Origin of the sequence: Collinsella aerofaciens (assembly GCF_015552075.1) — a bacterium.
Taxonomy (GTDB): domain Bacteria; phylum Actinomycetota; class Coriobacteriia; order Coriobacteriales; family Coriobacteriaceae; genus Collinsella; species Collinsella aerofaciens_Y.
Genome location: NZ_JADNDZ010000110.1, coordinates 1 through 47,973, shown reverse-complemented (window position 1 = coordinate 47,973; position 47,973 = coordinate 1). Strand labels below are relative to the sequence as shown.

Genomic DNA, 47,973 nt, shown 5'->3' with positions numbered 1-47,973 from the left:
GGGAACCGCTTTACTATTGGCTATTCCTTCTCGAATCCACTGGTTTCTTCTGGCTGTCCACCACTATCCACCACAGCTCAATGCATAAACAATTGTTTTCCCTGTATATACATTGTGAATATGCTATGGACCGTCTCCTTCAATCGGCGGCGACCCAGTGAGGGCCCGGAACAGTTGTTCAGCTAGACGCTATGGTTAATGCCTGCCGTCAAACTTGTTTCATTATCATTGAGGATTGGAGCAAGTTATGACCAATCGTACAGTTGTCCATGGCGCCATTGTGGAAGGCGCCTCGGCAGTACCCATTGACATCGCGATTGAATTCAAACCGGGAATTCCCGGCATTCACATTCTAGGCATTCAGGATAACGCCGCCGTGGAGTTGCGGGGCATTGTCAGGTGTGCACTCAAGGCGCAGGGATACACCTTGCCTCGAGACAGTGGTTCTATCGACGTCATGCCATCACCCGGCTATAGCAAGGCCTTCTCAGGTCGATTCAGAGACGCAGGCTCCCTCGCGCTGCCCATAGCACTTGGTATCCTGAGCGCCTCGGGGCAGGTCGATCCTACGTATATCAAGGATAAGCTGTTTTTCGGATCGCTGGACTTCGGCGGTAACGTGACTTCGTGCCGGGGCGCCATTGCAGTTGAGGATCTCTGCCATGAGTTGAATCTCCAGGGAGTCGTTTCCGCGGCAACTCCACGCGGATTGAGGCCTTCTCACCCGAGCCTTCAAACCCTGGACTCGATCTCACCTGATTCCTTGGGTAATCCCGAGAATCTTATCGGAAGGTCTATGCCGGCTGAACCAAATCAATTGAGTCCGGTTTATCCGCCTGCTGCAGTCTCTGCTGTGGCCGGGGCCCTTGCGACGCGAATTCCCATCCTAATTGAGACGGATAGCCCGGAGCGTGCGGGAGAGGCGCTTCGCGCGTTCTTTCGCGTCGGCGAAAGCGATGAGGCGACGCTCATGAGAGACCTTGCCGGTGTCGGTGCAAAGGGTAACGTTGCCGTTGTCTCCGATATCGGGACGGCAAGCATCGCAGGCATTATCGGCGGCGGGCGCCCAATCAAGCCGGGTGCCATCTCTGCCGCAAGCGGCGGCGCCATCGTTCTCGGAAATATCGACCAGGCATCGTCGCATGTCCTTCAGTCTGTGGCATCGGCGACAAGGCGAGATACCGTCAGGATCGTTAGGGTTGACGGTACTACTCTGTTTCCAAGCGACGCCGCCCTCGTTATGACGGCTAGGGAAGATAGAAGCGACTATGCGGTGAAAGCGTTTCAGCTGGGCCCATTCCCTAAAATCGAGCAGCCGGTCGTTGTCGATATTGACCAATTGGAAAAAGGCCTTTCTCAGATTCAGGCGCTCCCGGGATCGTTGGTCGCCTATAGGGAGAACCTCAAAAAGCGCATCGAGGACAGCAGCCTCTATGTAGATGCAACCACCAAGGGCGGCATCAAGGTCAATTATTCGGTTGACGGCGAGCCGAAGACCGTTGAGCTCGTGAAGCAGTTCTACGAGGAGAACGACTCGCTCTGCATCCAAGCCTTCGATGTGACCGACGGCTCTGACTCATTCGGCTCGCTTTGGTCGGATGTGACTGTGAACCTCGACGGACCTGCCCAAGGGGACCGTACCGTCTACATGCAGAGGTCAAGTGTAGACCCCCTACCCGGCATCCTCATGGACTCGGAGGTGTTCGGCTCCGTTATCGATGGCGCCGGAAGGGGCGGATACGAGGCCGTCGAAATTAACATGAACGCGTTTCTTTCGATGAGGGACCTGCCGGAATTCCGCGAGATGGTCATTCCCCCTGAATATAAGGATATCGCCATCGCCGCAGGCGTAAATTTCGCCATCGTGCCGGCGATTGAAGCGAAGGACATTGCCCTTATGCCAGACGGCCTTGTCAGCATCGGCGGGCACGACTATACGCTCTACCGCGGCCAGACCTTCGACGAGTCGCGGAAGGTGGACGTGATCCTCGATCAGTATGAAGAGCTGAGCGTGGCTCCCCACAGAGTCGATTGCAGCCCCAGCACGAAAAAGATCATTGACTCGCTTCGACTTGCGACCAAAAGCACGGCATCGTCTGATGGGGTTGTGTCGATGGAGCGCGACGTGACCCTCCCCCACGCTCAGTCGCTTAAACATTAACCAAAATCTAGGAACAGTTGTTCAACGGCTCTCATCGACAAGCCCAAGGGCGGACGATACAACCAACGGAACTATGACCGAAGGGAGAGCCGTATGGACAAACTGGATAGAGCGGGTGCGGCCGGGCTGGGCCTGCTCGACCTCGACCGCGTTTTCGATGCCGCGCGCGAAATGATCATGGACCCGCAGCAATGCGAGGGATACCTTAAGTGGCCGGCTGTCGCCACGCTCGGTGCGATCATGGCAGAGCCGAACCTTCTCTCGGCCGTGGCCGAGGTCGCTCTTGACGGCATCGTCCCCGACACGTATGCGGGTCAGAAGTCCTGGCTGCTCGCACGGGCCCTTTTCACGGCCTCCACCGCCCAGGCCGAATATGAGATCGAGCGCGGCCTTGAACTCTCGCCGTCGGATCGAACCCACATCAACCCGAAGGCGTCTATTGCCGTCCAGGACTATATCTCGCGAGATGAGAAGCTCGCCGTCATGAAATTCTATGTCATGGCGGACACGGAGCTCTCACGTATCGCGATGCCATGGCCGGCGGGGCCCTATGGCCAGTTCAGGATCGGCGACGAGGGCTATGTCACAGACGAGCAATTCGGGCGCGTTATTCCCGACCCGGCCGACCAGAGCCTCTATGAGTACATCGCGAACGGCGGCGCGCTTACCGACGACGTTGTCCACGCTGCGGTGAGGGGGAATACCGGCCACATCGATACGCTTGCCTCCCAGGCTATCGAAAACGACCCCGAGGCGCCGGTCTTCTACACCGAGGCGACCCAGGACGAGTGGGACGAGTCTGTCGACGAGGGCTATGTCCAAAAGAGCGATATCAAGACCGAGCGAGCTCATGAGATGCCCGGCACGAAAAACCTCATCGCGCAGATCAGCAGGAAGCTGGGAGGCGGTACCGAGGGCGCCCTTCATACCACGGCCTCCAATCGTACTGCCTATTTCCATTACGGACAGGCATAGGGGACGGCAAGTTGAGCATCACGCTGGTACCATTCGACTCTCCCATCGTGTGCATGACGATTGACACCGAGACGACGGGGCTCGACCCTTATGACGGCGAAGAAATCTTGACCCTGGCAATGGTTCTCGATATTGAGGGTCAGGATTCGCCCTCGTCGGTCCATCTGCGTGTCAAGCCGCAGCATAAGACCGAGTGGCCTGCCGCAGAGCGCGTGAACCACATCTCACCCGACTCGGTGGCGAACCATAAGCCTTTTAAGAATTATCTCGAGGCCGTCCAGTCGCTATTCGACCGCGCGGAGAAGATCGTCGGATGGAATGTCGGCTTCGACCTTGGATTCCTCGAGCATGAAGGCGTCATCATTCCGCAGACAGCGGAAATTGTCGATGCGATGGAGGAATTCGGGCGCGTATACGGCCCATTCTCAGAGTCCCATTCAAGATGGAGGCTCACCTCTGCGGCAGATGCCATGGGATACAGCTTCGAGGGCGCTCCGCATACCGCACTTGCCGATGCCTTGGCTACAAGGCGTCTATATCAGCACACGACTGCAGTTACCGAGGGCCTGAAGCAACCGGGCGTGCATGTCAAACGACCCGGGGCGCGCAGGCATAGCTAATTAAAGAAATTGTCACCCTGTGGCACCAAACCTCTCGGCACGGGTGGCCTATATGGCGAAAACTGTAGTTGGGGCCGCTTTATGTGCGGCCCCAACTACACGTCGCCGGAAGGAGGTAACAGTAATGCCCGGAGAGAATGAAGAGGCCATGCGTGTTCTGCTGATGCTCGGCCAGGCTGTCCTGCCCCCGGCACGCGAAGTCCTCATCATCACGATGAGAGCGCTGGCGCGCGGCACCGGCAAGGTTGCCGGGGGTGCCGGCAGGGTTGCCGGTCGCGGCGCGAACCACGCGATCAGCCATGTGAATGGACTCGGCCGTTACGGCCTCGTCACAGAGCACACGCTAAGGCGCGACCGCAACGACGTCATAAAACTCGTCAACCTCGGCAAGGAAGGTGCGCTCGACCGAAGCGACCTGTCGCTCCTTTCCGACATCTGCCGAAAGCACCGCATCGGGTTCGCTGTCTTCGAGGACCCGGCGACTGGCTATTTCGCAATCGAATACAAGATGAAGGACCAGGAGGCGCTCGCCGCCTGCATTGAGACGGCAATCGAGAGGAAACTGATCTCGAATGCCGATGTGGACAACGCGATGAGGGGTCCGGTCGAGAGCGGCGTCCAGATGCCCGCCAATCCAAACGATATCCAGTCGTCTTCCCAGCCAAAAGAGTACCCCGCCCTTCCGGCAATCGGGCTACCCGCTGTAGGCCTGCCCCCGGTAGGGCTCCCGCCCGCACCGGAGAATATCGAATACCTGGGGGAGTCTTGGAAGCTCGACCAGAACGACGGCATGTACAAGCGTAAATTCACCGGGTGGGACGGCGTCGTATACACTGCCGCCGTTTCCACGGCCGGAGCCTTCAGGATTACCGATCCCGACGGACACACGGCGAAAATCGGGAACCAAATCTGCGAGGGCGATGACAAGGGAGTGCTTCGTGAGGACCGTGCCGATGCCATCGTCCGATGCCATACCCAAATCGAGACGCTGAAGGACCGTGAGGCCTTCGAGGGGTCGGTCAGACTCCAGCAGCGCCAGGGACGAACCAAGCAGATGGGTTCGCACGAGGTCATCCGCGCCGTCAACATGCGCGACGCTGCCGACCGCAAGGCCAACCGTCACCAAATCGGCAACCAAAATCGTCCGGCCACGCACTCCCGAACCCTCAACAAGCGGGTCAAGAGGTAGCCGATGAAGCTGCCAAGGATAGACATAACGAAGGCCGTCGGAGCCGCCGTGATGGGATCTGCCGCCTTCTGGATCGTGAACCTCACGGTCCAGAAGGTCATGCTCGGAACAAGCGGTATCGAGACGTCCGATGACGTCGTGGCGTTCGTCGCGTGGGCGGCATCCCGCCGGCCCCTCGGCATCTATTTCGGCGGGGTCCCATTGCTGGCCTCAGTCGCCGCTGCCCTCGCAATCGCCCTTGCCGTTCTCCTTAAGCATGAGGCGCCCGGAGAGGACATCTCGCCTGCAAAGCAATATGGATCCCAGCGTTTCTCGACCGCCCAGGAGCGTCTGCTGTACTCGCACAACAAGGCGACGGCCGAATGGCCGGTTCCCGAATGGTGCGAGACGGTCGAGGACGACAATATCATCCTCTCGCTCAACAGCAAGGTTGCCGGCACATCCATCGTCAACGACAAGAAGGACCCGATCAGGCGCGAGAGCCAGGTGCCAAACCGAAACATGTTCATCATGGCCGGATCGGGCGCCGGCAAGTCCTACCGTTTCGTGACCAATCAGATCATGCAGATGAACGGCAACATGGTCTTTACCGACCCCTCGGGCGAGCTGTTCCGTGCATCTGCCGCCTTTTTGGAGAAGAACGGCTATGACGTGCAGGTCATCGACCTGCGCGACGAGGAGCATATCCTGGCCTCAACCCCCTACAACCCGCTTATCAACTGCCGCGACGTCACGTCCATCAACTCCCTGGTCAATATGTTCATCTCGAACACCAAGGGCGAGGACACGCACGGGGACCAGCAGTTCTTCATCGATATGGAGAAGAACTTCTACACCTGCGTTTGCGGTATGTTCGTCTTCTGGTTCAAGGCCAACGGCAATACCGCCGACTGCACCCTTCCCGGCATCATCGACTACCTCGCGATGGCCAAGGCCGACGGCGCCGAGGGCATCAACAAGCTCGACCTCGTTTTCGAGGGCACCCGGGAGCGCGACGGCTTCGATGGGTTCGCGCAGTACATCATCGATACCTACGGAGAGGACGCACTGGATGACGAGTCACTCCCCGAGAACTCGGTCCTCACCAACTACCGCACATTCAAGGCCAACGCCGGCGCTCCCGAGCAGATGGCGGCGGTCGTGTCCTCGTGTGCCGCTCGTCTGCAAAGGCTCAACAACCCCGCGATTCGAAAGATGCTGGGCCGTGACGAGCTCGACCTCCAGTCTATCGACAAGCGCAAGCGCGCCATCTTCTTCTGCATCAAGTCCGGCGGCGGCCCCTATGACTTCGTCGCCGCGATGGCCCTGAACCAGTTGTTCGATATCTCGAAGGATATCGGGTCAACGAATGGAATCGGCCATCTTGAGATTCCCCTCTATTGCTATCTCGACGAGCTCGCCCAGATAGGTAAGATCCCCGACCTCGAGAAGCTTTTCGCCGAGAGCCGTAAGTTCTGGATCAACCTCTGCGCGATCGTGCAGGACGGCAAGCAGCTCGAGGCCCGATACGGCAAGCAGTCGGAATCCATCCGAGCAAACTCGGCCATTTTTATGTACATGGGTTCCTCCCTCTTTTCCGATTGCGAGCAGATATCGCGCGAGATGGGCAACACCACGAAGAAGTTCACGGATTACTCCGTCTCGAACTCCGCGAGCGGCAAATCCATTCAGGAGAGTACGAGATACGTCAAGGTCCCGCTTATGAGCCCCGAGGAGCTCTACAGCTTCAACGAGGAGGACGGCCTGTCCCCTGACGAGTGCGTGACCCATTACAAGCAGGGCATGTGGTTTCGCGACCTCAAGGCCGATCCCGAGATTCACCCCAGGCGCAAGGAGTATCTCAGCGCCGGCAAGACCGACATGCTCGAGTGGGCGCGCGCCAGGCGGCACGCGGATAGCCCTGACGTGTCAACACCGGAGGGTGTCGTGCTCATAGACCGCACCAGCCCCAAAACCATCGTCATCGACGCCTAAGGGCGCGTGAATAGGTATCAACTATCCTTAAGGGAAGGAAATTTCAATGGAACAGCTTGCTGATCTCGTTACCAAATTCGAGAACGTCATGATCGCTGGCGGCTCTCTGTTTGCCTTGTGGGGTGTCTACAATCTGCTCGAGGAGAAGACTAAGGGACGCCCCGGCCACGGTACCGAGTGGTGGCAGGTTCTCGCTGGCGTCTTTATCGCCGGCTGCGGCTTCTCCCATATCATCTCCCAGCTGTTCAACGGCATCCTAGGATAATGGAGATCCGAGAGAGGCTGCTCGCCTTCGCGGCCGGCTCCCCTATCGGTGGTGCTGCGTCGCCCGGGCCAACAGACCCGTATGACGAATTTGAATACGATGAAAGGCCGACTTCGTTTGGCGATCGTGTCTTACGTTTTGCTACCGTCAGCGTCTTGATGCTCGTTGTGGCATGCGCCATTGCGACGATTGCCTATGCCGCTCAAAAGGGTCAGTGGAATGTCAACCTTGGTGTTGACAACATGAACCCCGAGCGCACGCAAATTACAATCAGGTGGAGTGACATCGATAAGGACAAGTATGTTTCCTTCGAGCATGGCGGCATTAAGGCCTACAAGATTGGCTACACCATAACGACCACCAAAGACGGAAGTACCGTCGAGGGTCCTGTCTACTACGATAAAAACGGCAAAGTTGTCGATAAATCCCACAGCAAAATGAAGAAGTATAACGGTAGCCTGCAGGGCGAGGACCTTAAGAAAAACTTCGAACCGTCCTGGGCTCCTGATGGTTGGGAAAAGGGCGCGTCTGCTTCGACGAGCACAAGTCCCAACGACAACCATAAGCCGCATGAATCGCAGGGTTCTGAGTCAAAAGATCCAGAGGATCTGGACAACCAACTTATCAGCAAGAAGACCCCGGATTTTGCCCTAGATTTTAAGTTCTTTAAATATGCTGCCGAAAACCTGGCATGGACTTTCTGCCGTGGGCTTGCGGAAAGCGCCACGAGCCTTGCCGAATGGTGCATTTCGCTAGTGTCCTCTACGGCGAGCACTGCATTCACATCCGACTTTACCAATGGTCCTTTCGGCCAGTTCTACACCATGGCATCAAAGCTATCGAAAGGCGCTTTCCAGCCCTATGCCATGGCGTTTCTCGGCCTGACGTTCGGTGTCGCCCTCATGCACCAGCTGGATGTCCGTCGCAAGATGGCAGGCGTCGACATCATGGCAAGCCTCGCATTCGTCGTCATGATGTTCGCAGTGAGCTACACCCTCATCGTCCATGCGATGGACATCTGTGCGGCCGTATACGTTCTCGCCCAACACCTTGTCGGGGTCGTAAACAACACGCTTGCATCCATGGGAATCGACACGACCAACTCCATTGGAATAAAGGAACAGGTAACCAGCTCATTCGACGCCCTGACTTACGCACAGGCCGGTACCTCGTTTATTCTTCTCATCCTTGCCATCGTTTCCCTTGTCGCCTGCGTCGCCTGCCTATTCACCGTGCTGACAACAATCTTCGTGCGTGTCGGCGAAATATATTTAAGGGCCGCCGCAAGCCCCCTTTGCCTAGCGTTCTTTGCTGACGACAAATCAAGACCCATGGGCGTCGGCTATCTCAAGCGTTTCGCCGCGGTCTGTTTCCAGGCGGTGATGATTGTCATCGCGATTGGCATGATCCCACTTATCAATACGGTCGCAACCGAACTCATAGCCCCTATCACGTCTGATACAAGCACCCTGAATGGTTTCGGGGGCGCCGCGGCCGCGCTCATCCCGTCGATGTGCTCCGTCCTTTGCATTACTGAAATCGTGAACAAGTCAAAGGTCGTTGCCAACAGTCTGTTCGGCCTCGTCTAGGAAAGGTAGTGAAATGGCAGAGACATTCGTGCGCGACGATATCAACAACTATGTCGCGAGAAACATCTTTGGTCGTTTTTCCAAGCGCTCGGCCATAGCGGCACTTGCCGCCGTTGCCGTCGTGACCGTCGGAATATACGGCGTCTACGCATGGGGCTGGAGCCTCGATATTGTCACCTACATGGCGATCCCGGTGTGCGTTGCCATCGGCGTCATCGGCCTCCATTCGCACCACGGCCTGAAATCTGAGAAATGGCTGCCGCTCATGCTGAAGGACAGGACGGAGCCCGATCAGCTCACGCTCGCTGTCCCGACTTTCGAGGTGGCCGTTCCGAAGAAGACGAAGGCAGAGGTGCGCGAGCAGAAACGCCGCGAAAAGGCAGCAAGGAAGGCGAGGAAGTTTGAGCAGGAGGCCGTGCCGGCGGGAATCGCCCAGGCGATGGCTGAGGCCTCCGTGAGAAACGATGGGAGAAATCCTAGATGAGCAAACTGACTATTGACGATCTCGACCGAGAGATTGCCGAGGCCGAGGAGCGCCGCGCGAGCGCCCTCGAGGCCGGTTGGCAGAAGGGCGTGCGCCAGATGGACAAACGCCTGAAAAAACTGAAGAAGAAACGTGACAAGTATGTCGTGAATTACGGCACCGACGTGCCATCCATCCCCCTCGGCTCTTCCTGGGCGACAGACGAGGAACAGGCCGAGCTCGGTGTAAACACTGCGCTCTCGACCGATGTGAAGCTCGTCCAGCCTAAGTGGTCGACCACGAAACTCGTCCCCTACGAGCTGCTCACGGTTGACGGCGTCATGCGCATCGACAGCGAGACCTACTCCATCGCCCTTCGCGTCGATGACGTCAACTACCAGGGAGCGCGACCCGAGGACCAGTATCTCGTGCGCGAGGCGTGGGCGGGATACCTCGATTCGCTCGACCATACGGTTCGCCTCGGCATCTTCATCATGAACAAGCGCGTGAGCCCGGAGGAGTTCGCATCCGACCTGCTCTTCCGTGAGGTTCCCGGCGATGAGCGCGGTAACGTCCTGCGCCGCGAGTACAATGCATGGACCCGCTCCATGCTTGCCAAGTCCTCCCGCTCGGTGCGCCGCGACCGCATCATCACGATTGCCGTGTCCGCTGACACGCTGGAGCGTGCGGTGCCCCGGCTGTCCCAGGAGGCGGATTCCTTCCTGCGCTTCATGCGCGACCTCGGGTCCGATGCGCATGTCCTCGACGGCCAGCAGCGCCTCGACATCATTCAGACCATGACGCGCCAGGATGACACTCCGGGCACGGCGAACTTCGAGCGCCTATCCGGGACTGTGGGCCTCACGACCCGCGAGCTCGTGGCGCCCTCCTCCGTCCTCACCGCAGACGGCTACCGCGGCGACCCCCGCATGATCGTCGGCCGTCGCTGGGTTAAGACCTACGACGTAACCCTCGACGGTTACGGCAAGACCATGAAGGACTCCTTTATCTCGGACCTGACGGGACTGCCCTACGACCTCACCGTCGCGTGGCACATCCGTCCCTGGGAGTTCTCTGCCGCGATCTCGGCCGCCGAGAACCACCTGCACGAGATCACCGAGGAGAATAACACCTACCAGTTCAACACGAGCCGTCCCGAGGTCGGCTACTTCGTCGACCAGAACAACATGCCGCCCGCGATGCGCGAAGCCCAGGAGGACGCCGAGGCGTTCCGAGATGACCTTGAGAGCGCGGAGATGCACGCCTTTGGCGTCACGACCGTCGTGACCGTCCAGGGGCGTACGGAGACTGAACTCGAGGAGGCCTGCCGCGAGGTGGAGAAGGTGTTCTCGACTCACAGGAAGCCCTATCCCGATTCATGGCGGGCCCTTCGCGAGGAGTCCTTCTCGACCGCCCTGCCGATCGGCGCCCCCTACATTCCGTATGAGCGAACGCTGACCACGGACCCCCTGTCACACATGCTGATGTTCGTTGCCGCCGAGATGAACGATCCAGGCGGTAACATCATGGGCCTCAACGCCGAGACCCGCTCGTTTATCGTCTATGACCCCGTGTCCCATGAGCACACGAACAGCTTCACGCTGGCGCAGCCCCGATCCGGCAAGTCGTTCAATTCCAAGATCACGCGTATCATCCCCGTGCACCTGAAGCATCCGGACGACGACGTGATCACGATCGACCCCGAGGGCGAGTATGTCACGCCCACTGAGTATCTGGGCGGTCAGGTCATCCGCATCGCCGAGAACTCGGGCGACTTCATCAACCCTCTCGACATCTCCCTTGCCTACGGCTCGGACGATCCGGAGACGAAGTCCTCCCCCGTGCCCGCGAAGGTGTCCTTCATCCAATCGCTCGTTCGCATGATGGCCAGCAGCGTCAACGATGCCCAGGCTAACGTCCTCGACGCCGCCGCCGCATACGCCTACAACCGGTATCTTGACGACCCGCGTCCCGAGAACCTGCCGACACTCCAGGACATCTATGACTTCCTGATGTCCGAGCAGGGCTCCGATATGCGCGACGCCCGCGACCTGGCAAAGCTCATTCGCCGCTACGTCACGGGCACGCTGTCGCTGTTCAACCATCCGACGAACGTGAACCTCCAGTCGAATCTCGTGTGCTTCGACCTGCACGAGCTATCCAGCGAGCTCAAACCGCTGGCGCTGCTCATCATCCTCGATCACATCTGGGTCCGCGTCTCGGCGAACCGCCGTGCCGGTAGGAGAACCTGGCTCGTCATCGACGAGTTCCAGCTCCTGCTCGACAGCCCTTACGCCCGCAGCCAGATCGACCGCTTCTTCACCCGTGGCGGCAAGTGGGACTTCTACATCAACGCCATCACGCAGAACCTCTCGCGCGTCCTCAACAGCGAGGAGACGCGCTACATGTTCCAGAACTCGCCATTCGTGACGATCTTGCAGCAGACAAGCGACCTCCTCCCCGACTTCCAAGAGCTGTTCAATCTCTCCGAAAGCCAGACGAAGGTTTTGGCTACCGCACATCCCGGCGAGGGTCTCTACGTGTTCAAGAATCGCGTGGTGCATTTCGACTTCCAGATTGACTCGAAGATCTGCCCGACGCTCTACGACATCTGCACGACCCGTCCCGCCGATATCAAGCGCCGTGCAGTCAAGTCGACGGCGGCAAACCCAGACGTCGCCGCGCTCGACGAACCGGAAGACACTCCGTCATCGACCCCGCGATCAACGCGTGAGGAGATCGGCCGCAACGTACCATCGCCCGCACATATGGCTCCCCCGGCGCGCCCTCGACCCAATGTGCGGCCGGCGAGTGAGCAATTCGGTTTTAACGGAGGCGGCAACCGAGACACGGTTACCGCCAACAAGGAAAGGATGGAAGATATGGATATTCGTGACTTCCAGGAGGGCGCGGACTTCTCGCGCTTCAACACCCGTCGACTCCCGACCGAGGAGGAGCTGCGCGCGCAGGCCGAATCTGAGCTCAAGGACCTCGTCCTGAAAGCAATCGATCGGGTCTTCACCCGCGAGAGCGACACCCATTTCGACGATTTCGCGCTGGCTCTTTCGTCTGTCGGGGTCACGCTTGGAAGCGAGCCCTCCGGTGATATCGCCTTCTCGAACGGCACGGTCGCCCTCTCCGGCTCCGAGGTGGGCTACACGCTGTCTGCGCTCGTTGCCATGTCGGAGCGCGCTAACGGTCTCGATGCCGAGGTGAAGCCCCAGTCCGCTCCCGCTCCCGAGCAGACTCAGCCTGCGGAAGATCTCAACGCGCAGTCGGGCTCCTGGTCAAACGGCACCCGTCGGCAGCAGATGGATTCGGCGCCTCGTCCGCGCGCCCAGACGCAGGCCCCTCAGCAGCCGGCGCCTCAGCAGCCGGTGCCTTCCTCCCCTGTTCAGCAGGACCCCGCGACCAGCTTTACACAGCCGAATGGCATGTTTTTGAATCAGCGCGCCGCGCAGCGTCATCGCGCCCAGGCTTCCTCCCAGGCGGCTGTCGCCCCCCAGAAGTCGGCAGACCAGCGTTTTGGCAGCGCATCGGTCTCCGATGCTATGTCCACTCTGCTGAAATACCAAAATGACAGCGGTGAGGACGTTGGCGGCATGTTCGCCAGCCCCGACGAGATCAGCCCCGAGGGCCTCAACGAATATGCCGACGGTTCCGGTTTCGTGGGCTAGTAGATGAAACCGCGCTCGACGAGATATAGCTCAAACCTTGCCCATGCGGATGCCCGTACCACCGTCAGCCGGCGTACGGGCACCGTGCCCGCCGTGCTCGAAGCCGAGTCGCGGCGCACTTCCGCATGGGAAGGGTCCTCACCACGCCCGAACAGGTCGCGCACCGGCTCCTCGGACTTCTCTCGTCTCAGCGCCCAGAAATCGACGCGCTCGCGTGCGGCATCCGCCGCCGCGGGCGCCGTCTCATACGGCGGCACCTTCGCGTCGGTCGCGAAATCATCCATGGCAGGGGTATCCGAAGCCGATGCGCCCGGCACAGAAACATCGGAGGGATCGGGTTTCTCCCCCTCCGTCATGGCCTCGTCTTCCCGACGCGGGGCCGCTGTGTCGGGCGCAACGCCCTCGGCCCAGCTCCTGGCATCCTCGTCGCTTGCGAAAAAGGTGGCAACGGTCCCCGTCGCCCCGGTTACCGGTAGCGCATCCAAGACGCTCAAGTGCGCTAATGCTGTCGAGCTCGACATCCTTATGAAGCGCCGTCCGGGCTCATTCAAGAAGGATCCGGCCGCCGTCAAAAAGCTCAAGGACCATCGCAAGATGGTTTTGCGCAGGAAGAGGAAGGCCGCCCTCAAGCAGGCCTCCCTTGGGAAGAAGGCGGGGCGCGCCGTCGGTGGCAAGCTCTCCCGAAAGCTATTCAAGGGCCGTAAGGGCAGAAAGCAACTTCTCTCCCTCAGGGAATGGAAGAACAGGATCGCCCTGTTCGCCTCACTGCTCTCCCTCGGCGGCCTTCTGCTCATGGGTGCGATTCTCGCCTCGTCGTTTGGGCTCGTGCAGTTCGGCCAACAGGCGGGAGGTGCGAGCAACGGCGGCAGCCTGGACGGCGACGAGCTCGCCATCTACCTGTACCTCAAGGACCACGGTTGCGACGACATCCACGCCGCCGCCATCATGGGCAACTACAGTCACGAGTCTGCTGGATCTTCAAATCATAAGATTTACCCGATGGCGGACCAGGCAATGGGCTCGCGTGCCTATTGGCTGGACGGTAAGAGCCCGAAAACAAACGACGAGATCATTGCGAGGGGTTCTGTCTATAACAAGGCGACCGGTATAGGCCAATGGGACGGAGGACGCCGCCTTCGCCTGGCCCAATTCGCCAAGGATAAAGGCAAGAACTGGTACGACCTCGACGTCCAGCTCGAGTTCTGGTCGGACCACGACGAATGGGGCTCATTTTCCAGTGCCGACGGTAAATACACCTATCAGACCTTCATGGATGCGACCGATCTCGAGGCCGCGACGAAGATCTACGCCATGGGGTGGGAGCGCTGCGCCATGGTGGGAGGCAAGCCCTCAGGCTGGGAATCGCGATACACCAACGCGCAGTACTTCTACAACGCAATCACATCCGGTACCCTCGGCGGCTCGGGACAGGGTCTCGCGGGGGCCACGGGAAGCCAGCTCGCCGTCGTCAACGCCTGCAAGTCCACGCCCTCGCCTGGCCAGAACTGGTGCGCCGCGTGGGTGACAAACGTATTCAAGGCGGCGGGTGTCGGCACCTTCGGTGGAAACGCTTGCGACATGGTCAAGGCATGGTGCCACAGCAACAATCCTGCGGACCTCAAGGTCGGCATGATCGTCGGCGATGCGAGCCACCCCGGCACCGGCAGCCCGGGCCTTCTCTATGGCCATGTCGGCATCTATGTCGGTGACGGCAAGGTCATGAGCAACGAGGGTGCGATTACCACCAAGACGCTCGATGAGTTCATCGCCTTCTACGGCAAGGGCTCAGGCGTCTACTGGGGTTGGATAGGCGGGGTCGAACTCAAATAACGGACAAGGGAAAGGGAAGACTACCATGTACAAAAAGGGAAAGAAGCTGGACTCGAAGGGGATTATCCTCGCCTGCGTGGGCATCATCATTGTCTGCATCGCAATCAACGTCGCGTTCGCACTCTTTCCACCCACAGGCAGGACAGATGACAACTCGGCAGTGGAATCCTCGGCTGCCTCCGACGGTGCGGTCGATACCGATGGCTTTGGCACGGATGACGAATCGGAAGGCGCCGCGGATGGGCAGGGCGATACGATTCAGGTCGATCCGTCGATCGTGGCCGTCCCCGACAACCTCCCTGAGGAGATGACCCAGGCTGGTTTCCAAGACGTGGTCGCAAGGTACCTCACTTCCCTGACCTCTGAATACGGCGCTCCCGAGAAGACCCTTATCGAGTCGAGTGGCGTCAACACGGGGATGGGTCCCGATGGCTCAGATATCCCCTACTGGATCATCCGAGCTTATTTCCCCAACGAGACGGAGATCCCCGTGACAGTTGATTACACCAAGGGCGAGGGATTCAACGTCGGGACGTACTGATCGAGATGAAGAACGCGCCCGGACCGTACACAACCGAACCGTCCCTGCTGCTTTTTCGCAGGCGCCTGGCCGCCCTCATGAGGGTGACGGGTGTCGGTCAGGATGAGCTTGCGGACATGATCGGTCAGTCGTCGCGCTCGATCGGCCTTTGGCTAACGGGCGTCAGGCTGCCCTCCGCTGTCTCGCTCAAGGCCCTCTCGAGGACGTTCGGTGTGCCCGCCGATTGGCTGCTGGGTGCGGACGCGGTGGAGATCGCCTCTGGGCTCACGAGGCTCGCGGAGATCGCCTCGGCTCCCAAAACGATGGATGAGGGCGCCGATAAGGTGCCGGACTAAAGAATCGGCCTTCCGGTTGTAACTCCACCTATCGTCGGATGCTAAATCAACGAAAACATAGATTGAGAATGGATGAGCTATGGCAAGATTGCCGCGACATGGCGCCAAGATGAATAAGGTCAAAATCGGCACTACGATTGAGGTGGATACCAAGGCCGCCTTAGATGGGTTGATGCAGGCAACCCCAGACTCTCTCCGGACACCTGGCGAGGCCATAGACTACATCGCCAATATCGCTATGGGGCTCCAACCGAGAGTTGCCAAGACGGTCGATGTGGCCTGTACGGAGCAGATCAGGGTAATTGAAAAGGAGATGAAGCTTCTTCCGCAGGACGGATCGCGGGAAATGATGTGGAGCGATTTGGAGGCCACACGAAGTCAGTTAAAACGCCTTCACGAACATTTCTCCTCATACTATGAGCAGGACAGCGTACCGGATGAGCTTAGGCGTATTGAGCTTAGCGGTGGCGCCTATGCGCTAATTCCGTCGAATTGGATTGTCCTTGGCACGGACGATGACGCTGCCAAATGTAAAAATGTCGGCGTAATTGAATTGGGCGAGGAGTTTGGGGGCGCCGCTCCCCATTTCGCGTTCTTTCATAACGGTAGCTACTGTAAGGACGAGATTATTGCCGAAGCTGGGCGTGCGTGGAGCTCTGGGTGTAATCCTCGTGACAATCATGCAGTAATGGGGAGCGGGTGCGCGCCTGTTGATTCGGATGGCATAAAAACATCGGGGACCTATTACTTTTCCGATCTCCGAAACGCATCCTTCTATGAGACTCGAGGTATAGGCGCGCCGTACGGCGCCGCGATTTATTTTGAATCATTATGAGTCTATAGATTTGAGACCTCCTATTCGCCGTGAACACTTGTTCCCGCATCGGATGTTGTGGTTACACTCCCCCATCATCAATGGGAGTTGACTGAGACGGGGAGGAAACAATGCAGCAGAGGCACACTGAAGCGCCTGTCGAGATGCTTGCAGCCGTGTTGGGACATCCACATGGCTGGGACTCAATTCTCGACTCCATGTCCGAGCATCCCGAGATGGGCCCGAGGGGAATCCTCGCCCTTGCGGCCTTCAAACTGGACCATCCAGAGGCAGATACCTCGACCGTCCTCAGTAGATCCCGCGCCGATAAACTGGGCGGCAGAATCAAGGAGCATCCGGTTGGGTTCGACATCCTCGTCCCTATCGCCAGGCGAGTCGGGGATGAGTTGACTCTCGATTGCGAGCTCGCACCCGAGACGGTCTACCCCGCCTCCGCTTTCGAGGGCCTTTCCTCATGGCCTGGGGCAGCTCCGATTAGGGTGATCGAGGGCGACGCGGTCGGACTCGACGCGGTCTCGGAGGCTTCAAAAGACGTTGATCTCGAGGGCATGGACCCGATGGCCACGCACGTGACGCTTCGACGCTACGGGGTCGATGACGGCCTGGATGTTCCCGTGCCGATGGAGGACACGGAGCTTCTTCTCGCCCGAATCGAGCGCGTTTGCGCGCAGGTGAGGGGCGCCACGGATAGAATCGACCGGGCCCTTAAAAAGGCTGGCTTCGAGTGCCGGCCGAGAACGCGAACCGCGCAGAACGGTCCGTCAGAGCGCGGGCAGTCGGCAAACATGACGACGAAACGCCTGAAGAGCATGCTGGCCTCCTTCGATGCCGGAGCGCGCGGGACATCCCATAACGCACGGAAGGGGGCGTAGCGCCATGGCAAGGAGAACGTCGAAGCGATTCGTCGCGGCAGAGGGGCAGATCTCCCTTTTCGCCATGGATGACCCGACGATGTATGAGGAACCGGCTGAGAAGCCGGCAGAAAAAGAGGAGACCCAACAGAGGTTGGCTCTTGACTTCGGGGCGCAACTGGAATCTTATGTAAGCCAAACGGGTGGCGATGAGGCCACCCGCAAGGACGATTCCGAGGAGGAGGCACATGTCGGTGCTGAAGAACCCGTACAAGGGCGTGAGGGGTCTCCGCTATTCCTTCATGGAGCAGAACGCTCCGGAGGAGCTGGCCAGGATGGACGCGGCCGGCGAGACCGAGGAGTATCTCAAGGCGGTGGAGCGCAACTACCTCACGAGGCTGGCGGAACTCCAGGACAGCTGCATGGAGAGTTGCGGGGCGACACCGGAGTTCGCGCAGCTCACGATGGCCCAGTGCCGGTACGACGACTACATCCGCAAGGCCGAAAGCGCCCACAAGATGGCCGAGGAGATCGCCCTCAACGAGACGGTGCTCACGCTCTAGCCACCACCTACAACAACGAATACCTGAACCCGGATGCCCAGGCCGGCCATACGCCCCTGGAGCGTGCGAAGCTCAACGTAGCTGCGCTACGCGCCCTCAAGGCGGCCATGGACGAGGGACGAGAGGCAATTCCCGAGGAGAAGCGTGCGATTTCGGCCTACTCCGGTTGGGGTGGCGCCGCGAACGCCTTTGCTCAGAATCCGACCGGCGGCTGGGTTGCCGTATCTCAAGAGTTGAAAGAGCTGCTGAGTGAGGATGAGTTCGCAGAGCAGCGTGCCACGGTCCTCACGGCCTTCTACACCCCGCGTCCCGTCGTGGAGCTAATCTGGGAGACGCTGAGGGGCGCCGGTATCTGCGATGAGGGCACGGCTGAGATCCTGGAGCCGGGCTGCGGTACGGGCAACTTCATGCGCTGTGTTCCAGAGGGCATGGATGTACACGTCACTGGCGTGGAGATCGACCCCGTGAGCGCAGGGCTCGCGCGCGTGCTGTGTCCAGACCACACGATCGTCGCGGCGGATATCGCTAAATGCGAGATCCCCGATGGTTCATTTGATGCCGCTATCGGCAACGTACCCTATTCGGATGCAATCAAAATCGATGGAGTCCCGCTCCATGACTATATGATCAGAAGGTCGGTGGCCGCCGTGCGCCCGGGCGGCATCGTCGCCGTGCTGACGAGCCGCTACACCATGGACAAGGCCCGCGAGACGACTCGCGAGAACCTTGCGCGCGAGTGCGACCTTATCGGCATGGTCCGACTCCCCAAGGAGACTTTTGAGAGCCAGGCCGGAACGAGCGCGCTGTGCGACCTCGTTATCCTGAGGAAGCTTGCCGAGCCGCGGGAGATTTCGCGCGACAACGCTCCAGCCTGGGTTCACACAGCGATGAACGCGGACGGCTTCCGCGTAAATTCGGAACTTGCAGGCAATCCATCAATCGCCGTGGGAGACCAGGGCTCCGTGATGACCGCATACGGCCCCGGGTATTCGCTGACCAGCGGACTTGACGCCGCAGGGATCGCCGATGGGGCCAGGAAGGCTCTGGCAGATCAGGCGATCAGCACTACTGCCCATACATTTGAGGGTGTGCCGGGTAGGTCCGCAGCCCCCGAGGTCGTCCAAATCCCCACCGACCCGGCACTCTATGAGTTCACATTGGGCGACGGCGGCTCGATCTGGTATGGCAACGGCGATACCGTGGAGCGCTTTCACCCCGCGGGACGAGGTGCCGAGGACCGCGCCCGCGCTATGATCGAGCTCAGGGATGCCGCACGGGCGCTTATCGCCCTCCAGCGCGATCCCGAGTCGACCGATGCCGCAATCGACGCCGGAATCAAGTCTCTTAACGACCGCTACGATCGCTTTGCCGATCGCTACGGCCGTCTGAACGACCCGAAGAACCGCAGGATCCTCATCAAGAAGGGCTATCACGACTGCTCGCTCGGCATCAATCTGTTCAGCCTCGAGGTGCTGGACACCAAGAAGAACTTCGTGCGTAAGGCTGATATGCTCTCGAAGCGCACGGTTCGCCCGCAGACGCCCCTCCCCGACCGCTCCGAGACCCCGGCTGATGCCCTCGCAGTCTCGTATGACCGTACGGGAGGAGTGGATCTCGCGCTCATCGGAGGCCTTCTGGGCTGCGACGCCGACGAGGCCGAGGAAAGGCTCGGCGACCTCATTGTCCGCGACCCGATCACATCGAAAATCGAAAGCGCAGAGGCATACCTTTCCGGCGATATCGGCAAGAAGCTTGATGCCATCCATGCGCTACAGAAGAATATTGAAACTGAGCGCTTTAACGCCGGAGAAGGCTCCTGGCTTGAATCTGTATCGATTCCTCCTGCTCGGACTCCCGAGACGAGCGAGGGGGTGGCTAGGACCGTCGCCGTTCTCGTGAAGAGCGGCCTATGGGACACCTGCGTCCATCCTCTGACTGCCAACCGTGCCGTTATCGCATCTGCACATGTCGATAGGTTGCCGGACAGCTGGCGCGACCGGGAATTCGGTACATGGACGGGCGAGGCGCTTATCGCCGCCCTGAGCGAACTTGATGAGGGGGTATCCGTCTCAACCGAGCGTAGGGACGGCCGCACTGTCATCTCGAACCCGCTCATCGCAACGCTTGTCGCGCGATCTGTCGGATATCGAGCCAATAATCGTGAATTTGCAACCGATGGAATGAATACCGAGGAAGTTCTCTGGCGCCTGTCCAGAGAGCCCCGCGTGGGTACCGATGTCCTTGCCGCCGCGCTTCGACGGGCCGACGCCGACTGTGTCTATCAGACTCCTAAACCAATCGTAAACCTTGCGACGGTGTACGGGGTCTCTATTTCTCGGGAGTCGGGAGAGGAGCCTCTTTCGGGAGCCCTCGCAGCCGCTATGAAGGCGGATCCCGTTCCGGCCGAATTCCTAGTCTCACTCGGTTATCGTCAGGCGGGTGAGGATGCTGCCACAGAAATCACCCATGTCGATTGGGTGGGTGACGTCGAGCAGCCCATTCCGCACGAGGAGCTTTTCAGCCCTGAGGACCTTGCCGATTACAGGGCAAGGCGTGAACAGCATATGGCAGGCTTCGGCCTAACCGAGTCGGATGCCGAGAGGCTCGCTACACTGCACTCGTGCGAAATGAAGCTGAAGGCCGTGCTTCCACGCGAGTTGGGCCCTGGGGAGATTGCGGCTACCCTCGGCTCCCCTTGGATTCCGCCCTCTATCGTCATGGATTTCATCGAGGAGACGTTCGAGATTACCGATGGCGAGATGCCTGCGTCAAAGCGGAGGAAATTCGAGGTCGCCCATGAGCCCCATACCGGCAAATGGAGACTGACGGGAAATGTGACGGACCTTTCTCTTGAGGTGCTGGCTAGGTTTGGCGTCAACGCCTACACTCCCCTCAAGGTCGTCTCGGCCGTTCTCAACGGCAGCGAGACGAAGCTGAACAGGGAGGACCCATTCACCGGCAAGAAGGTCCCCGACCCTCAGGCGACCAAGGCCGCATGGGATAGGAGACGCATTGTCTCATCGGCTTTCGAGAAGTGGGTGTGGACCGATCCGGATCGGGCGAATGTCCTGTGCGGAATCTACAACGACAGATATAACCGTCTGGCTCCCAGGACGTATGACGGCTCTTACCTCACATTCCCCGGCATGAATCCCGACGTTGAGATGAGGCCGCACCAGCGCGCCGCCGTGGCACGTGCCGGACAAGCTGATGAGGGCACGCTCGTGGCCCATGTTGTCGGCGCCGGTAAGACCTATACGGGAATCGCAATGTGCATGGAGGCTCGGCGCCTCGGGCGGGCCAACAAGCCGCTCGTCGTAGTGCCTAAGCATCTTACCGAGCAGTGGGCATCTGATTTCGCCTACCTCTATCCCGGGGCAAGGGTCCTCTATATGGGGAAAACGGAGTCGGATTCCGCAGACTCCGTTAGAGAGTTTTTCGGACGTGCGGCGGCAGGAGATTGGGACGCCGTGATCGTATCCGGTTCGCGCTTCGATATGCTCGACCTTTCTCAGGAGCGCAAGGAGGTCTATCTCAAACGCCGAAAGGAAGAATTCCTGCAGGCTAAGATGGATGCACAGGCGAACGGTGGAAGTTTCTCGGTTAAAAGGCTCGAGGAAGAGGCCAAGAAAATCGATGATAAGCTCGCGAGCCTCCATTCGACCCCGAAGACCGAGGGGCTTTCATTCGAGGAGATCGGCTTCGACTTCCTTTTCGTGGACGAGGCGCATAGCTATAAGAATCTCCAAACCCACGGCCTCGACATCGCGGGAATGGCCTCCTCAAAGTCCAACCGCAGTGAGAGCCTGCTCGATAAGTGCAGCTATCTTCGAGAGATCGGCCGTGGACGTAATATAGTGTTCGCCACGGGCACGCCTGTCACCAATACGATGGGCGAGCTGTACAACATGCAGCGCTACCTTGCTCCTGAGCTTCTCGAGCGGCAGGGCCTATCGTCGTTTCCGGCCTGGGCGTTCACGTTCGGGACGATTGAGGACTCGATGGAGATTAAACCGGAGGGCAACGGCTTCCAGCTGAAACAGCGCTTCACGAAGTTCCATAACCTTCCCGAGCTCATGAGCGCCTATCGATCCTTTGCGGATATCGTCACGCAGGAGGATGTGAACCTCAAGGTGCCCGATTGCGAGGAAATCCATGTCACCGTACCTGCCACTCCCGAACAGGTCGAAGAGGTTAAGAAGCTCGGTATCCGCGGCGAGCGCGTCCGTGCCGGAAACGCCGATGACAACGACAACCTGCTGGCAATCACGGGCGACGGCATGAAGGTCGCCCTCGATCCAAAACTGTTGCATCCTGAGCTGGAGCCATTGGAAGGCGGCAAATGCGATGCTTGCGCGCAGGAGGTATTTAAGATATGGAAGGAGACGGCCGACATGCGCGGCGCACAGCTCGTCTTCTGCGACCGTTCTACCCCGGCATCAGGTAATTGGAATATCCAAGATGATATGGGGAGACGCCTTATCGAAGCGGGAATCCCCTCCGAGCAGATTGCGTGCGTCAGCGACGTCGGCGACAACCCGGAGAAGAAGGAGACGCTCTTCGAGAAGGTGCGCGAGGGTGAGGTGCGCGTGCTCATGGGATCGACCTCTAAGTTGGGAACGGGCACGAACGTCCAGACAAGGCTCGCGGCCATCCATAACCTGGACTGCCCTTGGAGGCCCTCGGACTTCGAGCAGCGCCTGGGAAGAGTCAAGCGTCAGGGAAACTTGTTTGATCGGGTAAAGGATTACAAGTATGTCGCCCAGGGAACCTTCGATTCCTTCCTCTATTCCACCGTCGAGCATAAGCAACGCTTTATCGGGCAGGTCTTCTCGAATAAGCCGTCCGTGCGAAGCATGGACGATATCGATGAGACGAGAATCTCCTATTCCGACCTCGCTGCTGTGGCTTCCGGCAACCCCGACATCAAGAGGATCCAGGAACTGAGAAGCGAGATCATGTCGCAGTCTATGCTCAGACAGTCGCACGCGGAGACGGTGGCGAATATGCGCCATCAAATCGAATCTCGCTATGAGCCATCTGCCAGGGTCAATCGCCGGATATTTGAGCTGCTTGAGCGCGACCATGATGCCCTCGACCGCGCGAATAGGCAAAGAGAGCTCGAGAAGGGGTCGGATATCGTAAGGGTTTCGGTTAACGGTGTTTCGGCGCAAAATCGCACGAACGCAATCGAGATGATCCAGTCGGCGGCCCACGACTGCCCTATCGGCCCCATCAGGGCCATCGGAGAGTTCCGTGGGCTGGAAGTCGTCGTGAAGAAGGAGCAGACACTTCAGGAACGGGGTGGCAGCTTCCGCTACGATCCCTTCATCGGCCTGAGGGTGAAAGGCGAGACCGAGGCTCACTGGTCGAGGCATATGCTGCCATCGGCCACATCCGGTTCCCACACCGTGCTACAGCAGATGGACGGCATTGTTGAGAAGGAGGCGAGCGGTCTAGATCAGGCAAGGGCCTTAATGGAGCGCGCCGCCAAGCAGCTCGAGGATGCAACCAAGATCGTCGGCGAGCCCTGGGACGGCGAGGAGAATTTCGAGAAGCTGCGGGCCGAGCTTGCCGAGTTGGAGCAGAAGGAGTTGGAAAAGGGTCAGGTCGAGTCGGATGGAGATGATGGCCAGGATGAGGAAGGTCCTAGCATTTCGGCATCTCCCGTCAGTGATGGAGGCCAGGACGGGGACGAACATCCCCACACGAACGGTCATGGAATTTAAACGACAGGCACAATCGGCTTTCAAAGGGCATTGCTCGTTTTGTTGCAATTGGACCTATCGAGGCTGAATGAGATTGGAGACGGGATGAACGTAGGGAATAGTCTCGCCGAATCGATTGAGGGGGCCACGACGGCCTACTATCGGGACGGCGGTGGCACCGAGACTGGGATTGCGGCTGATGTGAGGCTGGTCGAGGCGCTCAAACAGGCCTATGTCGCCGCCTATGCCCGAAATGACGGCGGTTCGCTGGATACCGTGAAAAATGAGCTCGCTGAGTTCGGTGGAAGGGAGCCTACGACCAACGAGATCCGCGAGGCCGCTATCGCGCTCGCAGGCAAGCAGGCGAAGCAGGACGCTGGCGTCATCTCCCGCATGTTCAGGCTGCAGGCCGCATCGCTTGCGGAAGAGTACGCGCCCGCGCTCGTCAGGGCCTTCGATGCAGAGCGCGCCCAGAAGGCCGACCGCGGCGTCGCGGTAAGCGCGAAGGATAAGGCCAGGCGAACGAATATCAGGAGGAGCTGATATGTACTTTGAGAATGACCTTGGGCAGCCATGTGTCCATATATCTAGTGTCCAGTACTTGCCGGCGAACGTTTACTTCACAACACAGCCCCATAACATCCTGCTCAAGGTTGAGAGAGATCCGAAAGGGCGCGAGGGCGTCTTCGTTCAACCCTTCTCACGCGATGGCACCATTCCCATGGCCCATGTCTCGCATAAAGTGGAGACCGCTCTCAAGTTCGGATGGCCGGAACTCTCACACAACGGTTATTTCGCCATAATCCCTTACCAATGTGATAAAAACGGGTTAACCGGGTATCTCAGGTCTGGATTCGAGAACTTAATGGAGTTCCCTATCCTTATGGGCATCCTCGATCTCGAGGGGATGGTGGAGAACGCCGAGCGCGACTCTCTTTACGGCACCCTCGTGATCGATGAGAAAACTAACGAGATCAAGGTCGAGGTTCCCGAGGATGTCGATACCGAGTTCAGGTATTGGCTCAGGAACAACGGGGCACACCCCGTCTCATCCAAGGAGATGCCGACGGTTCCCGTTGACCGCGATCCGAACCGAATCTCCAAGGAGGTCGAGGCGATCATCTCGGAAAAGACTCCGGAACGCTTCATGAGGTCGCTGCTCGACTCGAAGATCCTGCGTGCTGGGGCTTCGGCGGCAGATGTAGCGGCGCTGAGATCGGGACTCGATGGCCTTTTGGGCCATAGCGTCGCCGGTACGGAAAACCTTAAGAAATCGCTCGATATGAGAGAGCGTTCAACGCGACATTAATAGCTCACAAATCCGTAAGCCCCTGCCCTGATCAGGGGCTTTTCGTTTGTTAGGAAATTCATTTAGTCAGAAATTACATAGTTACGATATTGCACAGTTCCGTTATCACGTAGCTACGTTATGCCGTTGGGGCGGCACCATCGACACCATCAGCGAGGCCAACCTGCAGGACAGTTACATCGAAAACACGGCTTATCGGTGGTGTGTCCTGGAGTTCGTCCCGATCGTCGACACGCGATGGGAGCCCGTCACCTATGGCCACGGCGATTCGAGTTGGTATTGCTGCAGCAAATGGGACGTGCGCTACGACCTCGCTCGCGCCAAGGAGCTGCTGGAAACGGGGCCGCGGGAGTACGACCGACTTCCAGACGGCGGGCCCTACGACGGCCACCCCTGTTGGCAAGCGTAAAAACGGGGAGGGTCAAAAACCCTCCCCGTTGCGTCAGCGGTGTCGACCAGTCTACCTGCGAGTCCTGTAAACCCTGCTTCGGTGGTCTACATCGACAACAAGGATGACGAGAACATCGTCCTCGATATCGACAACTATCCGATAGTCTCCGACCCTGTAGCGCCATAGACCAGACTTATTTTCAGTCAAGCCCTTTCCCATGCTCCTCGGGTCTTCGAGCTGTGAAATCTCATGGAGCTTTGCCACAATTCTTTTGGCGATCTGCTTGTCCAGCTTTCTCATTGATCGCTGGACATCCTTATCGACTTCAATCCGCCAAGCCAAGGCTTTCCTCCAGCTCGTCGAGCGTCACAGTCTCAAGCCTGCCGGCCCTATAATCCTCGACCTTCTTCATTAAGCCGTACTCGTACTCAAGCCTGTCAATCTCGGCAGCGAGCGCTTCTGTCATGTAGAAAGTCTTCGTGCGCCCCGTTGATTTCGCCAAACGGTCGTACCTGTTTGCTAAATCCTCGGGCAGCCTCAATGCCGCGGTAGCAGTGGCCATAGCGCACCTCCCAATCATGCGTATAACGTGTATTACATTCTAGCACATCGATCACCGCAGAGGTGCAAAATAAATGTATTGATCTTCCATCGTTCATGTAATGTGAACTGTAACGAAAGAGGCCACCCAGGACAGCTTTGGAAAATCATGGTACCGATAACTGCGAAATTACGTTAATGCATACTTTCATTTTGAGAAGTTACGGCATTACACAATCACTCTATTACATTGTCACACTATGCCGTAGTTGCGTTATTGCGTAGTTACATTGTCACGTAGTTGAGTCATATCACAGTTCGGCTATTGCCAATACGATATCTCGGTTACGGAGACCATCCTTCATCCGGTCTGTCATTTTCCGGATCATGGACCACGTACCAGCTGCTGCCGTGGTGGCAGATATCGCGCAGGGTTCCATCCCCCATCTTCACGCGCCAGCTCTCGCACACACGGCCCTCCCCCATTACCCATGACCGCGGCTCGTGCCAACCGACTTCTGCGAAGGGGAAGATCCTGCCGTCGTACCATTTGATGCCCCACGGGCTGTACTCTCCGTCTGGCCGGCACTCGACCAGTGCTGTCACGAGCCTGATTGACTTCTTCCCCACGCCGACTCCTTATGCCAATTACTAACGAACGCGTGTTCTATTGTCTCATATCTCATAGCGTACATGCCGGATGTTTTGAAGCCTTCTCGATACAGACTGAAGTGTCACCAGATGGCACCAAACGACCACGCGCAAGAGCCTCGGTAGTGGGATTCTAATCTCATGGAAATCCCTGGAAGAAAGGGCTAAACGGTTATGGTTAAGAAAACTACTAGCATTTTTGTCCCGTTGGTTCCGAAAATGCCAAAAGACGATATGCCCAACGAATCCAGACCGAATTTCGATGACTTTGCTGTTGGTATGGTAACGGTCAAAAAAGATGAGAAATGCCCAGAGACATTGAGATTCGCAAACGATGTTTCCATTAAGACTGAAGCCATGGTGGAGAAAGATGTTCTTGAAACACTAACGGCCTTTTGCGGAATGAATGACAGTACAGGTTATCTGGTGACCGTCGATTTCACCAGGGCGAACCTATCGTTCCGCAAGAATAAAAAGGAATCTAAAACTGATCACCCGCTACCGCGTGGCTTCGATTGTTTGCTTTTGGAGTTTCCCATTCTTGCATGCGCCCTAAAAACACAGGGAATCGAGATTTGTTTGCCAGATAACGCCCTATGCTTCGGTAGTTTATCTCGGAAGAGTCTCGACTATATTAAACACTACGCAGGTAATTATCCTGGTGATTGCAGGTTGCCCCATCGCCTTTTTGATGAAAGAGCCACTATTGTAGGCAAGGGGTCAGAATTGCGAGCCCTCTGCCATCTTTCCAAAACACATGGCCTTACGACCTTTAGCCCGGATTATGCTGAGGACATGCTAGACACCACCTATAGGAAGGATGTCTCTGCCAAAGAGAAAATTAGACTAGTTCTAGATTCGGGGTCTTCCCCTGATTTCATTCGCAAAATGAATGAGGCGGGCTTCATCTCGGAAGGGGTTCCCGCCCAGTACCGTGACTCGATTCTCAAAAAGGCGCGTGAGGTATTCGATACCGATCTCGAGATATGGGATCAGCGTGTCGCGCCGATGCTCGAGGAGCATCTGGGCGTTAACGAGCCGTGGGTTGTCGGCGACTTCTATGGCAATCCGAGGAAGGCTGAGCTTAAGAGCGAGCCGGAGCCAGCGGAAAGGGTTGTCCCGGCACCCGCCCGCGCAATGCCCGTATTTAGACCGGAATAGCCATGAGTGCGCAGATGCGCTCGCTGGGCAACTCTCTAATCCCCCATGGCCATGAGAATCTTTTGGAGCGAAAATGACTCCCGTTACGGTCAGCGTCGTGGAGAGGCCCGGTAGGGAGCCGAAGTTCAGATGGATTGAGCTTTCCGACGGTCGTAGATTCCAGGTCCGCTCCACGGGCGCATCTGTCCCCTGCCCCGGGCGCAAGACGGGCTCTCTCGCCCGTATCTGGAGCGTGGAGATCGAGTGGAAGGGCAGACCGGTCCACCGTTTCATCGTCAAGGACGGTGATGGCTATTACATCGTGCGCGCAGGAGAGGACTCCTAGAGGGCCTCATAATCCAGATGCGAGATCGGGTAGGTGTTCTCGTAGACGTAATCCGATGAATTCGATGACTTGATCTTCACCTTTACGGGCTGGCCTTCGTCTTCCAGCAGAAATGCGGTGCAGACTGAAATCGAGTAGCCGGGCTCGAGTGTCTTCGAGGCATTCGGGTCGCTGTATTTCGTGCAATGGGACAGCTTCACGCCGTTTTGGTAGCACGAGACGTAGGACACCGGTGCCCGTCCGTCATGGTCGAGGTTGTTCTCGAATGTCATGCCGACGAGCAGGAATCGATACTCCTTGCCCCTCGAGTCCGTGACGACCCTCTTGTAGACGCCATCGACCGTAAGCCCCCTGGAGGCATCGGATGAGCCCGTGTCCCCTATGCCTCCGAAGGAGAACGCCTCGTCCTCGCTCTTCTCGGATTTCTTTTTCTTCTTCGAGTCGTCCGATTTATCCGACTTCTTGGCACAGCCGCATCCCATGAGGGCCAGCGAGGTGAGACCTGTCAGAACGGCCCTCCTGCTGACGTTGACGCTACCCATGCGTTATCACCCATCAATCCATTTCATGTCGCAACCGGTAGAGCGTATAACCCCTGCCGCTCGCCGTCTTTTCGGCGCCGGGACAGGCTTTCTCCAGTCGTTTCCCATGGGAGTCCATCACGATTGCCCATGCCCAGCCATCCTCCCTTAGGCGCCCAAAGCCGCCTTCCAGGCTGTCAACGTAGAGTCGGTAGTCATTGGCAGCGCTGTCCCCTGCGATAGCCTCAGACCAGATCTCAGGTCGCATATCGTATGTCACGGGCACTTCGGCCCACTCGAGGTAGTTCATCACGGAGACGTCCTCGGACCATATGCGGCCGGGGTCGTCGCCCAGGGCCTCGACGATTTGCCCCATATCCGCGTCAATCCCGCACCAACCGGATTCCACTCCGCTTGCCTCGGGCTCGATTGAGTGGAGTCCGCTGTTGATGACGGAGAGTGCCAAGACAAGGCTCAAGGCCAGCCTGCCTGCAATGAGCGCTCGATATGTCCGGCGCTCGAGTTCGTCCTTTCGCCCGGCAGATACGGTGACGATCAGAAACGAGACGGTCCACGTTATCCAAAGACACCTGACGGCGAGCGCCCCGGCGATTGCGGACGCCATCCAAAAGGCAAGGAGGCATCTGGGCGGGAAACGGTGCGCGAGAGCGCACGATGCGCTCGCCGCAAGGACGGCAACGCACCAGAACAGGGCGGCCGCCGGCATCGCCCACACCGGCTTCAGCTCGAGGATGACCCCGCCGTACGATGCTGCACCGAGTGAGCGGAGCACATAGAGTGAGCCGTCGATTGCATACGGGTTGACAAGGGATTCCGCTGCCATTCCGGCAATCGCCGCAAGCAGGGGCAGTCTGGACTGTGACCACGCGCGGAGTGCCTCGCATGCATTGCTCGGCTCGAACTCGCCCTCTTCCGGAAGCAGGAAGCACGCTGCGGCGGCGGCCGGCAAGGGCCAAAGCGCCGCCTGCAGATTTACAGACAGCAGCGATACGACCAGGAGTACCAGAAGGTAACAAGAGCTGGCGCCACGTCGCCATTCTAGGCACGTAGAGATGGTGATAAACAGCAGCGCTGCCGTCCAAAGGGACGGACGGATGGACAGATATGAGGCCATGAGGGTAAAGCCGAGCGCACCGATTAGCAGCGGTGCCCAGGGGTAGCGTGCGTTTCGCGCCAGCCTGGAAACGGTGCCGGTATAGGCCCACAGGGCGAGTGCGGCGGGTATCGCCACGGAGACGGCGACGCCCACGTAGCCCGCGGCCTTCCAGCACAGGTAGAGCCACGCGTCGTGCAGCCACTGCTGGATTACGATTCCCTGGCCGGCGATTGCGGTGAATGGGTTCGTACTCGGGATGCCGGATTCGACGACCACGCGCCCCGAGGCCAGAAGGAACCATCCGTCCGTATCAAGCGTCCCCGCCGACCTGATGGCGGGAATCAAGGCCACAACGACCATTGACAGGAGGACGGCGAGCGCCGCTGAGGCACAGCGTACGATCTTCGCTACCTTAATTTGGTTCAATCGAGTCTCCTGATAGAGATCGGGCGGTCCGACTCGTTGAACGTCCCGGGCGCGACCTCGATGCCGCCCACAGCCCCCCGCGGTGCGAAAAGGATGCGCCAGGGGGCGACTGAGGCATCGAGCGAGACTACCGGCCAGGACTGATCTGAGGGGTCGAAACGTCCAATCCAGCAGACATCAATCGGGACGCGCATGAACAGGGTATGGAGCGACCTGCCCCTTGCGTAGACCATGCCGGTGGATTTGCCGATTGACTTGGCGCCCATATACCCGATCGCCTTGTCCCAGAAGGACTTGGCGATCTTGAGGGAAATCGGGACCTCGGCGCCGGACCGGGTGGTGGCCACGCAGGGGATATCGTATTCGAAGCTCATGGACCTTCTCCTACATGAGGGAGGTGAACGTCTGCGCGATCTGGGCCAACACGGGGGCGAGGACGACGATCAGAAACACCGGAAGGATAAACAGGATGATCGGGAAGAGCATCTTGGTACCGAGCTTCTCGATCTCCGACTCGACCTTCAGGCGCCGCTGCTCGCGAACCGTCTCCGCCTGGTCGCGGATGATGTCGACGAGAGATCCGCCCGCGCGCTCGGATTGCGCAAACGAGGCCGCGAAGATCGTGAGGGACGGCACGCGGGCTCGCTCTGCGAAGCGAAGGAGCGCCTCGGTTCGCGATGAGAAGCTGGCCTCGTTGGCCACTCGCTCGAAGCCCTGCGCGATGGCGCCGTCCATCTTGCTGCCGACCGTGTGCAGGGCGAAATCGATAGATGAGCCCGCCGACATGCAGATTGCGAGCAGATCGAGGGCGTCGGGAAGCTGTCGGTCGAGCTCGTCGCGCCATTTCGCGCGCTCATTCAAAAGCCACAGCTGCGGGATGGCGATTCCCGTGAGCGCCAGCGCGGCGAAAATGCCAAGACCCTTTGCCCCGCCGACGAAAAGCGACGCGACGAGTCCCGCCGCCGTAAATCCCGCGGCGCTCGCGACGCGGAAGGCCCAGAAAGTCGCCGGCTGCATGGTGGAACCGGCGCGGTCGAGGGAGTCACGCGTCGAGTCCATTACGGTGCGTGAAATGGGTGCGAGCCTGGAGACAACGTTGGACAGCTTGTCGGCGATTCCGGGAAGCGCCGGGGAGGCGTCCTCTTCCGCAGGCTGCTCTAGGCCGAAGACACGTTTGAGGGCGATGTCCACTCCGAGGCCCGCTGCGATTCCGATGAGGATGATAATGAAGCCAGTTGTTATTGATTCGAACATCTGAGCTCCCCTAGTCGTACCTGATGTTGCTAATTTGCTTCAGCACCATGAAACCGATGATATCGAGCGCTATGCCCACGCCCAGGCACGCCCACCCCGCAGGCGTCATGAAGAACTGCCGGTGTATTTCCGAGGCAAGCGACATGAGCAGCAGCATGACGATCGGCGCGAAGCCGACGATCTTCGCCTCGAACCGTGCCGAGGAGGTCTTGGCCTCGGCCGAGCGCTTCGCCTTGACCTTTGCCCTGATGGCCTCGCCAACACGCTCCGTGATCTCGGAAAGCGAGCCGCCTGTCTGCTGCGATACCGATACGGCTGTTGAATAGAGCCTGAGGTTGGAGCTTTTGGTCCTCTTTGCCATATCGTCGAGCGCCTGGTCGATGGGGCGTCCGTTTCTAAGGTCGCGCTCAAGGATGGCGAACTCCGACTTCAGGGGCTCATCCATGTGCTCGGCGACCGGTGCCACCGATTGCGCGATCGAGACTCCCGTTCGAAGGTTCGATGCGATAAGCGGCATTGCCTGGCCGAGCTGCTCTTCGAAAAGGCCCTGTTCGGCACCACGCTTCGTCTTCACCCAGATCGGGAAGGCCGCGATACCGAGCGGGAGTGCGGCAACCGCCCCCGCTGTCGAGCCCATTGCAAGGATAAAGACCGATGGCGCGAACGCAACTACCGCCCATAGCTGTGCCGCCTCGGTGGTGGAGAGCTGGGGTGCCGCGCCCTGGCACACGCGTCGCAGGGCGCCGGAAAGGCGGTTGCCCCCATCTTTACCGGAGGGGTTCTCCGGAAGGGGGCCGGCTTCTGACTGCTCACGCTCGATGCGAAGCTTTCTTGCCGTCAGGAACAGGATTATTCCCATCAGGACCGCCGGCAGCGCGGGAAGGAGGGCTGCCGGGGAAATCTGCCCGCTCATCGACGGAACCAGAAATCGTCATCGATGTACACGCCGCGCGCGAAGAGCTTTTCGCGGTGCGCCGGGGTGATGCGCTCTCCGGTGGGCATGAACTCTCCGAGCACCTTGCCGTCCTCGGAAAAGCCCGTTTGTTCGAAGCGCATGATGGTGCCCATGGTGATGACGTCGCCCTGCATGCCCTGGACCTCGGCGATTTCGGTAATTTTGCGCGAGCCGTCGATATCGTAGCGGTTGACGAAAATGACGAAGTCGATAGCCGAGGCGATGAGCTCCATGATCTGCTCGCTTCGCATCTCCGTTCCCGTCTGCTGGATCATCGAGCGCAGGCGAGTCATGGCCTCGCGCGCGTTGGAGGAGTGGACGGTCGTGAGCGAGCCCTCGTGGCCTGTCATCATCGCCTGGATCATGTCGAACGCCTCGCCGCCGCGGCACTCGCCGACGACGATTCGGTCGGGGCGCTCGCGCAGCGCGTGAATCACGAGCTGCCGGATGGTGATCTCGCCCTCGCCCTCGATGTTGGGTCGGCGAGCTGTCTTGCGCACGACATGGGGCTTCTGGAGGCGCAGCTCGGGCGCATCCTCGATCGTGACGATGCGCTGGTTGTCCGGGATGAAGGACGAGCAGGCGTTGAGGAGCGTCGTCTTGCCCGAACCGGTGCCGCCTGCGATGACGACGTTCATTCGGCCGAGTACGATCGCCTCCATGAACTCGAGCATGCGCTGGTCGAAGGTGCCGAGGGCCATGAGGTCCTCGGGTTCCACCGCATCCGGTCGAAACTTACGGATGTTGAGAATGTTGTGGTCGACGGCGATGCCCTTTGCGGTCGCCGCGACACGGGAGCCATTGAATATCGCGCCGGGGCGGTTCAGGATGCAGTCGCACAGCGGCTGCGCCTCGTCGCAACGGCGACCGTCGGCTGACGCTATGCGATTGATGATGAACTTTACATGCTCGTCGTCTTCGAAGGCTACGGGGACCCTCTGTAGCAGTCCTGCACGCTCAACCCACACATCGTCCGGGGCGTTCACCATGATCTCGGAGATCGACGTATCCGGAAGCAGCTCCTCGATGGGTCCCAGGTAATATAGGTCGTTGAGCCCGGCCTGGATCACGGCGTTAAAGGAGTCGTCGTCCAGACGCGACCCCTCGGGACTGGAATCAATAATCTCGGCAAGAAGGTCGCGGGCGCGCGAGTCGCGCTGCACATCGCTCTCGGAGGCATCGTTGGCGGCGGTCAGGATTCCCGTCGCCTGACGGACGGCCTCGCGTTCGATGCCGAGCAGATCGCTATTCAGCATTTTGCACCTCCCCCGTCTCGGGAAGGGCCACGAGTCGGATGCCGCTCGCGCTTGAAAGGGCGAGGGCCTGGTCCTCAGTTACCTCGATTGTGACGTTGGAGTAGCCGTCTGACTTGGAACCCGAGAGATTGCCGTCGAGCGCTAGTACGCGAATGGAGTCGGCCACGCGCACGCTGCTCACGACCTGGCCGTCGTTCACGCTCGCGAGAACATCGACCTTGTCGCCGACCGAGAGCAGCGGGGAAAGTCCCGTTGAGCTGTCGAGCGCGACGGTATAGGCAACGTGGCCCTCGGTTACGGCGGTGGTGATGGAAGCGGGTTTCTTTGAGCCGGAGACCGATGAGAGCGAGACGGCGGTTCCCGAGGTCTGCTGTGTGACGGACTGGCGCCCGGCGACATCGGATAACTTCTTCGCGGCGTCCTTGGGCGCAAACGCCGTGGGCACGCTTGCGACCCTAAGGTCTGCCGAAGTGATAACTTCGCCGGGGGCGACATCGCGCGTGACGGTGACTACCTTGACAGTCGACTTCTCGAGACGCGCGAGCTCGCCCTGCGCCTGTGTCCATCGCCAGCCCGAGAAACCGACCGTCACGACTGCGACGGCGATCGCCACGCCGGCGACGGCGGCGAGCCTTCGGTCCTTACGCGTTCCCCCGGCTGCCGGTCCGCGCTGCCTGCGGGCGGTCGAGGCGCCTGCTGTTGACGTGGTCCTCTGGCCGCCCTGTGCGGGTTTGGGGGCCGCGGCGGGCATCTGCGTCGACGTGGTCGCCCCCATGGCGGCCTCCTGCGCCATGGCGCGCTCCAGCTCATGGCCGAGCGCCTGCTTGCGCCCGCGGAGCCGCTCGACGCTGCGCATGCGCCCGGAGTCGATGGCCGTGCGCATTTCCGAATCGACTTGGGCGATTTCTGCCCTTATTTCCTCCTGGGTCCTTTTTTTTCATCTCTATGATTCCTTCCTGGGACCTAGGAGTCCCTTAAACGCGAGCGGTGGAAAATGGTTCGCACTCCAGTGCCAGGTGATACTGGCTGCACTTCCCCCCCTCCCGCACAAACCATCTCGAAAGCCTTTTTTGTTGAGCAGACCGGTCTCTGACGCATCGGGTCGTACATCGGGCCCGAGGGCTCTTCGGCCTGACGTACTATTCCGACATATAAAGAATCGCCCCGCGCGACGATCTGCGCAGGGCGATTTGGTGCCATTGGGTGACAATATGGCGCGCTATGGCGTGTTGGCTGGCGGTTGCCGTCTGACGATCAGGGAAGCATGTCCCTCACGGCCTCGGAGAGAATTTCGGGTGCATCGTCGAGAGAGCAGGCTCCCGTTTTAGTCGAAACGACACCTTCCTTGTCGATCGTGTACTCGCACCAGCCGTTACCGGTATCGGCCGGTCGCCACACCGTCGTGGACGAATAGGGATGTAGGGTCCAGACGGCGTCCGAGCGCACCTTCAGCTCGTCGATGCCGGCGAATCTCGCGAAAGTCGACGGCCAGGTTCCCTCAAGGACCACATAGACGCCTGCGTAGCGATCGGCTGCCCCGCAAAGGCTTTCAGGGGCCTCTACATAATAGACCGTGGCCTTTCCGGTGTAACCGTTGGCCTTGAGCATCTCGAGAACCTCGGAGCGCGCCTCATCCCCCGGGTTCTCGGCGTATTTGACGGCATTGGCCTCACCGAAGCAAGACTGCCTCGTGCTCTCGAGAAGCGACCCCTGCCATGTCCTATATGCGAGAGCTCCTCCCAGGTCTACGGCGAGCGCTATGAGGAGGGATAAGGGGATGAGCATCACGACGAAAAAGGATGTGAGCTGCGCGCGGGCTCCCCCTCCCCTGAGTGCGTGGCACTTCATCTAGATGACCTCCCAATCGGAATAGCTGATGTAGGAACGCGTGATGTTTCGGACGGATCTCTTTCCGAACACGTTGTAGGGCGCCGGGTAGTCGTACGTGATTTCAGCCGACACCGCTACGGTCCTGTCCTCGGTCCTGAGGTTCTCGGTGCCCAAATCACCTGCGACGGCGTTTCCGTGGCCGAGGTTCTCATCGGAATCGATGTTGACCGAGGCGTTCTTTACCGTGAGACAGCTTGGGTCAATGTCGGCCGATGCGCTTACGAGCTTCTTCACGAGCGTGTCGGCGTCCATAGAATCCCAGCCTGCGGGAAGTCGGTCCGCGAGATGTGCGAGGGAGTAATCAATCCTGGCTCGCTGGTAGCCCGTGAACCCGAAGCCCAATATGGCGAGGACGACGGTGAGCGCTATCGGGAATACGAAGATGAATTCAGTGGAGATGAGCGCCTCGAGCGACCTTCTGTTACGCACCATCACTTGACCTCCGATGAGATTGCCGTTGCCGAGGATGACTCGGGCTCAATTTCCGCAAGGCCATCGAAGACGGCCAGGGTGAATACGCGGCGGCATGGAATCTGGACATTGACCGTGACGGACTTGCGCTCTATTGAAGAGTCCCTGGACTTGTCCCCAACCCTTAGCTTCACGCCTTTGGACGAAAGCGCGCCGCGCTCGATATCCACAGTGCAGCTGCTATCGAGACCGATAGCGCCCCTTACGTAGGATTCGACTTCAGAATCATTCTTATCGGGGTTCGCTGCGGCGTAGCGCGCCCCCTCGGATGCGGCCGCCGATGCGAGGGCCTTGCATCGGCTCAGGTTCGCGCAATCCACGACGAGTGCGAGCATTGCGATCATGATGGGGAGTAGAAGGACGAGCTGGGTCACCATGACCGCCCTGAGTTCTGTTGGTCTTGACCTCATAGCAGATTACCTTTCAAGATTGCGATTAGCGTCGCCCCGACCAGACTTACCGACAGCACGGCGTTATAGGGGACGTTGTCTTTGAGGCGCGCGCAGGCGGGAATGAACCTGATGGCAAGCTCAAGAGCGCACGCGCATAGAAGGTGGATAGCGAGAAACTCGAACACCGTTCCGACGGACAGCACGGTCATGAGGGCGATGGCAAGTGTGAGATAGTCGCCGGCGTGCCAGGAGATGCCCCCGATACGCTTCATGGCAAATGAAATCAACGCGAATACGGCGGCGCAGGGAACGGTGATTATCGCCCACTTATATGGTCCCCAGGGGGACGACACGGCGCCCGAGGCCGCAAAGAGGAGCAGCATGGGCACCGGTGCAATCCTGAATCTCATGTCCTCCTGCCCAAGCGCCACAGAGGTCGCCAGCAAGACCGCGTAGGGAACCGAGATGAGCGTTCCCACCCATGAGGCTAACAGGTAAGGGTAGACAAGGGCGATTTCTGAGGCCAAGGGAGGGTTATGATGGCGGAGGTATGCTCCGGTGTCGCCAAGCATGGATAACTCCGCGCCGATACATCCTTTACTCCCCAGGGAAATGAGTGTCGAGGGGCTGACGCCGTAATTAACTGCCTCCCTCTTCACGGCGTCAATCCATTTATCCCTATCGGCGTCACCGGGTCGTGCCTGGAGCATGGCCTTGTCCTCATGCTCCAGCGCGGCGTAGCGCCAACGCTGATAAAGATGGGAGGCGCACCAAAAGCCGCAGCCGACGGCTAATATGGTCGCCAATCTGACGCCAAAAGACACGGGAGCCTCCTCGATACAGGCATGGGAACTCATATTTAATTCTGTAGTCGTGTTTACTCAAAATAAGGCCTATTTGGTGCCACGTGGTGACAGGTATATATCGAAACGCAACCTATGCGGGTTGGACCGCACCATGGACACCTACAAAACTGCGGAGCCTCCGTCCTGAGGACGCCTGCGGACAGTTGGCGGCTCAATCGCGATGCGTATGGTGGATAGCCGATCGATAAGGGTGCATCCGAAGTAGAAGCTGTTCAGGAGCTAACGTCAGACAGATATAATTGCCGATCGAAATACAGTACTTGCGAAACATCACCAGATAGCCAACGCCATACACCTGAGGAAAGATACTGCTCGAGGCGCGGTGCCTGCGAGGCCCGTTACAGTCGCACTGCTCGTCGCAACAGAATGAGTATCTGCTCGAAGCGCGGTCTCGGCGAAGTGCATCCCGTCATCTTCCTTTTCGGAAAAATGGTAAGCAGCTGCTCGAAGCGCGATGCCTATGAAGCTCATGTCGCTTTCCGTCAAGGGCGGGAGAAGACAAGAAACAAATTGAAGTGAGTTGCCTACGAAACGCATCGAGCAGACAAACCGCATTGATATGCAGCAAGTATCTACTCGAAACGCTGTGCTATTGCCGCGTATGTGCTAAATAAGCTGGGGGCCGTTCCGGTAAGCGGCTGCTCGGAGTGCATTTCCTGCGAAGTATACCCCTCTCGAATTAAGGAGCTCCGAGCAAGCGGCTGCTCGAAGTGAGGTATCTATGAAGCGCATGATTCTGCAAACGTTAAAGTTGGATATGTCGATGCTTGACGTGTCGTTTTCTCGAGGACCACGAGCGCCTTCTGATTCTCTTGACAGCGGGAGGCGAGTGCAAAAAACGCGACACCTACAAAGCTCGCGGGTGAGAAGCGGGCCCATCTGGAGGGGCAAGTAGCTGCTCGAGGCGCAGTACCTGCGAGTCAGCAACCATACCGTACAGTCGATGAATCCTGGCAAGCAACTGCTCGAAGCACAGTTCCTGCGAAGTATTAAGAGATTTAAGAAAAGTGGATTCAGCGGTAAGTAACTGCTAGAAGCGCGGAACCTACGAAGCATATGGAGCGTTCCAATGGAACATAGCCCGGCAAGAAACCGCTCGAAGCTCGGTACCCGCGAAGCGCCATCGCACGTATATTAACGAGCGCGATCGCTAAGTAACTGCTCCGAGCACAGTACCTGTGAAATTCCCAATTCCTCCTATGGTGCAATTGTTCAGGCAAGTAACTGCTCGAAGCGCGGTACCTGTGAAGCTTCAGCTGGTCAGGCATTTACTTTATATCAGGCAAGTAGCTGCTCGAAGTGCGGTACCTGCGAAGCCGACGGTCTATCACATCGTGTGCTCGGGGAGGCAAGTAACTGCTCGAAGCGCGGTAACTGCGAAGCACCGAGGACGAATGGCTGTATCTGCCCGTTGGCAATTAGCTGCTCGAAGCGCGGTACCTGCGAAGCATCTCCTGGCTCATGTTGGTCCGGTTGACCGGCAAGTAACTGCTCGAAGCGCGGTACCTGCGAAGCGCATATAGCAGCGGAAGAAGTCGACCAACAGGCAAGTAACTGCTCGAAGCGCGGTACCTGCGAAGCCATTTTGCGCGTATGATGGACGAGCAGAACGGCAAGTAACTGCTCGAAGCGCGGTACCTGCGAAGCGACTTTAGGGGTGCCCGCGAGCACCACGAGGGCAAGTAACTGCTCGAAGCGCGACTCCGTGATCAACCTCGGCGACGTCAGGCAAGTAACTGCTCGAAGCGCGGTACCTGCGAAGCCCGCTTGCCCGTAGTTCCAGTATTTCAGCCGGCAAGTAACTGCTCGAAGCGCGGTACCTGCGAAGCGGGAGCTGCTTCCGTTAGACGTTCCCAGCAGGCAAGTAACTGCTCGAAGCGCGGTACCTGCGAAGCATATCGGTGAATACAACGACGAGGAGATTGGGCAAGTAACTGCTCGAAGCGCGGTACCTGCGAAGCGCCTTGGCCCTCTCGTTGACGCGCTCGATGGGCAAGTAACTGCTCGAAGCGCGGTACCTGCGAAGCCCAGCTGCAGGGCGGCAACAGCGCTGCGATGGCAAGTAACTGCTCGAAGCGCGGTACCTGCGAAGCGCGCTCTGCGCGGCAAAGGCGGCGAATAGGGGCAAGTAACTGCTCGAAGCGCGGTACCTGCGAAGCCGGAGAATCGGCATCGGCTGGCAAGCGCCAACATAAGAGCAGCTACTGAAGCTGAAAAGTTGATTTAAAGAAAGAAAAGGTTCCGACGATTTTGGGAAACCATCCTATTTCCGCCCGGAAACAGGATGGTTGTGTGAGTTCTGGAAAAACCTGACAGCTACCGGATCGTCGGACAACCGGGCTGTCAAGCAATAAGCCTTATTTGAGATTTCAAGGTGCTCACACCAGTTTAACGGTTTAAGCGGTGCGGGAGAAGAGAACCCCGTCTCTGTCTATATGCCACACCGGAATCTCGGGATCGGTTGCGTTCGTCTCCCGATATTCGAGGAACAGCAATTCCAGACCCTCATGCCGCGCCTTTCGGGTTATCTCCAAAACATCAGCTGGATTGAGTTTGTCGATAAGGCCGATTACGGCAATTGACGGACTCAGCCCCGTATCGCAAACGTAATCCATGAATGAGAGGAATCTCCTGAGCAGGGTACTGCCCGGTTCACGGCGCGGTGTCAGCGAAAGCCATTTGGCGAATGATTTGATATCCCGCTCCGAGCCCCCTATCGGATCCGTTCGAAGCGAAGCCCCCAACTCTGCAATCAGCTCGTCGACAAACATCCTGATCTCATGTGCCTTGGTCGCCAGGGGCTCATAGGCCTCGACCTCGGCAGCCATCCTCGACGCGTAGGCGCCGATAAGCCTCCGGTCTTCGAATGGGAGCTCGATCAGGCTGTCGATAAGGAGGATATCCTTCGGCTTGATCTTTCTCTCCCCGCGGTATAGGGCGATTCCAGGCTCCCCTTCCCCCAAAAGCGACTTTGCGCATCGCGATAGTCCGTCGAAATCATCGAAGGAAATGACTCCGAGCCCATCCGGTAAATCGATAGTCTCCCCTATCGTTTCAAGCTTGACGATCATAAGACGATGAAATCCTCTCCGGTAACAAGGTGCCCCTCGTCTGACGGGCTTCCGCAAAGCGTGAGCATCGAGCAGAAGGAAATCTCGGATACCCTGAGCACCTGCACCAGCCCGGCTTCGGGAATGTTGGCCTTGAGGCGCAAGATCGCCGCCTCGGCGTTCTTGGAGTCCACTGCCAGGCGGGTGTAGACGGAATTCTGCAGCCTCGTATAGCCGTCCCTGACAAGAAACTGCCTGAACCTCGAGTACTCGTGGCGGTCCTGCATATCGGCTACGGGGAGGTCATACATGACGATTATCCTCATGAACCTTATCCTCCCCCGCTCCTCATCAAGGCATTCCGGGCGTCGAGATCCCATCCACATCGCCAGTCCCTTCCATCACCCGAAGGCACCCATCTACCCAAAGGTCGATGACGTCCGACACCCGGTAGCTCCCATGGCCATAGGGGATCCTGTCCGCGAGTGTGGACGCAAGGAACCTCTTCACGGACGGCGTGAGCTCGCAGGGACGCTCCAGCTCGACCTTCCGGTCGATCAGTGGCCTGAACGGCTCCATGAGGTCGCAGGCGAGGTTGTAGGGGTTTGTTTTGGAGTGATGGTGGATGCCGACTTGGTTGAGATAGCCCTTCGCCGCGATCCTGCACGCTGTATGCGAGAGCAGGATGGAATAACCATAGTCGAGGGCATTGTTGGTCGCGTCCGCGTGCGGTGCCCGGACGAAACCGGTACCGAACAGCGCCTGGAAATAGCGGCGGGCCCCGGCGGCCTCGCGCCCGGTCGAATCGTCCGCGCGGACCTCTCCCGCATAGGACGCGAGCAGCTCGGCCTCCTGTTCATGGCCCGACCCTTCGAGGACGGAGGCCTGGTTATCCAGCTTGCACTCGACGATCTTCTTCCACAGCATCTTGCGCGGCCAGGCGCCCCATGACATCTGCGCGAGGACTTTGCCGTTCGTGTCGATCGTTGCTCCCGTTAGCGGCATCAGGATTGATGCCGGCATATGCCGGCTATCGGTGAGGATGACGCTGCATCCCCTTGCCGCGAGCTCATCGATCAGGTAGGTCGATATGAACGCGGCCTTCCCGTCGATAACGATGCAGTCGAGCTCGTCGGCCCGTAACAGAACGGGGCGGGGGTCGCCGCCGCGGTGAACGGCGACCCATCCAGCCTCATAGCGCAGTTTCCGGGCGTTCTCTATGAAGAGCGTCTTACCCAAGGGTGGAAACCCTCTCGTGAAGGCCCGCCGCGGAGATGTCCACGATGGCGAAGCCCGCCTTGGGGTCGTTGACGATCTTATCGAAGGTCATCGAGAGCGTGCCCGCGAACGCGCTGCCGCCGATGGACCTCACGTCGGCGGTGCCCCTGATGCCGGATAGGAGCTCCACGACCTGGACCTCGGATTCCGCTACCGCTCGGACGGTCTTGGCGATATCGTCTGCTTCCGCATCGGAGAACACCTCCTCCGGCGTCTTCAGGGCGCCCAGCTTGAGCACCTTAGAGACGCGGGGGAAGTTTGCCGGAGCGAGCTCGAGAAGGCGTGCCCACAGCCGGCAGAGGACCTGGGCATCGGATTCGAGATCGCGTCTGGGGCTCGGCTGCTCGCCGTCCACCATGCGCTCGACGATTCTGAGCAGGAGGGTGTCGGTGGCGTCGAGGGCGAGCTGGCGCACGGGACCGGCGGTCTTCTGGCCCTTTATCCTGAAACGCTCCCCGTATGCCTCGTACACGGTCTCCTTAAGGATCCTGTCGCGCACGACGCGGATGAACCTCTCGCCTGATTCGCGGCACAGCGAGCGCGCATAGAGCTCGGTGAGCGAATCGGTGGCCTTGGACGCGATGGACGTGGGCACGGGGGCGAACCTGAATAGATTTCCCTTCTTGCCCTCGCTCTCGTAGATCATGAAGTAGGCGAACGTCTGGGCGGAGTAGCCGCCAAACAGGGCCGCGTCGCGTTCTCCCTTCACGGGAATGAGCTTCGTCTTCGAGTCGCGCGGGGAGTAGACGGTCTGTTTCCAGAAGGCCCCGCCCTCCTCGTAGGGGGCAAACGTCACGCGTAGGTTCTTCCAGGAGCAGGCACGGATGAGCCTCTCGCGCTCGAAATCGGAATCCCACAGCACTTCGGCCGTGTCATAGTCCACGAGGTCACGGAAGAAGCCGCCGGAGAAGAAGTCGAGCTCGGAGTCCGCCCCGCCCCAGCGCTCCTGTACCTCGATATCGCGCATGGTGCGCTCGTAGAAGGCCCTGTTGTTCGACCACATGGGCGCCCTCGTCTCGATGAACCTGCCGGTCGTGAGAGCGATCAGGGCATCGTGTGCGTGGTAGTAGCGGTTGGCCTTGCGGCTTCTCGGGATTCCCGCGCGCCTCCTGACCGAACTGGCGACGCCGGCCTTCACGGGCACGACCTTGACGCCCGCGTAGGTGGCCTCGAGGACCGCGGCGATGAGCTTGCACTCCTGGCTCGTCTCTGTCAGCTGGCACCCGACGATCGACTTCAGCATCCTCTCCGAGATCTGCGTCCTCATGAGCGCGTTGAGCTTGCGCTCGGTCATGAGGCCCACGCGGCGCAGGTGCATCCATAACGGCGCCATCTTCCTCTGGACGGGCCGGGGCACGATGATGGACTCCTTCTTATCAAGGCTCTCGGCATACAAGACCAGTACCTTGTTGTCGAGTGATTCGTCCTTGCGCACCGACCTGGGAAGGATGCGGTCGACGCAGTAGTCGGCTGATGCGATGCGCGCAATATCGATGGGCCTGCCGGAGTAGAGGCTCTTTCCCGCCTGCTTGAAATAAAGGTACAGACGCTCGTTGATCTCCTTCTCGTCGAACATCCCCAGTTCGCGTAGGAGCCTGGCGGCATCCAGGTCGCGGCGCGCGTCCTCGTCAAGCGCCTTCAGAGCGGCCTCGATCTCCTGGGCGCGGCTTCGCGACCTCCTGCCCTTCAACTTGTTCGATGCGGTCCTCGTGACCTCGACGTAGACCTTGGCCGGGGCACAACCTGCCACCGAAACCATATCCTCGATAACCTTCATGGCCTGCGAGACGCCGCGACGAAGCGCCGGGGACCCGGGCAGGGCGTCGATGCCGAGCTCGCCGGCCTTTTCCAGCGCGGCTGCGTTGGCCTCGTCGATCTTTGCGCGGAAGCCGAGCTCGGTATCGCTTAAGGCCTGCATCAGGTTCATGGACGCGCCGCGGAACCTGCCGTAGGGCGCTCCCTGCTCGAGGACGTCCATGATACACATGTCGCCGCGCGCGGTTTCGGCCCACACGCCCGTCAGCAGCCGCTCGGAGAGCTGGCCCCAGCCCTTGAGTCGCTTCGCGCAAAAGGCGTCGATGGCTTCCTCGTCAAGGACGTCCCCGTATTCCTTGGCGATCTTGCGCTTCAGGATGGAGCGCTCCTCGAACACGGTATTCCAAAGGATAAGGTCCTCTGCCATGGACTTCTGGGCCGCAGTGAGTGTCTTCACGCCGAGAAGATTTGCCATCCAGGCCGATACGGACAGGCGCGACGTCATCCTCTTGGCGTCGGATACGCCCTTGACGTGGGGGTGAGCCATCGTGAAGTCGCGCGAGAGGATGTTCTCAATCCGGTTGAGGGTCATGACCGACCCGTCCGATGCGGCCTCGACAACAGAGCGCCTCATCGCGGCATCGAGCGGAAGCCAGTCCTGGCCGTCCTCGGTGTAGCGGATTCCCGCCAGCTCGTTCAGGAACCGGAAACGCTCGTAGATGAGGGAGTTCGCCGGGAGCACGTCCTCATCCACCAGATAGGTGCACTTGCCCGTCATGCGCCGGATGAAGGCCTCTGCGGCCGCATCAGTATCGATATGCTCCTCGTAGTTCCAGGGAGCCACGAAGGCGCGCTCGTGGCCGGGAAGACGGCGCGACCACGCGAACCTCGCCTTGCCGTGTGCGTCCACTGGTGCGGCCGAGGAATCCAGCGGTCCGACGTAGTACGGGATCCTCGAGGTCAGCACCTTCAGGATATGGGGGCCTGCGTCCTTGAGCCAAGGGTAGAAGCTGCCCTGCTTGTCGATGATGCGGCCCACGACCTCCGCATGGAGCTGGTAGGGAATCGCGCTGTTGTCCGCGGTGTGGATACGGCGTAGGAACCTGTGCTCGCCGAGGGCGGCGACCATATCGACGTAGGCTGGGTCCGTTACGGCATCCGTGCCCTTGAAGAGCCTCTCGACCCTCTTCTTGAACTCCTCGTAGGGAATCACGTTGAGGTCGTAGGCCGTATAGCCCATGTTCCTTTTCGCCCCGTCGAGCTTCTTCACGAGCACCTTGTCGTACCCCCCGCGCCCCGACCTCTTGGGGCCGCCGAAGAAGTCCCTATAGAGGGCGAGGCCGTCCTCGTCGGGACCGTCTGCGGAATCCGCGCGGACGATATATTTCAGCGCGAGGTCCTTCAGGGTGCGCAGCTGGCGCCCATACACCTCGTACTGGGCCACCTGGTTGTGCGAGAGGGTCTTTCCGGGCGCAAACGAGAGAAGGCCCTGTAGACGCCATGCCGAGTAGAGACCCCTCGCGGCCTCGATAGTCGGGGCGAGGCGGTCGGGGCAGTTGGCGAGGAACTCGTCGAGCGCGTCGGCATCGGACACGGAAACCTTGCCGATCTGCTCGCCCTCAAGGGCGAAGGCGCCCATGTTCGCCTTGTAGCCGGCGACGAGGTCGCCCAGCGCCTTTGCCTGAACGCGTGCTATCTTGGCGTCGATATCGTCGCCCGCCACCGAGACGGCGCCGGACACGGCCTTCTGGAGCTCGCGTGCCGTCCAGGAGCCGCCCATATCGGCAAGCGCGCCACCGTCGAGCTCGATAGCCTCGCCGCAGACCTCCCCCAGGGCGTCGAGCTCGCGCACGAGGGCCTCGACCTGAGCGAAGGGGTCTGAGTTCGCCGACGTCACGTCATGGCCCTCCATGAGGAAATGGCCGCGTCGCACGACATGGTTGGCGACGGCCCAGAAGATAAGCCTTGGGTCGCGGGGGGTATCTGATTCCATGAGGTCGACGTCGAGGTGCGCGAGCGTGGGATAGCCGTCGAGAAGCCCCTGCCATGCGGCGGCGGCGGGATCTGCCGCGATATCGTCGCGCATGAGCTTGTAGGAAATCCTGCGCCTGACGAAGAAATCCGGATCCGTGGGCGCGATCGCCGGGGCGAAGATGCGCTCCATCTCGCGCTCCCTGCCACGTGCGCGCTGGAGCCTGCGCCTCGCCGTGCGCGGCATACGGGCCTCGGAGGCGTGGAGCGCCTCCTTGAAGCAGCGTGCGCCCATCACGGGCTGGCCCTTATGGTAGAGGACCTCCCCGTACTCGTCTGTGGCCACGAACCCGACGCTCGTGCCGTCGAGGTCGATTCCGGCATACCACGGACCGTTGATATTTTTAAGTTTCCTGGCCATGAGTTCTCCTGTGTGATATAAAAGGATTGTGAGTTGCTGCTCGAAGCGCAGTACCTAAGTCGAAATACGGCTTAAAAGCCACAAACTGCCTTAACAGGCCGCCCCGTATGGGGCTTTTTCTTTATTCCGACATTCCATAGGCATCTAGAGCAGGTGCTCCATGACGGTACCGGTCGAGTCGGTGCGGAAGCGGATGCTGCCCACCGTGTTCTCGTGGATCATGTCGCCGGTTGCCACATCCACGTAGACGGCATCGCTGAGACCGCGCGACACCTCCATCTCGGTGGCGCCGGTCTCGGAGTCGATGCGGAGCTTCCCGACCTGGTTGCGCACGTGCATCTGGCCCCTGGAGTCCAGGCAGCGCTCGACCGTGCCGCTGCCGGCCTCGGTCAGGTGCACGCTATTCATTTGGAAACTGTTCACAGTTACCCCTCCCCCTCTGAAAGAAGGCATGAGGCCGGGCCTTTCCCGGCATTGGAGGGTTTTATCCAATTATAGACTGACGTCGGGACGTTCCCGATAACGATTCCGAGCGTTGCCGGAAGGCCATGTTCCGAGTATCTCGACTTCCAGCCGAATGGGCTAAGGGCCTTTCCGCAGCGAAGGGGATAGCCGAAAAGAAACCCCGTCCCAGGCTGATTCCGGGACGGGGCCAAAAGGGGAAGGCAAATCGAGCTATATTACGTGAGCGAGTAGCCGTTGGTGCCGATCTTGCCGACGACATTGGTCGCCATCGTGATGACATCGCGGAGCTTGCCGGAATAAATCGAAAGCACGGAGACAAGTGCGAGGGCAAGCAGGCCGATGAGGATGATCATCTCGGTGGAGAGCACGGCACCGAACTTCTCGTCAGCTGCACGACGGACATTGTAGGTCTTGGCCATGAGGTACATGGCCATGGCGTTCATGGTTCCAGAATCCATGATGCACTCCTTTCGGTTGGGGGTTCGAGTCTTCAGCCCCCGTCGACACGATGGGATGGACCTCCACCCCCAAATAAGATTTTGCCCCGCGAAATGCATCAACAGAAAGTAATTTGGTGCCAAGGGGTGACAAATGGTGACATGGAAAACGCAGATAGACCACTACGTACGCGGCCGTACAACACATGTTCGACAAGATTTAATGACCTCCTGGTCGCAGGCGCCACAAAAGGCCTATCCGGTGCTGTGATAGAGTCGGGGCAGCTAACGGCGAGGTCACCAAATAGTGAGAGGAACGGCGTATGGCATGCGTGCGTGTAACCGGATCGGCCGACGAGATCGAGCTTCTTGCGCGCTCGTTCAGAAAGAATCCGGTGCTTCGCTGCCGGCTCGACGGCATGATGACGGGTTATTTCGAGGCGCGGGCCCCGAAGGTTGTCTGCCTGGACCTCGGAACGACGGGGCCCAACCCCGTTGAAGATGAGATCGTGGCCATCGCGATCGTGGACTGGGCGGGAAATGCGGTCCATGAGGGGAAATACAAGCCCGATTCCAGGGAGCTGTGGCAGGCGGCATCTGAGGTCAACGGGGTGACCCCCGACAACCAGATGGGCCTCCCCTCCTTTTTCGACGACCAGTTAAAGATCAGGGAGATCATCTGGGGCGCAGACGAGGTTATCGTCTATAACGCTTCATGCGTCATGAGGTTCCTGGGACACAACGACGCTGCGCCCGCCTCAGGTGCCAGGGTCACAGATACGATGTATGAATATTGTCAATGGCTCGGGGAGACGAATCGTAACTACAATCGCCTCGCACATATTGAGCTGACTGATGTGGCCGATCATATCGGCTACGACCGGCCGGATGGTATGAGCGCGAGCCTAGCCAATGCCCTCGCCTGCCTCGGTGTCCAAAAATGGATCGAGCGGCAGCGGCGTGAGGAACAGTAGCTCTCTGGATCTCGGGCTAGCACGACATGCCCATCGAGTCTGCGCATCGATGATTCCGTGGATGATTGTTTCGATTTTGTGACACGGGATGATTCCACCGAGCGGCAAGACGCTCAGGGATCTCGGCTTGGAGAGGTGATTAACATGAACGTTAACGATTTTATGGCGAAGCACGGTATCACCGATGCCGACCTCGAGCGCATGGCCGCCCCCCATGAAGATGGCAGCATTGAGCTCGAGCCCGACGGCAAAGTATTCATCGGCTCGCATCTCGATACAGTCGGCACTCGCCGCGCGACGGTGGTTAACGATGAGAAGGATGCTTAGAGGGTTTGCTATCAGATGCGTTACTCCTCGTACTTGTTCCCCTTTCCGCAATTGCAGTCCTCGCAGAGCGTCTGCAGATTGCCTATCTCAGACTTTCCACCGCGTGAGACGGGCTTGATATGGTCGACGTGGAGCTTCACGTCGTCCTCGCGACTACGTCCGCACTTCACGCACCTGAAGCCGTCACGGCGCAG

At 59.3% G+C, this 47,973-nt stretch carries 44 protein-coding genes and 1 CRISPR repeat array; of the genes, 23 read left to right on the top strand and 21 right to left on the bottom strand.

Features of this window, described 5'->3' with window-relative positions; translation table 11 throughout:
- Positions 1-247: 247 nt before the first annotated feature.
- The 9 genes from I2D41_RS08555 (at position 248) to I2D41_RS08515 (ending at position 12,913) form a co-directional block, all read left to right on the top strand.
- Entirely contained in the window at positions 248-2,161 is a 1,914-nt protein-coding gene (locus I2D41_RS08555; protein ID WP_195246365.1) for a magnesium chelatase domain-containing protein, read from the top strand.
- A gap of 93 nt (positions 2,162-2,254) precedes the next feature.
- Positions 2,255-3,136, top strand: coding sequence for a hypothetical protein (locus I2D41_RS08550; RefSeq protein ID WP_195246363.1), 882 nt, complete (start codon positions 2,255-2,257; stop codon positions 3,134-3,136).
- An 11-nt stretch (positions 3,137-3,147) separates the two neighbouring features.
- Complete coding sequence (locus I2D41_RS08545; RefSeq protein ID WP_195246361.1) at positions 3,148-3,756, top strand: 3'-5' exonuclease; 609 nt, start codon at positions 3,148-3,150, stop codon at positions 3,754-3,756.
- Positions 3,757-3,880: 124 nt separating this feature from the next.
- Positions 3,881-4,945, top strand: a complete 1,065-nt coding sequence (locus tag I2D41_RS08540; RefSeq protein ID WP_195364225.1) for a hypothetical protein — start codon at positions 3,881-3,883, stop codon at positions 4,943-4,945.
- A gap of 51 nt (positions 4,946-4,996) precedes the next feature.
- Complete coding sequence (locus I2D41_RS08535) at positions 4,997-6,919, top strand: VirD4-like conjugal transfer protein, CD1115 family (RefSeq protein ID WP_229042289.1); 1,923 nt, start codon at positions 4,997-4,999, stop codon at positions 6,917-6,919.
- A 46-nt stretch (positions 6,920-6,965) separates the two neighbouring features.
- A complete protein-coding gene (locus tag I2D41_RS08530) occupies positions 6,966-7,184 on the top strand; it encodes a hypothetical protein (protein ID WP_195233353.1) in 219 nt (72 codons plus the stop codon).
- Positions 7,184-8,773 carry a hypothetical protein gene (locus tag I2D41_RS08525; RefSeq protein ID WP_195246355.1) on the top strand — a complete coding sequence of 530 codons (1,590 nt, stop codon included), beginning with the start codon at positions 7,184-7,186 and terminating at the stop codon, positions 8,771-8,773. Before I2D41_RS08530 ends, I2D41_RS08525 begins: the two co-directional genes overlap by 1 nt.
- A gap of 13 nt (positions 8,774-8,786) precedes the next feature.
- On the top strand, positions 8,787-9,257 hold the full coding sequence (locus I2D41_RS08520) for a PrgI family mobile element protein (protein WP_195233357.1): 471 nt from the start codon (positions 8,787-8,789) through the stop codon (positions 9,255-9,257).
- Positions 9,254-12,913 (top strand): VirB4-like conjugal transfer ATPase, CD1110 family, encoded by a 3,660-nt coding sequence (locus I2D41_RS08515; RefSeq protein WP_195364223.1) that lies wholly within the window; start codon positions 9,254-9,256, stop codon positions 12,911-12,913. Before I2D41_RS08520 ends, I2D41_RS08515 begins: the two co-directional genes overlap by 4 nt.
- Here I2D41_RS08515 and I2D41_RS08510 read toward each other — a convergent pair.
- Complete coding sequence (locus I2D41_RS08510) at positions 12,910-13,269, bottom strand: hypothetical protein (protein WP_195246349.1); 360 nt, start codon at positions 13,267-13,269, stop codon at positions 12,910-12,912. The two genes, I2D41_RS08515 and I2D41_RS08510, sit on opposite strands and share 4 nt — an antisense overlap.
- Positions 13,270-13,297: 28 nt before the next feature.
- On the opposite strand from I2D41_RS08510, the gene I2D41_RS08505 reads away from it, so the two are divergent.
- From I2D41_RS08505 to I2D41_RS08460, 10 genes are all read left to right on the top strand, one after another.
- Positions 13,298-14,743, top strand: coding sequence for a phage tail tip lysozyme (locus tag I2D41_RS08505; RefSeq protein WP_195246347.1), 1,446 nt, complete (start codon positions 13,298-13,300; stop codon positions 14,741-14,743).
- Between the two features lie 25 nt (positions 14,744-14,768).
- Positions 14,769-15,284, top strand: a complete 516-nt coding sequence (locus I2D41_RS08500; protein WP_195246345.1) for a hypothetical protein — start codon at positions 14,769-14,771, stop codon at positions 15,282-15,284.
- 77 nt (positions 15,285-15,361) lie between these two features.
- A complete protein-coding gene (locus I2D41_RS08495) occupies positions 15,362-15,619 on the top strand; it encodes a helix-turn-helix transcriptional regulator (RefSeq protein ID WP_195246343.1) in 258 nt (85 codons plus the stop codon).
- 109 nt (positions 15,620-15,728) lie between these two features.
- Positions 15,729-16,454, top strand: coding sequence for a hypothetical protein (locus I2D41_RS08490; RefSeq protein WP_195246341.1), 726 nt, complete (start codon positions 15,729-15,731; stop codon positions 16,452-16,454).
- A 110-nt stretch (positions 16,455-16,564) separates the two neighbouring features.
- Complete coding sequence (locus I2D41_RS08485) at positions 16,565-17,326, top strand: hypothetical protein (RefSeq protein WP_195246339.1); 762 nt, start codon at positions 16,565-16,567, stop codon at positions 17,324-17,326.
- Positions 17,327-17,553: 227 nt separating this feature from the next.
- Positions 17,554-17,868: a TnpV protein gene (locus I2D41_RS08480; protein WP_195246337.1), complete on the top strand. Its 315-nt coding sequence runs from the start codon at positions 17,554-17,556 to the stop codon at positions 17,866-17,868.
- Between the two features lie 107 nt (positions 17,869-17,975).
- A complete protein-coding gene (locus I2D41_RS08475) occupies positions 17,976-23,597 on the top strand; it encodes a DEAD/DEAH box helicase family protein (protein WP_195364222.1) in 5,622 nt (1,873 codons plus the stop codon).
- Between the two features lie 84 nt (positions 23,598-23,681).
- The gene (locus tag I2D41_RS08470) at positions 23,682-24,119 is read left to right on the top strand and encodes a hypothetical protein (protein ID WP_195364221.1); all 438 of its coding nucleotides are present in this window, start codon (positions 23,682-23,684) and stop codon (positions 24,117-24,119) included.
- 1 nt (position 24,120) lies between these two features.
- On the top strand, positions 24,121-24,885 hold the full coding sequence (locus I2D41_RS08465) for a hypothetical protein (RefSeq protein ID WP_195364220.1): 765 nt from the start codon (positions 24,121-24,123) through the stop codon (positions 24,883-24,885).
- A gap of 46 nt (positions 24,886-24,931) precedes the next feature.
- Entirely contained in the window at positions 24,932-25,294 is a 363-nt protein-coding gene (locus I2D41_RS08460; protein WP_195246327.1) for a hypothetical protein, read from the top strand.
- A 51-nt stretch (positions 25,295-25,345) separates the two neighbouring features.
- Here the strand turns inward: I2D41_RS08460 and I2D41_RS08455 are convergent, their stop codons facing one another.
- Complete coding sequence (locus tag I2D41_RS08455; RefSeq protein WP_229030401.1) at positions 25,346-25,576, bottom strand: type II toxin-antitoxin system RelE family toxin; 231 nt, start codon at positions 25,574-25,576, stop codon at positions 25,346-25,348.
- A gap of 25 nt (positions 25,577-25,601) precedes the next feature.
- Complete coding sequence (relB, locus tag I2D41_RS08450; RefSeq protein WP_195246323.1) at positions 25,602-25,838, bottom strand: type II toxin-antitoxin system RelB family antitoxin; 237 nt, start codon at positions 25,836-25,838, stop codon at positions 25,602-25,604.
- Positions 25,839-26,641: 803 nt separating this feature from the next.
- Between relB and I2D41_RS08445 the strand changes: the two genes are divergently transcribed.
- The gene (locus I2D41_RS08445) at positions 26,642-27,628 is read left to right on the top strand and encodes a hypothetical protein (RefSeq protein WP_195233390.1); all 987 of its coding nucleotides are present in this window, start codon (positions 26,642-26,644) and stop codon (positions 27,626-27,628) included.
- A 73-nt stretch (positions 27,629-27,701) separates the two neighbouring features.
- Entirely contained in the window at positions 27,702-27,953 is a 252-nt protein-coding gene (locus I2D41_RS08440) for a hypothetical protein (protein WP_195233392.1), read from the top strand.
- On the opposite strand, the gene I2D41_RS08435 is transcribed toward I2D41_RS08440, so the two are convergent.
- From I2D41_RS08435 to I2D41_RS08355, 17 genes are all read right to left on the bottom strand, one after another.
- Positions 27,950-28,495: a DUF5067 domain-containing protein gene (locus tag I2D41_RS08435; protein ID WP_195246321.1), complete on the bottom strand. Its 546-nt coding sequence runs from the start codon at positions 28,493-28,495 to the stop codon at positions 27,950-27,952. The genes I2D41_RS08440 and I2D41_RS08435 overlap by 4 nt on opposite strands.
- 13 nt (positions 28,496-28,508) lie before the next feature.
- Entirely contained in the window at positions 28,509-30,017 is a 1,509-nt protein-coding gene (locus I2D41_RS08430) for a hypothetical protein (protein ID WP_195246319.1), read from the bottom strand.
- Entirely contained in the window at positions 30,014-30,391 is a 378-nt protein-coding gene (locus I2D41_RS08425; RefSeq protein ID WP_195246317.1) for a DUF192 domain-containing protein, read from the bottom strand. The genes I2D41_RS08430 and I2D41_RS08425 overlap by 4 nt, the downstream gene beginning before the upstream one ends.
- Positions 30,392-30,401: 10 nt before the next feature.
- Positions 30,402-31,271 (bottom strand): type II secretion system F family protein, encoded by an 870-nt coding sequence (locus I2D41_RS08420; RefSeq protein ID WP_195233401.1) that lies wholly within the window; start codon positions 31,269-31,271, stop codon positions 30,402-30,404.
- 10 nt (positions 31,272-31,281) lie between these two features.
- Positions 31,282-32,184 (bottom strand): type II secretion system F family protein, encoded by a 903-nt coding sequence (locus I2D41_RS08415; protein WP_195246315.1) that lies wholly within the window; start codon positions 32,182-32,184, stop codon positions 31,282-31,284.
- Positions 32,181-33,482 (bottom strand): CpaF family protein, encoded by a 1,302-nt coding sequence (locus I2D41_RS08410; protein ID WP_195246313.1) that lies wholly within the window; start codon positions 33,480-33,482, stop codon positions 32,181-32,183. Before I2D41_RS08410 ends, I2D41_RS08415 begins: the two co-directional genes overlap by 4 nt.
- A complete protein-coding gene (gene cpaB, locus I2D41_RS08405; RefSeq protein ID WP_195364219.1) occupies positions 33,472-34,365 on the bottom strand; it encodes a Flp pilus assembly protein CpaB in 894 nt (297 codons plus the stop codon). The genes I2D41_RS08410 and cpaB overlap by 11 nt, the downstream gene beginning before the upstream one ends.
- Positions 34,366-34,736: 371 nt before the next feature.
- Positions 34,737-35,330, bottom strand: coding sequence for a hypothetical protein (locus I2D41_RS08400; protein ID WP_195246309.1), 594 nt, complete (start codon positions 35,328-35,330; stop codon positions 34,737-34,739).
- Positions 35,331-35,804 carry a pilus assembly protein gene (locus I2D41_RS08395; RefSeq protein ID WP_195246307.1) on the bottom strand — a complete coding sequence of 158 codons (474 nt, stop codon included), beginning with the start codon at positions 35,802-35,804 and terminating at the stop codon, positions 35,331-35,333.
- Positions 35,804-36,217, bottom strand: coding sequence for a TadE/TadG family type IV pilus assembly protein (locus tag I2D41_RS08390; protein ID WP_195246306.1), 414 nt, complete (start codon positions 36,215-36,217; stop codon positions 35,804-35,806). Before I2D41_RS08390 ends, I2D41_RS08395 begins: the two co-directional genes overlap by 1 nt.
- A 32-nt stretch (positions 36,218-36,249) precedes the next feature.
- Complete coding sequence (locus I2D41_RS08385; RefSeq protein WP_195246305.1) at positions 36,250-37,059, bottom strand: hypothetical protein; 810 nt, start codon at positions 37,057-37,059, stop codon at positions 36,250-36,252.
- A gap of 1,256 nt (positions 37,060-38,315) precedes the next feature.
- A CRISPR array of direct repeats spans positions 38,316-39,260; the repeat unit is 36 nt; unit sequence GGCAAGTAACTGCTCGAAGCGCGGTACCTGCGAAGC.
- Between the two features lie 237 nt (positions 39,261-39,497).
- The gene (locus I2D41_RS08380) at positions 39,498-40,172 is read right to left on the bottom strand and encodes a P-loop NTPase family protein (protein WP_195246303.1); all 675 of its coding nucleotides are present in this window, start codon (positions 40,170-40,172) and stop codon (positions 39,498-39,500) included.
- Positions 40,169-40,477 (bottom strand): CRISPR-associated endonuclease Cas2, encoded by a 309-nt coding sequence (gene cas2, locus I2D41_RS08375; RefSeq protein WP_195246301.1) that lies wholly within the window; start codon positions 40,475-40,477, stop codon positions 40,169-40,171. Before cas2 ends, I2D41_RS08380 begins: the two co-directional genes overlap by 4 nt.
- A gap of 25 nt (positions 40,478-40,502) precedes the next feature.
- Positions 40,503-41,390, bottom strand: coding sequence for a type II CRISPR-associated endonuclease Cas1 (cas1, locus tag I2D41_RS08370; RefSeq protein WP_195246299.1), 888 nt, complete (start codon positions 41,388-41,390; stop codon positions 40,503-40,505).
- A complete protein-coding gene (gene cas9 / locus I2D41_RS08365) occupies positions 41,383-45,576 on the bottom strand; it encodes a type II CRISPR RNA-guided endonuclease Cas9 (RefSeq protein WP_195246297.1) in 4,194 nt (1,397 codons plus the stop codon). The genes cas1 and cas9 overlap by 8 nt, the downstream gene beginning before the upstream one ends.
- Before the next feature lie 144 nt (positions 45,577-45,720).
- Positions 45,721-45,999, bottom strand: a complete 279-nt coding sequence (locus I2D41_RS08360; protein WP_195246296.1) for a hypothetical protein — start codon at positions 45,997-45,999, stop codon at positions 45,721-45,723.
- A gap of 257 nt (positions 46,000-46,256) precedes the next feature.
- The gene (locus tag I2D41_RS08355) at positions 46,257-46,499 is read right to left on the bottom strand and encodes a hypothetical protein (RefSeq protein WP_195233453.1); all 243 of its coding nucleotides are present in this window, start codon (positions 46,497-46,499) and stop codon (positions 46,257-46,259) included.
- Positions 46,500-46,801: 302 nt separating this feature from the next.
- On the opposite strand from I2D41_RS08355, the gene I2D41_RS08350 reads away from it, so the two are divergent.
- Together I2D41_RS08350 and I2D41_RS08345 are read left to right on the top strand one after the other, a co-directional pair.
- On the top strand, positions 46,802-47,452 hold the full coding sequence (locus I2D41_RS08350) for a 3'-5' exonuclease (RefSeq protein WP_195246292.1): 651 nt from the start codon (positions 46,802-46,804) through the stop codon (positions 47,450-47,452).
- A 144-nt stretch (positions 47,453-47,596) separates the two neighbouring features.
- Complete coding sequence (locus I2D41_RS08345) at positions 47,597-47,779, top strand: hypothetical protein (RefSeq protein ID WP_195246290.1); 183 nt, start codon at positions 47,597-47,599, stop codon at positions 47,777-47,779.
- A 20-nt stretch (positions 47,780-47,799) separates the two neighbouring features.
- On the opposite strand, the gene I2D41_RS08340 is transcribed toward I2D41_RS08345, so the two are convergent.
- Positions 47,800-47,949, bottom strand: coding sequence for an HNH endonuclease (locus I2D41_RS08340; protein ID WP_271741686.1), 150 nt, complete (start codon positions 47,947-47,949; stop codon positions 47,800-47,802).
- Positions 47,950-47,973: the final 24 nt, after the last annotated feature.

Bases quoted from the DNA above. Each gene is read 5' to 3' on its own strand.
- I2D41_RS08555 (WP_195246365.1), top strand. From the start codon at position 248: ATGACCAATCGTACAGTTGTCCATGGCGCCATTGTGGAAGGCGCCTCG.
- I2D41_RS08550 (WP_195246363.1), top strand. From the start codon at position 2,255: ATGGACAAACTGGATAGAGCGGGTGCGGCCGGGCTGGGCCTGCTCGAC.
- I2D41_RS08540 (WP_195364225.1), top strand. From the start codon at position 3,881: ATGCCCGGAGAGAATGAAGAGGCCATGCGTGTTCTGCTGATGCTCGGC.
- I2D41_RS08535 (WP_229042289.1), top strand. From the start codon at position 4,997: ATGGGATCTGCCGCCTTCTGGATCGTGAACCTCACGGTCCAGAAGGTC.
- I2D41_RS08530 (WP_195233353.1), top strand. From the start codon at position 6,966: ATGGAACAGCTTGCTGATCTCGTTACCAAATTCGAGAACGTCATGATC.
- I2D41_RS08525 (WP_195246355.1), top strand. From the start codon at position 7,184: ATGGAGATCCGAGAGAGGCTGCTCGCCTTCGCGGCCGGCTCCCCTATC.
- I2D41_RS08520 (WP_195233357.1), top strand. From the start codon at position 8,787: ATGGCAGAGACATTCGTGCGCGACGATATCAACAACTATGTCGCGAGA.
- I2D41_RS08515 (WP_195364223.1), top strand. From the start codon at position 9,254: ATGAGCAAACTGACTATTGACGATCTCGACCGAGAGATTGCCGAGGCC.
- I2D41_RS08510 (WP_195246349.1), bottom strand. From the start codon at position 13,269: ATGACGGAGGGGGAGAAACCCGATCCCTCCGATGTTTCTGTGCCGGGC.
- I2D41_RS08500 (WP_195246345.1), top strand. From the start codon at position 14,769: ATGTACAAAAAGGGAAAGAAGCTGGACTCGAAGGGGATTATCCTCGCC.
- I2D41_RS08495 (WP_195246343.1), top strand. From the start codon at position 15,362: ATGAGGGTGACGGGTGTCGGTCAGGATGAGCTTGCGGACATGATCGGT.
- I2D41_RS08490 (WP_195246341.1), top strand. From the start codon at position 15,729: ATGAATAAGGTCAAAATCGGCACTACGATTGAGGTGGATACCAAGGCC.
- I2D41_RS08485 (WP_195246339.1), top strand. From the start codon at position 16,565: ATGCAGCAGAGGCACACTGAAGCGCCTGTCGAGATGCTTGCAGCCGTG.
- I2D41_RS08480 (WP_195246337.1), top strand. From the start codon at position 17,554: ATGTCGGTGCTGAAGAACCCGTACAAGGGCGTGAGGGGTCTCCGCTAT.
- I2D41_RS08475 (WP_195364222.1), top strand. From the start codon at position 17,976: ATGGACGAGGGACGAGAGGCAATTCCCGAGGAGAAGCGTGCGATTTCG.
- I2D41_RS08470 (WP_195364221.1), top strand. From the start codon at position 23,682: ATGAACGTAGGGAATAGTCTCGCCGAATCGATTGAGGGGGCCACGACG.
- I2D41_RS08465 (WP_195364220.1), top strand. From the start codon at position 24,121: ATGTACTTTGAGAATGACCTTGGGCAGCCATGTGTCCATATATCTAGT.
- I2D41_RS08455 (WP_229030401.1), bottom strand. From the start codon at position 25,576: ATGAGAAAGCTGGACAAGCAGATCGCCAAAAGAATTGTGGCAAAGCTC.
- relB (WP_195246323.1), bottom strand. From the start codon at position 25,838: ATGGCCACTGCTACCGCGGCATTGAGGCTGCCCGAGGATTTAGCAAAC.
- I2D41_RS08445 (WP_195233390.1), top strand. From the start codon at position 26,642: ATGGTTAAGAAAACTACTAGCATTTTTGTCCCGTTGGTTCCGAAAATG.
- I2D41_RS08440 (WP_195233392.1), top strand. From the start codon at position 27,702: ATGACTCCCGTTACGGTCAGCGTCGTGGAGAGGCCCGGTAGGGAGCCG.
- I2D41_RS08435 (WP_195246321.1), bottom strand. From the start codon at position 28,495: ATGGGTAGCGTCAACGTCAGCAGGAGGGCCGTTCTGACAGGTCTCACC.
- I2D41_RS08425 (WP_195246317.1), bottom strand. From the start codon at position 30,391: ATGAGCTTCGAATACGATATCCCCTGCGTGGCCACCACCCGGTCCGGC.
- I2D41_RS08420 (WP_195233401.1), bottom strand. From the start codon at position 31,271: ATGTTCGAATCAATAACAACTGGCTTCATTATCATCCTCATCGGAATC.
- I2D41_RS08415 (WP_195246315.1), bottom strand. From the start codon at position 32,184: ATGAGCGGGCAGATTTCCCCGGCAGCCCTCCTTCCCGCGCTGCCGGCG.
- I2D41_RS08410 (WP_195246313.1), bottom strand. From the start codon at position 33,482: ATGCTGAATAGCGATCTGCTCGGCATCGAACGCGAGGCCGTCCGTCAG.
- cpaB (WP_195364219.1), bottom strand. From the start codon at position 34,365: ATGCGCACGGCCATCGACTCCGGGCGCATGCGCAGCGTCGAGCGGCTC.
- I2D41_RS08400 (WP_195246309.1), bottom strand. From the start codon at position 35,330: ATGAAGTGCCACGCACTCAGGGGAGGGGGAGCCCGCGCGCAGCTCACA.
- I2D41_RS08395 (WP_195246307.1), bottom strand. From the start codon at position 35,804: ATGGTGCGTAACAGAAGGTCGCTCGAGGCGCTCATCTCCACTGAATTC.
- I2D41_RS08380 (WP_195246303.1), bottom strand. From the start codon at position 40,172: ATGATCGTCAAGCTTGAAACGATAGGGGAGACTATCGATTTACCGGAT.
- cas2 (WP_195246301.1), bottom strand. From the start codon at position 40,477: ATGAGGATAATCGTCATGTATGACCTCCCCGTAGCCGATATGCAGGAC.
- cas9 (WP_195246297.1), bottom strand. From the start codon at position 45,576: ATGGCCAGGAAACTTAAAAATATCAACGGTCCGTGGTATGCCGGAATC.
- I2D41_RS08355 (WP_195233453.1), bottom strand. From the start codon at position 46,499: ATGGATTCTGGAACCATGAACGCCATGGCCATGTACCTCATGGCCAAG.
- I2D41_RS08350 (WP_195246292.1), top strand. From the start codon at position 46,802: ATGGCATGCGTGCGTGTAACCGGATCGGCCGACGAGATCGAGCTTCTT.
- I2D41_RS08345 (WP_195246290.1), top strand. From the start codon at position 47,597: ATGAACGTTAACGATTTTATGGCGAAGCACGGTATCACCGATGCCGAC.